This is a genomic window from Flagellimonas sp. L-11 (assembly GCF_056857735.1).
On record NZ_JBSXNR010000063.1, the window covers coordinates 1 to 45690 of the forward strand.

Here is a 45690-nt window from a genome sequence, read left to right on the forward strand (position 1 = left end):
TTCGGGGCCGAATCCACCGTCAACATCAACGGTGCCGATTCTGCAACAGAGCTTACAAACGGCCGAATCGCATTCTCCAACTGGGAAATCGTTTTGCCCGAAGGAGTTGTATTGGCCGATATTTTTGCCGGTGACTTTACGTCTGGCGACGAAACCAAGTTCTTGGATAACCTAACATCAATAATAGCCCCAGAAAATGCTTCGGTCGGTGCAGACACAACTGTATTTGCATGGACTTTTGCTTCTAGCGAAGGGGCCTTCTAGATTCCAAAATACCATTTAAAAAACAGAAATGTCCAAAGGCTTTTAATAGTCTTTGGACATTTTGTCGAATAATTGAATACTATTTAAATCAAAAAAAATGCATAAAAAAATCCTCTCAGTAATCGCGATTTCGCTGACTTTAGTTCAGTTTACCTTCGCACAAGTAGGTACCATTAGAGGAGAGTTGACAGATGGGGAGTTTAATGATGTATTACCTTTTGCAAATATTTTAGTGAAGGGCACTACAGTTGGTACTACCTCCGATTTTGAGGGGACCTATTCCCTGGAAGTGAAACCAGGCACGTACACCGTGGTATTTTCATATATTGGGTATACCCCACAAGAAATTACCAATGTGGTGGTGGAGGCCAATAAGGTTACGGAGCTCAATGTATTGCTCCAGCCTGCTTCAGCTCAATTGGATGAAGTAGTAGTTACAACAACCGTAAGAAAAAACACTGAAGCCTCTGTACTCAACCTTCAAAAAAATTCCGTAACCCTTATGGACGGATTGTCGTTAGAAGGTATCAAAACAATGGGCGCTAGCAATATAGCTTCCGCCGTGAAAAGGGTGCCGGGAGTTTCCGTGCAAGACGGAAAATATGTTTATGTTCGGGGATTGGGCGATCGTTACACCAAATCCATTTTGAACGGTATGGACATCCCTGGACTGGACCCTGACAAAAATACTGTTCAAATGGATATTTTTCCGACCAATATTTTGGAAAATGTGATTGTTTTGAAATCAGCATCCGCTGATTTACCAGCTGACTTTACTGGAGGCGTAGTGAACATCATCACAAAAGATTTTCCAACGCAAAAGCAGATGTCAATTTCCGCTTCGGTTGGTTATAACCCAAGTATGCATTTCCAAGATAATTACTTAAGTTATGAAGGTGGTGCAACCGACTTTTTGGGATTTGATGATGGCACGAGAGAACTTCCATTTCCATCAAATTCAGATATTCCAAGCCCATCGGATTCAAATAGAAATAGTATTTTGGATGATTACACCAGGGCTTTTGAACCCAACATGGCTGCTCAGGAACAAACATCCAAACCCGATTTTAGTCTAGGTTTTAGCTATGGCAACCAATTTAATGTAGGTGATAACACTTTAGGTTTTATTGCTTCTCTAGATTATAAAAACACAACAAGGTTTTATGAAGGTTTTGAAAACGGAATATATCAAAAAGCCCCGGAAAGTGATATTTACGAACTTCGCTTTGACAGGAGACAACGAGGCGATTTAGGAACCAACAATGTTTTGGGTTCTGCTTTGGCGGGACTCTCTTATAAAACAGGGAGGTCAAAATACCGCTTAAACCTACTACATATCCAAAATGGGGAATCCAGAGCGGCATTGTACGACCAAAGAACCGAAATTTCCAATGCCCTTGATGTTGTAAAGGACAATTTGGAATACTCCGAACGATCTGTGAGCAATTTGTTGTTATCTGGTAAACATACCTCCGAAGATGCTTCTTTTACTTCGGAATGGAGCTTGTCACCAACTCTTACAAGCGTTCAGGATAAAGATGTGAGACTAACCACTTTTATAGTAAATCCCGATGGTTTCACCATAAGTTCAGATGCAGGCTTTCCAACCCGACTATGGAGGGACTTAAAAGAGGTAAATGCTGTTGGTAAAATAGACTTTGCTAAAAGCTATAGCCTGTTGGACAATAAGGCCGTGTTTAAATTTGGAGGACTCTATAGCTATAAACAGAGGGAATATGGCATCTATAATTACGATATCGCGTTCTATAATTTTAGTACAGCCAGTCTTAATGGAAATCCAGATGCAATTTTACTGGAAGAAAACATTTGGACCCGCGAAAACAATTCTGGTTCTTATGCAAGAGGTAACTTTCAGCCTGCGAATAGCTTTGATTCAAATCAGAATACTGCCGCCTTCTACCTTTCCAATGAATTCAAGTTTGCCGATAGATTAAGAGCCATCATTGGAATCAGGGCCGAAAACTTCACCACCTTTTTTACTGGACAAAACAATACTGGAACCGAAGTTTACGACGAAGAAAAAACCATTAGCGAACTGGACTTTTTCCCTTCGGCCAACTTTATTTATGAGGTAAAGGACAATGTGAACATGAGGCTTTCCTATTCCAAAACCACGGCAAGGCCAAGTTTTAAAGAACTATCCGTAGTGCAGATTGCAGATTTGTTGACGGGCGTTCTTTTCCTTGGAAACTTGGACCTACAACCTACATATATTGACAACTTTGACTTTAGGTTTGAAATTTTTGGCGATAGTGCACAAATGTTTGCTGTCAGCAGTTTTTACAAAAAGTTTGAAGACCCGATAGAAATCGTTGCATACGATATTACCGCACCTAACCAATTCACTCCCCGAAATTCCCCTTCGGCAGATGTGTTGGGGCTGGAGTTTGAAGCTCGTAAGAACTTTGGTTTTATTTCCGAAGGTTTACAGGATTTGAGCCTTAACTTGAACGTATCCATTATCGATTCTAAGATAGAGATGGCAAAAGGCGAAAATCAAGAATATGATTCCAGACAAACATTTGCAAGGGATGGGGAAACCATTGACGAAACAAGACAGTTACAAGGGCAATCCCCATTTCTGGTAAATGCAGGACTAAACTATAACAACAGAAATATCGGTCTAGAAACCGGTGTTTTCTTCAATGTTCAGGGAAAAACCCTGGAAGTGGTCGGTTTTGGACAAAACCCAGATGTGTTTACACAACCTTTCAATAGTTTAAACTTTAATTTTTCAAAAACTTTTGGAAAGGAACAAAATAGCAAAATAACCCTGAAAGTGAACAATATACTCAATGACACCAGGGAAAGCTTATATGATTCGTTTGGCGCGACAAAGCAAAATTTCTCTTATAGGGAAATTGGAACAGCTTTTTCATTAGGGTACAGTCTTAACTTTTAGGATGCCAAAAACAATTTTATTTAAAGAGCCCCCGCCACTACCGGGGGCTTTTTTGCATTTCGTCGAAAAGTAACCCCCTATTCGTCAAACGGTTCCAGTTTGGCGTTGCAATTTTTATATATTTGTGGCATACCGTTTGCAACCATTAACGCATGAAGCATTTTTACCTTGTCATGTTTTTATTTATCTGTACACTTGGGTTTTCTCAGGAAAGTGCCAAGTCAAGTTTGGATATTGACGGGTTTAAGTTATACCCTAATCCTGTTACCCAAGGAAAGGTTTATATTGAAACGGCCCAAAATTCACCTAAAAAAATCCTTGTTTTTGATGTTTTGGGAACAAAAGTGCTTGAAACCACCATTATAGGAAGGGAACTCAACCTTTCCGAATTGGACAAAGGGGTGTACATTCTTAGGGTTTTTGAACGAAACAAAATAGCTACTAGGAAGCTCATTGTGAAATAGTTCAGCTAAATTTCATCGCTTTGTAGCGCTTCTCAAATACAGTTTCCAACGCTTTACAACCAGTTTTAGTCTTTTCACAACATAAAATGGTCAGCATTACCCCGATTACCTACTTTTAATCTGCACATATACCCCAAATCAGCATACATGAAGAAAATCTACTTTGTTTTACTTATGGCTTTACCTTTATTTACTTTCGGTCAAGACCTGGTTACAATTAACAATGAGCCCGTACAGGAGCTCAAGGGTTTTAAAATGTACCCAAACCCTGCTTATGGGAGTGAAGTTTACATTACAACGGAAACCAACGGAACCAAGGATGTTAAAGTTTACGATGTTTTCGGCGAAATTGTTCTCACCAAAAGAATCAGTACCAACACCTTGGATATATCCAGATTGGTATCAGGTGTTTATGTGCTTCAAGTAACGGAACTTAAAAAAACAATGACCCGAAAACTGGTCGTTAAATAATATAACACAAGATATTTTGAAGCCCTTTTTGCGAAGGGCTTTTTTATTTTTGGGTACTTTTGCCCATGAATGAAGCAGTTTGACACCCATCGGATTTTCACTATTGCCAATGCTGAGGAATTTGATAATTTGGCATTGGATGTTTTTAGATTTCAATACAAAAACAACGAGGTTTACAGTGCTTTTTGTGACTACTTGAAAAAGTCGCCCCAAAATGTTTCCCACTATCTGCAAATTCCTTTTTTGCCCATTTCATTCTTTAAGACCCACAAAATACTTTTCTCATCAAAAGCATCTGAAATTATATTTACAAGTAGTGGTACTACACAGAGCACTACTAGCAAGCACTATGTTCCAGAAATAAAAATTTACGAAGAAAGTTTTCTAAAAGCATTCAAGCAATTCTACGGTCAACCCGAAGAGTTTTGTATTTTGGCGCTATTGCCCTCCTATCTGGAAAGAGAAGGTTCCTCTTTGATTTATATGGTCAACAATCTGATAGAAAAGTCAGAGCATCCCAGTAGCGGGTTTTATCTTCACAATTTGGAAGAACTCCATCAAAAGCTACAGGAATTGGAACAAAAGGGCACCAAAACCCTGCTAATCGGGGTTTCGTTTGCCCTCTTGGATTTGGCTCAACAATTTCCCGCTTCATTAAAAAATACCATTGTCATGGAAACTGGGGGCATGAAAGGTCGGCGCAAAGAATTGATTCGGGAAGAACTGCACCACATCTTAAAAAAAGGATTGGGTGTCAACAAAATCCACTCAGAATACGGGATGACGGAACTTTTGTCCCAAGCATATTCCAAAGGTGATGGAATTTTTAATACTCCTCCGTGGATGCAAATACTCACCCGCGACACCGAAGACCCTTTAACCGTTCAGCCCAACGGAAAAACAGGTGGCATCAACGTTATTGATTTGGCCAACATCTATTCCTGTTCCTTTATTGCCACGCAAGATTTAGGCAAAACACATCCCAACGGAACTTTTGAAGTGCTGGGGCGTTTTGACAATTCAGATATCAGAGGCTGCAATCTGATGGTGCTTTAAACTACAGCTACTCCACTACAAGAACAAAGTAATTCTTCTTGCCCCGTTGCAGCAGTACAAATTTATCGTTGATCAGATCAGAGGCCGTTATCAGATAATCCTCCCTTACCTTTTCCTTGTTCACGGCAATGGAGTTTTGTTTCAATTCCCTTCTGGCTTCGCCGTTAGAGCCCAAAAAGTTGGTCTTGGCCGCCAAAGCGCCGATCATATCCAGACCGGGTTCCAGTTCATTTTTACTAACCTTTGCTTGGGGAACGCCTTCAAAAACATCCAAAAATGTCTTCTCGTCGAGTTGTTTCAAATCTTCGGAAGTAGATTTTCCAAATAAAATGTTGCTCGCCTTTATCGCATTGTCCAAATCTTCTTGGGAATGTACCATCACGGTAACTTCTTCTGCCAATTTCTTTTGAAGCGCTCTCATGTGGGGTGCTTCTTTATGTTCCGCCACCAAATCCTCAATCTCCTTCTGAGTCAAAAAGGTGAAAATTTTGATGTATTTATCGGCATCCTCATCGGAAGTGTTCAACCAATATTGATAAAATTTATAAGGAGAAGTCCTTTCTGCATCCAACCAAACATTGCCTCCTTCGGTTTTCCCGAATTTGGTACCATCTGCCTTGGTAATCAACGGGCAAGTAAGGGCAAAGCCCTTTCCACCACCAATTCTTCGGATAAGTTCCGTGCCCGTGGTAATGTTCCCCCATTGGTCGCTACCGCCCATTTGCAACGTACAATCGTGGTTTTGGTAGAGGTACAGAAAATCGTACCCTTGCACCAACTGATAGGTGAACTCGGTAAAGGACATCCCCTCTTTGGCATCAGAAGAAAGACGTTTTTTCACGGAATCCTTCGCCATCATGTAATTTACGGTAATGTGCTTACCAACATCACGGATAAACTCCAGAAACGAAAAGTTCTTCATCCAATCGTAATTGTTTACCAGTACTGCTGCATTGTCCTCCCCGCTTTCAAAATCCAAAAACCGACTCAATTGTTCTTTTAAAGCCTCTTGATTGTGGCGTAGGGTTTCCTCATCCAATAAATTTCGTTCGGCCGATTTGCCCGATGGATCACCAATCATACCCGTGGCACCTCCAACCAAAGCGTAGGGCTTGTGTCCGGCCAACTGAAAATGTTTAAGCATCATAACACCTACCAAATGGCCAATATGAAGTGAATCGGCCGTAGGATCTATTCCCACATAAGCGGCACGCATTTCTTCCATAAGGTGTTCTTCGGCTCCTGGCATAACATCGTGCACCATTCCCCTCCATTGCAGTTCTTGAACAAAATTCTTCGTCATGATCGGTTTTTTTGGAATAGCTGCAAATATAAAATGAAGTTGGCATTTCGCTCAATTTTTCCACTACAAATAGGTACTTTTACCTTATGATTTTGGTTACAGGAGGCACTGGACTGATCGGTTCCCATTTACTTTTCCATTTAATCAGCAATGGGAACACCATCAGAACTAATTATAGGACCGAAGCGTCCAAGAAAAAAGTCCACAAGGTTTTTGGGTACTATTCGGACAATCCATCCATTTTGATGGAACAAATTGATTGGGTACAGGCCGATATTACTGATGTAGGCGGATTGGATTCTCTTTTTGATGGTGTCGAATACGTTTATCATTGTGCCGCATTGATTTCCTTTGAGCCCAAAGACTTTAAAATGCTAGAACGCACCAATGTGGAAGGTACAGCCAATATTGTGAACCTTTCCCTAAAATACGGTGTTAAAAAACTTTGTTATGTGAGTTCCATTGCGGCCATTGGTCCCAGCATCAAACAAAAAGAAGTGACCGAGGAGAACGAATGGAACGAGGCCAAAGCCAATGTCTACGGCATCACAAAATACAATGCAGAACTTGAGGTGTGGCGTGGCTCCCAAGAAGGGCTAAACATTGTTATTGTAAATCCCGGAGTAGTTATTGGGCCCGGCTTTTGGAAATCTGGCAGTGGAACTTTTTTTACCTATGCATCCAAGGGGAAGAAGTATTTTATTCCTAGCGGAACAGGTTTTGTCACTATAAAAGACGTTATCCATGCGATGACCAAATTGATGGATTCCAACATCCGAACGGAACGCTTTATTCTGGTGAACCGAAATATGACCTACAAAGAATTATTTCAAAAAATAGCACCTCAACTAGGTGTAGCTCCACCAACCAAAAAGGTCTCCAAATTTATGCTTGAATGTTTTTGGCGATGGGATTGGGTACGCAGCAATGTGTTTGGTAAAAGAAGAAAACTCTCCAAGTCTGTGGCCAAAGGACTGTACCGTCAAAAAATATTCAGTAACCAAAAAATAAAATCCGAATTGGATTTTACATTTGAGGACATGGACAAGGCCATTACTTTTTGCTGTGATAGGTTTAAGGAACGAGTATAGCCTTCTTTACTTCTCCTTTTTCTTTATAGTGCTTTCAAGGAATCGCTTCGTCGTTGGTTTGCCTTACGGACACTATCGTTTCTTCGTTTCCCAATAGCTTCCAAGGTGTCTTTTTGACGCTTTATCCGTGTTTCCAACTCTTGGTAGATGGTTTGGTATTCCAAAGGAAGTGAGGCATAATACAGGTCGCTTTGGGAAAACTGGGTGCTATCTATACCATATTTTTTATAAAGAAATTCCATAATATCGACACCAGAATCTTCAAACTTTCTTGCGGCCCCGGATTTAGCAGCATTCAAAATGGCCAAATCATGAAGAATCTCGGTCATTTTTTCTTTTGGTATCAGGTTTTCCGGTTTCTCCACTACCTGCTCCGTACAGGAAAGCAATAACATCAAACCAAAAAATAATGTTACGGTATATTTCATCCCTTAACGATTAAACGTAAGCCTCTTTGCATTCTTTTCCGAACTGAATGTACCATTTTCATAGGCCAATAAACCATTCACAAAGGTTCGTCTTACTTCGGAGTCAAAAGTAACACCTTCAAAGGGAGACCACCCACATTTATAGAAAATATTGGCTTTTTTAACCTCATTTTTAGAATCCTGCTTCACTTGTACCAAATCAGCATAATAGCCTTCGCGAATAAATCCACGACGGTCAATATCAAACAACTTTGATGGGTTGTGGCACATTTTTTCCACTATTTTCTCCAAACTTATCATACCTTCTTTTTCTTTTTGGAGCATGGCCAATAGTGCGTGCTGCACTAAAGGTCCCCCAGAAGGTGCACTGGTGTACGGATTGTCCTTTTCTTCGAGCGTATGGGGTGCATGGTCGGTGGCAACTACATCTATACGGTCGTCCATCAGGGCTTTCCAAAGTTTATCCCTATCATTTTTGGTCTTTACTGCAGGGTTCCATTTGATCAAAGTTCCTTTTTTGGCATAATCCTCATCAGAAAACCAAAGGTGGTGGATACATACCTCAGCGGTAATCTTTTTTTCTTCCAAAGGAATTTTATTGGTAAAAAGGTCAGTTTCAATACCCGTTGACACATGGAACACATGCAATCTTGCCCCAGTTTTTTGGGCGAGAGCAATAGCTTTTGATGAAGATAGGTAGCAAGCCTCAGCACTTCGGATGATGGGGTGCATTTCTATAGGGATATTGTCACCATACATTTCTTTGTACTTGGCCATATTGGCCCTAATGGTCCCCTCATCCTCGCAATGGGCAGAAATTACCATTTCGGTATTCCTGAAAATCTGTTCCAAGACTTTCTCGTCGTCCACCAGCATATTTCCTGTGGAAGAGCCCAAGAACAATTTAACCCCAGAGCAAGCATTTTTGTCCAATCGTTTCAGTTCTTCCAAATTATCATTGGTTCCTCCAAAAAGGAAAGAATAGTTTGCCGAAGAATCCTTGGCGGCAATGGCAAATTTTTCCTCTAGCTTTTCAATGGTCGTAGTTTGTGGATTGGTATTGGGCTGCTCCATAAAAGTGGTGACACCCCCAGCTATTGCGGCCCTACTTTCGGTAGCAATAGTTCCCTTGTGGGTAAGGCCCGGTTCCCTAAAATGTACCTGATCGTCAATAATGCCCGGTAACAAAAGATTCCCTTCCAAATCAATTACCTTGGCATGGGCATCGGAAATATCAGCATCTATTCGAGCAATAAAGTCGCCTTCCAACAGCACATCGGACTCAAAAATGCTGTTCTCATTTACAATCTTGGCGTTCTTCAACAGTATTTTTGACATAATTAAAAGCTCTTTTTAAAAAATATACTTCTAAACTTCATGGCTATAACCCCAAAAATGGCTTCCCTAATGATAGCGGAGTTCATTTTTGATTTACCATTCACTCTATCGGTAAAAATAATCGATACCTCTTCAATCTTGAACTTTTTGAGATAGGCCCTGTATTTCATTTCAATCTGAAACGCATAACCAATAAAGCGCACCTTATCCAAATTAATGGTTTCCAACACTCTTCTTTTGTAGCAGACAAACCCAGCCGTGGGGTCGTGTACCTTCATTCCCGTAATCAGCTTTACATAAAACGAGGCTCCGTAAGAAAGTAAAATCCTTGCCAAGGGCCAGTTCACTACATTGACCCCTTTTTTGTAGCGTGATCCAACGGCCACATCTGCGCCATTAAGACAAGCTCGGTGCAAACGGGAGAGGTCGGCAGGTCGGTGCGAAAAATCTGCATCCATCTCAAAAATGTATTCATACCCATTTTTTAAGGCCCATTTAAACCCGTGGATGTATGCCGTACCCAAGCCCGATTTTTCCTTTCGAACCTCCAAAAAGAGTCGTTCCGGAAAATCTTTTTGCAGGGTTTTTACACAATCCGAGGTACCATCGGGAGAGTTATCATCTACTACCAGCACATGAAAATCCTTTTTTAGGTCGAAAACCGTTTTAACAATGGCCTCGATGTTTTCAATTTCATTGAATGTGGGTATAATGACCAAGCCGTCTGCCATTCGCACAAGATTAGAATGTCAAAAATACGGTTTTCTAGCTTGCCCACACAAGTTACTATTGCCAAGCCGATTTGGCACTAACCCAATATTTGTAACTTTGCGCTTTAAAAATCTCGTTTTGATGACTCAAAAGTTTCCCAGGTTTTTTTTTATTTTCTTAGCGATTCTTTTTGCACTTAACCTTTTACAAGCATCCTTCACCGAGCTTATCTACGATGAAGCCTACTACTGGTACTATGCACAAAACATGGCCTGGGGGTATTTTGACCATCCGTCCATGGTTGCCTTTTTGATCAAGGTCAGCAGTTTGTTTTTTGATGGTGAGCTAGGGGTAAGGTTTATGAGCTGTGTGCTATCCGCAGGGACATATATGTTGCTTTGGTTATTGATCGATAATCCGAAGAAGAAGGATTATGTAATCCATTTTTTTCTTTTGGTGTTCTCCTTCACCTTAATGAACGCCTATGGTTTTTTGACCCTTCCGGATACATCACTTTTATTTTTTACAGCCCTGTTTTTATGGTTATATAAACGCTTCTTAAAGAATGAAGGCATAGCGACCGCTGTGTATTTGGGATTGGTAATGGCCGCTCTTATGTACAGCAAGTACCATGCGGTATTGGTTATTTTGTTCGTGTTTCTGTCCAACTACAAACTCCTTTTTAACAAAAAAGCATGGTTAGCGGTGGTTTTGGCCTTGATTTGCTACATCCCGCATTTTGTATGGCTCTATCAAAACGACTTTGTTTCGATAACCTTTCACTTGTACGAACGCCCCAACCAAGCCTACCAATTCGATGAGTTTACCCTGGGCTACTTTTTGAACATCATTGTAATTATTGGCCTTTTGTTTTATTGGATTTACGGGTCACTTTTCAAATTCAAGATAACGGACAAGTTTTCAAAAGCTTTGGTTTATCTGGTTTACGGGGTATTGATCTTCTTTTTCATCTCCAGTTTTAACCGAAGGGTTCAGGCGCAATGGACAATTGTAATCTCAATTCCGCTTGCGGTAATTGCTTTTAATCATCTTTTGGAGAATGCAAAAAGCCGAAAATGGATGTACCGAATCGGCTTGGTGAGCTTAGTACTTTTACTATATGCAAGGGCATGGATGGCATATTACCCTTTGTTTCCCATGTATTTTGAAACCCATGGCAATAAGGAATGGGTAAACGAGCTTAAAACAAAGTCCGGTGGGGTACCCATCCTTTTTGAAAACTCCTATAGACGATCCTCGATGTATAGTTTTTACTCTGGTGTTCCTGCCATATCATTGAACACTTATATGTATCGAAAAAACCAATATTCCATTGATGATTCCGAAGAACAAATGCGAGGCAAAAAGGTCATGTTTGTTTCCAAATACAGGAAAAGTGGGGATATTTCCTATGTGCATTTGGACAGCACAGTTTTTCATGGAATCTACATCAATGATTTTCAATCGTACCGAAAATTGGAATGTATTGTGGAAAGACCGGAAACCGGCATCAAATATTCCCTGAAAGTTTACAATCCATACCCGTTTGATGTGCCCTTGGAGCAATTAAAGTACACGATTTCGTATTCCAACAAACACAAACAAGTTAAACAAATGCGCTCCTTAAAGGTAAAGAACACTTCGCCCCAGCAAGCATTTTTAAAATCCAAGGATACGGTTTTTTATACGTTTGAACTGCCATTGTCCTCAATGGAAAATCCATCGTACTTTAGAATAGGAATTGCAGAAAACAATCTGCCCCCAGGACTTAACGGTAAACCCATTAAAATAGAATAATGGAACCCATTGAAAAAACAATCACCTCATTGGATTGGATGACCATAACATTGTTTGTGGGTCTGGTTGTTTTGGCCCTTGGCAAATATTTATTCCATAAAAAGTTTCTGAACTTTATCATTCTCCCATTTAATGATAAGTATATTCTGCTTCACAACAAAAAAGGACAATTCTCGCATTGGTTCCACCTCCTTCTTACCTTGTTTCAACTTATCAACCTCTCTTTATTTATTCTTCTTGTTCTTAATGCTTTTGACCTGATACCCTATAAAAAAACAGTCCTTGTCTATTTAATAATCCTAGGTTTTTTGGCGTTGTTCGAGTTGGTGAAATTCTCCCTTCAAATGTTCGTAGGTCTTGTTTTTAATAATTTAAACCTTGTTGGTAGCCTTATTTTCAGTAAAATATCTTACCTCAATTACAGCAGTATAATAATTTCCATTGCCAACATTTTACTGATATACATCACAGCAAACTCAAAAACAACAATATACGTGGCTTTAACGCTGATTATTCTAATAAATGGCATTGGCATGGTAAAGCTGTTGAAGAACCATCAAAAAGCACTGTTCCCGTATTTTATGTATTTTATTTTGTACCTTTGCGCACTCGAAATTGCGCCCTTGGTGTTAATTGGAAGCTATTTAAAAGGTTGAAAACTTATGAAAGTAAAAACAATTTTGGTTTCCCAACCAGAACCCAAAGTCGAAAACTCCCCCTATTCGCGATTAATTGAAAAGGAGAAGGTTAAAGTAGATTTTAGACCTTTCATACACGTTGAAGGCGTAGAGGCCAAAAATGTGAGACAGCAGAAAATCGACTTGAACAACTTTACGGCGATTATCCTGACCAGCAGAAACTCTGTGGATCATTTTTTCAGGATTGCCGACGAAATGCGCTTCAAAGTTCCGGATTCCATGAAATATTTTTGTCAGTCAGAGGCAGTAGCCTACTATTTGCAAAAATATGTGGTGTACAGAAAAAGAAAAATTTATGTTGGGAAGAGAACTTTTAACGAGTTGACTCCCTTGATCAAGAAGTACAAGGACGAAAAGTTCCTGTTACCATCTTCCGATTCGCTAAAACCCAGTGTTCCTGAGCTATTGGACGAGGTAGGCGTGAATTGGACTCGTGGCATCTTCTACAAAACGGTAATAAGCGACCTTTCGGATCTAAGGAATGTATACTATGACATTTTGGTTTTCTTTAGCCCTTCAGGTATTGAATCCTTGATGAAGAACTTCCCGGATTTTGAACAAAACGATACTAGGATTGCCGTTTTTGGCAACAGCACGGTTAAAGCAGCTACAACGGCTGGGTTGCGAATAGATATTCAGGCACCGACGCCCGAAACTCCATCCATGACCATGGCTTTACAGAAATACATTACCAGCGTTAATAAATAAAAACGAACTGGTTTAAAATAAAAACGCCCCCGGAAAAAGCTGGGGGCGTTTTTATTTTTGAACTGATTTAGAAAGCGTACCGTTGTGGGCCTCCCCTTCGGATTTCCTCACTGGCGTACTCCTCAAACTTTTTAAAGTTCTCTCTAAAAGCATTGGTCAGCTTAAAGGCTGTTCTGTAATAGGCCTCGTCATCGTCCCAGGTGGCCCTTGGGCTCAATACTTTGGTGGGCACCTCTGGGCATTCCCTCGGTTGTGCCACCCCGAACACCGAATGGATATGGTATTTCTCGTAATTGTACAGGCCAAGTTCGCCGCTGAGTGCGGCACTGATCATCGCCCGTGTGTATTTCAGCTTCATCCTAGTGCCTACGCCATAGGGTCCTCCGGTCCACCCGGTGTTCACCAACCAAACGTCCACCCCGGATTCCTTCATCTTTTTGCTCAGCATCTCAGCATACTTTGCCGGGTGCAAGGGCATGAACGGCGCTCCAAAACAGGCCGAGAACGATGGCTGCGGCTCCACCACACCAGCTTCCGTGCCGGCCACCTTGGCCGTATAGCCCGAGATAAAGTGGTAGGCCGCCTGGGCGGGGGTCAGTTTGGAGATGGGGGGCAGCACGCCAAAGGCATCCGCGGTAAGGAAGAAAATATTCTTTACGTTTTTCCCTATGGATGGCTGCTTTATGTTCTCGATATGGTGAATGGGGTAGCTCACCCTGGTGTTCTGGGTAATGGAGGTGTCCGAAAAGTCCACGACCCCGTTGTCGTCCAACACCACATTCTCCAAAATTGCCCCCTTTTTGATGGCCCCGTAAATCTCCGGTTCCTTGTCCTTGGAAAGGTCGATTACCTTGGCATAGCAGCCCCCCTCAAAATTAAACACGGTATTGTCGGGCGTCCAGCCATGCTCATCGTCCCCAATAAGTTTTCTGTTGGGATCGGTGGATAATGTAGTTTTTCCTGTTCCCGATAGCCCAAAGAAGATAGCCGTATCATCATCTTCTCCCACATTGGCGGAACAGTGCATGGGCAAGGTGTTCCTGTAAACGGGCAGGATAAAGTTCAATGCCGAGAATATTCCTTTTTTGATTTCCCCGGTATAGCCCGTTCCCCCAATAAGAGCAATCTTCCTGCCAAAGTTTAGAATGGCAAAATTATGCTGGCGGGTACCATCGACCTTGGGATCCGCCATAAAGCCAGGCGCGTTTACCACAGTCCATTCTGGGTCAAAGCCCTCCAACTCTACTTCCGTGGGGCGCAAAAACATATTATAGGCGAACATGTTGGACCAAGGGTATTCGTTGATCACACGTATGTTCAATTTGTAGTCTGGATCTGCACAGGCGCAGGAGTCCCTGACATAGAGCTCCTTGTCGTTGAGATAAGCAATGACCTTATCATAAAGTGCATCAAACTTATCACTCTCGAAAGGGATATTGATCTTCCCCCACCAGACCTTCTCCGAAGTAATCTCGTCCTTAACAATAAAACGGTCCATGGGCGACCTTCCAGTGAACTCACCAGTGTTCACGGCCAAGGCCCCGGATGAGGCCTCCCTGCCCATCCCCTTTTCAATGGTAATCTGGTGGAGTTCCTCGGGGGAAAGTTGATAGTTTACATTATCATGATCAATTCCGTATGACTTTAACGAAATCGTTTTCGTGGCTGAAGCAGAATCCTTCATAGTTTAGCTTTTATGTTGGTACAAAACTAGAAAATATTAACTTTTTGTCCTTTTAATTCTTGCTTAATCGAGTACTTTTTGGGTTAAAATGTTATATCCTAAGTAAAACCACCCAGAAATCATCAAAACACCTCCGATTGGTGTTAAAAATCCGATAATTTTAAAATCAAAAGCGGTTAAGCTGTTCAATGCCAATAGGTAAATAGAAAAAGAGAAGAGAATCACCCCCACGAGCACAAGAATAAAAACAATTTTTTTTGACTTTAAGGCCAATCCGCTCCATATTCCTAAAAAGAGAAGAAAAAGGGCATGATACATTTGATATGTAACACCGGTTTCAAAAGTATCAACAGCTTCTGCATCGACCAATTTCTCTAATCCATGGGCTCCAAAAGCCCCTAAAACAATGGCCAACAGTCCCATGATTGTACCAACCAACAAAATTGTTCTGTTCATAACTTTAACTCGCTATTTTTTTATAAATATAACATTTTAATATCTTAGTGTCCAGTTAAATCAAAAGTAAACAAAACACATGGTCCGTACTATTTTAGTTGTTGGAGCAGGTAAATCAACCTCATACCTTCTGGATTATTTCCTTAAAAAATCAAACGAAGAAAAGATTCATCTAAAGATTGGAGACCTTCATCCAGAAAATATCCCAGATAAATTCGCCAAACACCCAAATTGTACCGTTTTTCCTTTGGATATATTTAACGAAGAGGATAGAAAAAAAGCTGTTGCCGAGGCATCCATTGTTGTATCGATGCTTCCAGCTCGAATGCACATAAATGTTGCCCATGATTGTATTGAATTTGAAAAACATTTTATTACCGCTTCTTATGTAAGTGATGAACTAAGGGCCTTGGATGAAGAAGCGAAAAAAAAAGGCCTTGTATTTATGAACGAGATCGGCCTGGATCCCGGAATCGACCACATGAGTGCCATGGAAGTGATTGACCGAATTCGTGATGCCGGTGGTAAAATGCTGTTATTTGAATCTTTTGCCGGAGGTTTGGTAGCTCCGGAAAGCGATACCAATCTTTGGAACTATAAATTTACCTGGAACCCAAGAAATGTAGTGCTTGCAGGCCAAGGTGGCGTCGCGAAATTTATACAGGAAGGCACGTACAAATACATCCCATATCAAAAGCTATTTAGAAGGACCGAGTTTATGGGTATTGAAGGATATGGCACCTTTGAGGCTTATGCCAACCGGGATTCTTTAAAGTATCGCAAAGCTTATGGGCTAGAGAATGCTTTGACCCTGTTTCGGGGAACCATGAGGCGAGTCGGTTTTTCCAAGGCGTGGCAAATGTTCGTGATTTTAGGCATGACGGACGACAGCTACACCATTGAAAATTCCGAAGGAATGTCGTACCGAGAATTCGTCAACCTATTTTTGCCCTATTCGCCTACCGATTCGGTGGAACTAAAAATGCGGCACTACCTTAAAATTGACCAGGACGATATTATGTGGGGAAAATTATTGGAATTGGATATATTCAATGCTTCCAAGAAGATTCCCCTAAAAAACGCCACTCCCGCCCAAATGCTCCAATACATTCTGGAGGATACTTGGACGCTCAAGGAGGACGAAAAAGACATGATTGTGATGTACCACAAGTTTGGTTATGAATTGAACGGAAAAAAGAAACAAATCGATGCCAATATGGTAGTAATCGGGGAAAACCGGACATACACGGCCATGTCCAAAACTGTAGGGCTTCCCGTAGGCATGGCCACACTTCAAATATTGAACGGCAAGATAAAAACCCCAGGGGTACAAATCCCGATCAACAAAGAAATGTACAAGCCCATACTTGCCGAGCTTCATAAGCACGGAATCCAGTTTAAAGAATATGAAAAACCCTATTTAGGCTATAACCCGGATTCGGTAGCCAGTTAATTTCTGTTGGATTTTCAATACCTTTAACTTCAAATTAAAATCATTGTTGTGAAAAACAATAACAATTCAGTTAAAATTGACGGTATTGATAAAAAAATCCTAAGATACCTGATGGAGGATGCGCGTAAACCTATCCTCGAAATTGCCAGAAACATAGGAATCTCGGGGGCGGCCATCCACCAAAGGTTACGCAAACTGGAAAGCTCCGGTCTTATAGCGGGCTCCAAGTTTGTTATCAATCCAAAGATACTGGGCTATTCCACCATGGCCTACATTGGAATTTATCTGGACAAAGCCATGGCAAACCCCAGGGCGGTTAGGCAATTGGAAGAAATTCCAGAAGTTTTGGAATGCCACTACACCACCGGAAATTGGTCTATCCTTATAAAAGTGCTCTGTAGGGACAACGAACACTTAATGCAGGTACTCAACAAAAAAATACAGCAAATAGAAGGTGTTTCACGTACCGAGACCTTTATTTCCCTGAACCAGCAAATTGATCGCCAAATACAGGTCTGATATTTGTATTGAATCTAAATAAATATTACATTTGTCCCCATGAATGTAATATTCCAGTCTACATATTACACCTTGTACCAAGCTGCCAACGAACGCTGCTATTATATAGATTTCGGGCAGAAATTGGTCCGCATGTCTTTATGCCAGCTACTTTCACTTCGTCACAAAGTGAACACTATTGCAATTGAGAACCATTTTGACAGCGATTTGAACGCCCACGGGTTTGAGGTTCTTATGCTATGCAACAAAGAGCATCTTTTTATCCTAAATACCTTGGAGGTACTGGACCTTAAAAACCTTGTGGATTATGGTTTTGTTGCTATAGGTCTTTCTGCAAAAACTGAAGTACTAAGCCAGTAACGCTATTATTTTTATCCAGTCTTAGTTCTCTTTTAAATAAAGAGTTAACTCTTTTAAAACAGATAAAATTCTGTAACTTTATAGAACAATTTACACTAGAAATTTACACCATGAAAGATATAGCAAGACAAAGTATGAGCATTAAAGTGGAATCCATGGATTTGCTCAACGGACAGATAAAAATGGAAGCCCACGCCTCGGCCACCTATTTGGCCATGGCTTCTTGGTGCGAACAAAATGGTTTTTTTACCAGCGCCAAGTTTTTCTTTAAACAAGCCGAAGAGGAACGGGAGCACATGATGAAGATTTTCAACTTTTTGGTGGATACCGGAGGTAACCCCATTTCACCTGAGGTAACCAATATTAATCATGATTATTCATCTATTACAGATGTTTTTGAATCTACCTTGGAACACGAGGTTAAAGTCACAAAATCAATTCATAACATTGTGAAGAAAGCCCGTGAAGCTGGTGATATTGCCACTGAACGTTTCTTGGATTGGTTTGTAATGGAACAAATTGAAGAAGAGAACACCGTTAGGGATATCTTGGACATGATAGAAGTTACCGGCACCGAAGGTGTAGGGCTACAAATGATCGACAACCAAGTTGCCAATTGGATTGATTAAAGCGTCAATCAATATCATATACAAGAAAAGGGGCCAAAAAAAGGCCCCTTTTTTATTGAATAGCTTTACAACTATCCTTAATCTCTTCCCCCGAACACCTGAACAGCCCAGTAAAGCAATGAGGCCAAAGCACCCAGCGCTGCCACCAAATAGGTTCTCGCCGCCCATTTCAGGGCATCTTCCGCACCTGAGTATTCTTCTTGACTTACCATATTCTTCTGCTTTAACCAAACCAATGCCCTTTTGCTGGCATCGTACTCCACAGGCAGGGTTATAAAACTGAACAAGGTCGCAAAGCCCATCATAATAAGTCCAGCTACGGCAATATAGAAGCCAATACCACCCGCGACACCCGTTGCCGCCATCAACATGATACCGCCAAACACCACCCAAGTGGACATTCCGGAGGTAACACTTACAACGGGAACCAATTTGGAGCGCATGGTCAACCACTCATAAGCCTGTGCATGTTGCACGGCATGCCCGCATTCGTGGGCAGCCACCGCAGCCGCAGAAGCGTTACGCTGATTGTATACGCCTTCACTGAGGTTTATCGTTTTGTTTTTTGGATTATAATGGTCCGTCAACATTCCGGGCGTGGAAATCACCTTTACATCTCTGATACCATGATCGTCCAACATTTTTTGGGCAATTTCAGCACCGCTCATGCCATTCCGTAAATGAACCTTGGAATATTTTTTGAACTTACTCTTTAATTTATTGCTCACCAGCCAGCTGACCAGGGCAATTCCACCGATCAATATATAATATGTCATCATAGCCTTATCTCTTTAATTGAATATAAATATACCATATTAAAGCAAAAACCCCGCCAAATAATGGCAGGGCTCTTTTACTGTCAAAATGTTAGTTGATTACACCAACACAGGTTCCAACTGGAAGGTTTCGGCAATTTCATTGTAAACAATCTCCCCTTCGACCACATTCAATCCTTTTTCCAAGGAGCTATCCAACTTACAGGCACTACGCCATCCCAAATTGGCCAATTTTAGCACATAGGGCAGTGTTACATTCGTCAAGGCAACTGTAGAAGTATAAGGCACTGCCCCTGGCATATTGGCTACACAGTAATGGACCACATCGTCAATAATATAAACGGGGTCCTCATGGGTCGTTGGCTTGGTGGTTTCCACACATCCGCCTTGATCCACCGCTACATCAACTATGACGGTTCCCGGATGCATGTCCTTGAGCATGTCCCTAGTGATCAGGTTAGGTGCTTTTGCTCCTTTCAATAGCACACCACCAATTATTAAATCATTTGTTTTTATATGTTTTCTGATGTTGAACTCGTTGGAAAAACCCGTCACTACATGGCTCGGCATAATATCGTTCACATATCTCAGTCGTTTCATGTTTACATCCAAAATGGTTACTTGTGCTCCCAAACCCGCTGCCATTTTAGCAGCCTGAATACCAACGGTACCCGCTCCCAACACCAAAACACGGCCTGGGGATACCCCGGGCACCCCACCCAAAAGCACTCCTTTGCCCTTTACGGGTTTTTCCAAATATTTGGCACCTTGCTGAATCGCCATCCTACCCGCCACTTCGGACATTGGGGTAAGTAAAGGCAATGTTCCATCTTCATCTTCTACCGTTTCGTAGGCAATACAGATAGCCTTGCTCTTGATCATGGCCTTGGTCAAAGCTTCGCTAGATGCAAAATGAAAGAAAGTGAATACAATCTGCCCTTCTTGAATCAAGCCATATTCTTCAGCAATAGGTTCTTTTACCTTCACGATCATATCGCTCATGGCATACACCTGACCGATAGTGTCCAAAATAGTGGCTCCTACCTGTTGGTAATCCTGATTAAAAAAACCACTGCCCTCGCCTGCGCCGGATTGCACATATACGGTGTGGTTGTTCTTTGTCAATTCAAATACCCCGGCAGGCGTCATGCCGACCCGGCTCTCGTTGTTTTTGATTTCTTTAGGTATCCCAACAGTCATTTTGTTGTTTTTAATGGTTGATGGGCCAAAGTTGAGCAAAAAAATTAGAATAAAACACAAAAGTAGATAAAAAGTAGGGGGTGTGTTTGAAAATAATCATTTTTAAAGGTTTATACCCTGTTTTTTATAGGGTCTATATATTGTTTCAAAGTTTTTAATGGAAAAAATTATGTTTTTTGTAGGGGTGTACGCTTTTAAAAATAAAAAAGCATGCCGATTGGCATGCTTTTTAGGGGTGTATCTGTAAAATTCGTACTTGTTTTATCTTAAAATAAGGATTTCGTAAATCTGATGAGATTCCGAAACCAGTTCGGAAGGACGGAAAAAACAGATGTTGAAACTATCCTACGATGTTTACAATTTTCCCAGGTACCACAATTACTTTTTTGGGAGTTCTGCCTTCCAATTGGGCCTGAGTTTTTTCGTTCGCCAAAACAGCCGCTTCGATTTCGTCCTTGCCCATATCCAATGGCAACTCCAATTTAAAGCGCATTTTACCATTAAAGGATATCGGATATTCCTTGCTGCTTTCCACCAAATATTTCTCCTCAAACCTGGGGAATGGTGCTTCGGCAATGGAAGTTGTATTACCCAAACGCTCCCAAAGCTCTTCGGCAATGTGCGGTGCATACGGAGAAACCAAAATCGCCAAGGGTTCCAAAATAGCTTTGCTGGTACATTTTTGGGATGTCAGTTCGTTGACACAGATCATAAAAGTGGAAACGGAAGTATTGAACGAGAAGTTCTCAATATCCTCCTCCACTTTTTTAATGGTTTTGTGCAACGTCTTCAAATTTTCTGCGGTGGGTTCAACACCCCCCTCGCCCCCCTCAAGGGGGGAGTAAAGTTTCCAGAGCTTTTTGAGGAAGGAATGTACTCCGGTGATACCGGCCGTGTTCCAAGGCTTGGATTGCTCCAATGGGCCCAAGAACATTTCGTACAAACGCAACGAATCTGCACCGTATTCCTCACATATAGCATCGGGATTGACGACATTGTACTTGGATTTGGACATTTTTTCAACTTCACGGCCTACAATATACTTTCCATCTTCAAGGATGAACTCTGCATCCTTATATTCTGGTTGCCATTGTTTAAATCCTTCCACATCCAATTCATCGGAAGCATTTACCAAAGAAACATCTGCATGGACAGAATTTAATGGAGTAATCAATATCAACTCATCATTCTCAATTTTATTCAATAACTCCGAATCGATATAAGACTTGACAAGCCTAATCAAATCCTCATCACTTTCATAAAGTGATTTTTTATAAAGTTCCTTTGAAATAAAAATGAATTTTTTATCCGCAAGAACTTTACCTGTCCCACCCTTTTCCAATATTGAGTAATACGTAAAATACACAAAAGCACTCGTCCCCGTAATCATCCCTTGGTTAATCAACTTTTGGGCAAACTCGTCTTTGGGTACATACCCCATATCAAACATAAACTTCTGCCAAAAACGGGAATACAATAAGTGGCCCGTAGCGTGCTCGCTACCTCCTATATACAAGTCCACATCTTGCCAATAGTTGATGGCTTCGGGAGAGAAAATGGCATCGTCGTTGCGCGGGTCCATATACCTATTAAAGTATTGGGAACTTCCTGCCCAACCTGGCATGGTGTTCAACTCCAATGGGAAAACGGTTTGTTCCCCCTCTCGGTCTCCCTCAGAGGGTGAGAGGTTTTCGTTACTTACCACTTTGTTCCGTACCGTGTCCCAAGCCCATTCTGTAGCATTTCCCAAAGGTGGCTCGCCCGTTTCGGTGGGGAGGTATTTTTCCACTTCGGGGAGTTCCAACGGCAAATATTTCTCATCGATCATCTGCGGCATCCCGTCCACATAATATACAGGGAACGGTTCTCCCCAATACCGCTGACGGCTAAATACGGCATCGCGCAGACGGTAGTTCACTTTACCTTTACCGTGACCAATCTTTTCCAATTCAGCAATGATTTTCCTCATCGCTTCTTTATAAGGTAGACCATTCAAAAAATCGGAATTGGCGATTACCGTAGTTTCCTTGTCGGCAAACGCCTCTTCCGAAATATCAACCCCTTCAAAAATGTTGGGGATGTCTATATTATAATGTTTTGCAAAATCGTAATCGCGTTGATCACCACAAGGTACGGCCATAACCGCTCCGGTTCCATAACTCGCCAACACGTAGTCGCCAATCCAGATGGGAATGGGCTCTTTGGTGAACGGATGCTCTGCATAAGCTCCGGTAAACACCCCCGAAATGGTTTTCACATCGGCCATACGGTCACGCTCGGAACGTTTTGCCGTAGCTTCCACATAAGCATCCACCTCCGCTTTTTGTTCTGGCGTAGTAATTTTGGCCACCAATTCGTGCTCTGGTGCCAAAGTCATAAAACTTACCCCAAAAATGGTGTCGGGACGGGTGGTGAAGACTTCGATGGTATCTTGAGATTCCTCGCTATCGCTCGAAATGACATTAAAAGTAACCGAAGCCCCTACCGAACGTCCAATCCAATTTGTCTGGGCATCCTTTAGCGGTTGCGGCCAATCAATTTTGTCCAATCCGTCCAACAAACGCTGCGCATAAGCGGTGATACGCATGCTCCATTGCGTCATTTTTTTACGTACAACGGGATGACCTCCACGTTCGGAAACTCCATTTACGATTTCATCATTGGCCAAAACGGTTCCCAAAGCAGGACACCAGTTTACTTCGGTATCCGCCAAATAGGTCAATCTATATTTTAAAAGGATTTTCTGCTTTTCCTTTTGAGAATACGCGTTCCAATCCGAAGCACCAAAAATTGGCGTACCATCATCACAAGCCGCCTCTACATTGGCATTTCCTTCTTTTTCAAAAGTGGAAATCAACTTGGGTATATGCTCTGCCTTATCGGATTTTTTGTTGTACCATGCATTGAACAATTGGATAAAAATCCACTGTGTCCATTTATAATATTGTGGGTTGGATGTACGCACTTCGCGGCTCCAATCAAAAGAAAAACCGAGCTGATCTAACTGCTCACGGTACCTTTTGATGTTGTTTTCGGTAGTAACGGCAGGGTGCTGCCCTGTTTGAATGGCATATTGCTCAGCGGGCAATCCAAAGGAATCGTATCCCATGGGATGCAATACATTGAATCCCTTATGTCTTTTGTAACGCGAATAGATGTCCGTGGCAATATACCCTAGCGGGTGCCCCACGTGCAAGCCTGCCCCAGACGGGTAGGGAAACATGGATAATGCATAAAATTTGGGTTTGTCGGAATCGTTGGATGTCTTGAAGGTTTCATTTTCTGCCCAATACTTCTGCCATTTGGCCTCAATTTCGCGGAAATCGTAATTCATCATACTTCTTTCATGGTCAATTTATGTCACATCGAGCCCTTCGACTCCACTCAGGGTAAACTCTGGTCGGGATGTCTTTAAAAAAGATTTCCCGTCCTTCACCAAAGGACTCGAAATGACAAAATTTTGAATCTATTTTCGTGTGCAAAAATAGGTTTAATCCCCTAAATACAATTTACTTTTCTATTTTTACGTACTGATTCTACTATATGAGCCAATATATTGAACGATATCAGCGACGAAAACTGATTTCCTCCTACTTTTCCGTGGCTTTGAGCATTGCCCTGGTCCTGTTTCTTTTGGGTGTTTTGGGCCTTTTGGTGCTCAATACCAAAAAATTGGCGGATCACTTTAAGGAGCAAATCACGATTTCCGTGTTTTTGAAGGACAATGCCAAACCTGTGGAAATAGATCAACTACAAAAAAGTTTGATGCTGGCAGAATACACCAAATCCGCCGAATACATTTCCAAAGAAGATGCCGCGGAACAATACAGCGAGGATATTGGTGAAAATTTTGAGGAGTTTTTAGGCTACAATCCGCTAAAAAACTCCATCGACGTCAACCTCAAGGCCGATTTTGTCTCCCCCCAACAGATTGATGAGATTGCAGAAGAACTGGCAGCCAAGGCCTACGTGGACGAAGTAAGCTACGACAAACCCTTGATTTCGCTGCTCAACAACAACGCACGGAAAATAAGTCTGTGGATTTTGATTGCGAGTGCGGTTTTTACGATCATGGCCGTTTTGCTGATCAACAGTTCCATTCGACTGTCCATTTATTCCAAACGCTTTATCATTAAAACCATGCAAATGGTGGGAGCCACCAAAACGTTTATCCGAAGACCTTTTATCTGGACAAACATTAAGTTAGGAATGGCTGGGGCCTTTGTCGCTTTGATCGGATTGGGAGTTTTAGTGTATTATATAGACAAAAGTTTCCCTGAACTGGATCTTTTGCAAGATTATATTGTTCTCATTATTTTGTTCGTTGGTGTGTTCGGTTTGGGCGTTATTATTTCGTGGGCCAGCACCCATTTCGCCACACAACGCTTTTTAAACCTGAGGACCGACGATCTTTATTATTAACTTTGCGATATGAGCAAGAAAAACGACAACGGCAAAAAACCACCTAAAGACTTTGTTTTCCAAAAGAAAAACTACCGCTTTCTATTTATAGGTATTGCCTTTATAGCCCTTGGATATATTTTGATGAGCGGCGGCGGAAGCGACGACCCCGAAGTATTCAATCCGGAGATATACAACTTTAGAAGAATCCGCCTAGCGCCGACCTTGATCCTTATCGGTCTTGGCATCCAGGTTTACGCGATATTGTTGAATCCTAACAAGAAAAACAAGGAGTAATTTGGAATTAATAGACGCCATCATCCTTGGCATTATTCAAGGATTGACCGAATTTTTGCCTGTTTCCTCCAGCGGTCATCTAGAATTGGGAAAAGCCATTTTGGGAGCGCAGGCCGTTCCCGAAGAAAGCCTGTTGTTTACCGTAGTGCTGCATTTTGCAACTGCACTGAGTACCTTGGTGGTGTTCCGAAAAGATGTTTTCGATATTTTTAAAGGGCTATTTCAATTCAAATGGAACGAGGAAACCCAATTTTCCTTGAAAATCATTATTTCCATGATTCCTGCCGCATTGGTGGGACTTTTTTTAAATGATTTTATTGAAGTATTTTTTGATGGTGCCATTGTCATTGTTGGAATTATGTTGGTGATTACGTCATTTTTGCTGTATTTGGCAGATCTGGCCAAAACCACCGATAAAAATGTATCGTTCCGAAGTTCTTTTGTAATCGGCATGGCACAGGCCGTAGCTATTCTCCCAGGAATTTCCCGAAGTGGGGCTACTATCTCGGCAGCAGTTCTTTTAGGTGTTGATAAAACCAAGTCGGCACGATTTTCCTTTTTGATGGTGGTTCCGTTGATCTTGGGAAAAGTGGCCAAAGATTTGATGAGTGGTGAAATCTCCTTCCAAGGTGATCAGGCCGTTGCCATGGGTGCTGGTTTTATTGCAGCCTTTATTGCTGGTCTTGCCGCTTGTACTTGGATGATCAAATTGGTACGCCAAAGCAAGCTTACCTATTTTGCCATTTACTGCTTGGTTGTGGGGCTTATTGCCCTGGCGTGGAGCATTTGGGGATAGATCAGTATATTTGCTGTAAAACCCCAAGTTTTTGAACACCAAAGAAGATTTTTTGAACGGTCAGATCCTATTGATAGATAAACCACTGGAGTGGACTTCGTTTCAAGCGGTAAATGCCCTAAAATGGGCCATTCGTAAAAAATTTGGTCTTAAAAAGATAAAAATTGGTCATGCAGGAACCTTAGACCCCTTGGCTACTGGTCTATTGGTTATCTGTACGGGGAAATTCACAAAAAAAATTCCCGAGCTTCAAGGGCAGGTTAAAGAATATACGGGCACTTTCACACTAGGTGCCACTACGCCTTCCTACGATTTGGAAACGGAAGTAGATAAAACTTTTCCAACCGAACACCTCACGGATAAATCCATCAAAGAAACCACCAAACAATTTTTGGGCGAGATTGACCAAGTGCCCCCCATTTTTTCAGCATTAAAAAAAGATGGAAAACGATTGTACGAACTGGCCCGTGAAGGCAAACAGGTCGAAATAAAATCACGAAAAATAGAAATCTTGGAATTTGAGATTACCCGAATCGCCCTTCCCGAAGTGGACTTTAAAGTAGTTTGCAGTAAGGGAACCTACATTCGTTCCTTGGCTCACGATTTTGGCAAGGCATTGGGTTCTGGAGCCTACCTATCCGAGCTCAGAAGAACCAAAATAGGGGATTTCAACGTAAATAATGCTACAACACCCGTTATTTTCAAAGAAAATTTGGGGGTAGGCACCTCGACCTAAACGGGTTGTGATAAAATAATTTTGCAAAAAAGCGGTTATAGTTAAACCATGAACTTAAACAGGCGTCAATTATCTCTTTTGATTACTTTTTTCTCTATGTCCATAGTGATTTTATTGCTTTTCAATATTCATTTGGGAGGCATAAAGGAAGATGAGTACGTTATTGAAATGAGTTTGGCCGATGAGGATATTGAAGAACTTCTTAAAGAGGAAGAGGAACGATTGGAAGAAATGGCCGCTAACAACGACCCCATTAAAAGCCACATGGCCGTAAATGAAACCGCTAAACCAAGCGTTGGAAACCCAGAGCCTTTAAAAACTTTGGAAGAGCTTATGGAGGAACGAGCCCTCAGTAGCGAAACAGGGGAATATGCCGATAACTCAGGTTTTGAGGAGCAATTAAAACAGTTAAAGGCCCAGCGGGACGAGAAAAAAGAAAAATTGGGCGAACGTGATGCCCAAAAAGAGGAGTTCACCAATTACCTAAAGGATAGGCGCACTTCCATTTCCTACTCTTTGGTCGAGCGAAATGCCTACCACCTCCCACCTCCCATATACACCTGTATTGAAGGTGGCAAAGTGGTTGTTAACATAACCGTGGACAATAACGGTTATGTCACGGAAGCCAGCTTCAACGATAAAAGTTCAGGAACCAGCAATGGTTGTTTAGTGGATAATGCCATCGCCTATGCCCTTAAGGCCCGTTTTAGTCCGGATTCCAAGAATTCTCAGATCGGCACAATTACTTACCTATTCCAAAGCAAGTAATTCCAAGACGTCTTCTAAGATATTTTGCCCTTTGTTTTTGTTATACCAAACCTGAAGCTCTTGTTTGAACTCATCTGTCAATTTGCCGTGTTCCCTTTTACATTCCTCCACCATTTGAGTGGCAATACTAGGTCTTGGTCCCCATTCCCCAATAATTTCTTTGTTGGCTTCGTCCAAAACAATTAATTTGGGTATGGAGCGGGCACCATTGGTCAAAAACATGTCCATTAAATCGATACTTTCATCACGTAAAACCGCTTTTAAGGTAATATTAGGGCTTGTTTCGGCTATTTTATGGATTATGGGCAAACTTGCTGCCGCATCCCCGCACCAACTTTCTGTAAGCACTAAAAACACCAGTTTTTTGTCCAGGACTTTCAGTTTTTGCTGAATGTTTTCGGAAATTTTAAAGGTCTTCTCCCAACGGGCCATTCTGCGATCGCCCAGCTTGGTATAGTTGATCATAGCTTCGGATTGGTTTGGGCCTGTGGACTTTCCCATTTTTGCCAGTTGACCCACCAACTCACGGTATCTTGGGTAATCCATTCCCTTTGAAATATATTCCTGCACTATTTCCAATCTATTTCTCTCCAATACTTCCATATAAAAATGTTTTTGCAAAAGTACAATGGGCAGTTGGCCCATTTGGTGACTTTTATCATTGGTTGTTTTTACAACCTAATTCTTACAAGCTTTTTGGGTTGATGGCCAAACTCTTGAACAGCATGGCCTTGGTATAAAAATATTTGTTCTGCATCTCGTTTCGCTTTAGATAAGCATCAATGAGTTTGCTTTCCCTGGAATTGATCAGAAACAAAGAACTCTCTCCAAAACTGAATTTCCGTTCCTCGGCATTCAATAGGGTTGAATAATCTTTTACAATATCAGCAATCAACTGATTTTGTTGGGTATATGAGTCCAATTCATTATAAATGGCGATGATCTTGTTCTGTATTTCCACTTGGGCATTGTCCCTTTCATATTCGGCATCCCTAAGTTTAAATTTGGCCAGTTTTAGGTCTCCGCGCTCTTTCCGCAGAAAAATGGGCATTTGAAAACTTAACCCGGCCTTATAGTTCTCGGTAACGAAGGAATTCATCAACTCGGGGGTTTCTGTTATAAAATTGTATTCTGCCTTTAATTTCGGCAATAATTTATTCGATTTTAAACGCTTATCCACTGTCAACCCTTCAATTTTATAGTCCAAAGACATTAGTTTGGGATGTGTTTCCAGATTAAAGCTGTCCAATGGCACACCTTCTATTTCCAAGGTTGAATTGATATCCATTTCTGGTTCCAAGTTTGGTCTTATACCTGGCTGAAGCTCTACCGGCACGTCCTCGATCCATAAAAAGTTGCCCAGCTCCAATGATTTTTTCATCAATTTGACCTTGGCCTGCTGATAGCCCAAGTCCCTGTTACGAACGGCAATTTTAGCCTCTACGGTATCAATCATGGCAATATCCCCAGCCAAGGCACTCTCTTTGATGCCTTGAAAACGCACTTCGGCATTCTCCAAAAAATCTTTGTATACCTCAGCATCTCTATAGGCTTGCAACCAATCAAAATAGGCGAGCGAAGCATTGTACAAAACCTTGTTCACCTGTAAATCCTGTTCTGCTTTGGATTGTTCCCTGAAAAATTTGGCTTTTCTTAGAGTGGCCATACGCTCGTTTATCCAAAACCCCTGCAAAACGGACATGGATACCCCTGCACTGTAAAGACCGTCATCGGGCAAGGTTTCATCAGGATTTAGATAATATCCTTCATTCTGCTGGAAATTTCCCTTAAGCTCAATACCAAACCAAGTTGGAATTTTAAAAGTAGTGTTCAACCGATCCCAATATTCGGTCCCCTTAAACTCCTTTCTATCAAAATCCACCTCTACCTTGGGATCAAAACCTCCTCTGGCCTTCATAAGTTCGGCCTGTCCAATAGCAATGTTCAATTGGGCCTGTTTGGCAATGGGGTGGTATTTTTTTACATAGCCCAAGTACTCCTTAAACCCAAGCACCAAGGAATCTTGCTGAGCGTAAGAAAAGCTTACGGTAAAGAAAAAGAGGGTACAAAATAAAAGTAATCTTCTATTTCCTTTTGGCATCTGCACTTATATTTTGAGGTTGATAATAGTTTGGAGGGAAACCGTTGAGCTGTCTCCACAGTTCGTACCAAATGGGAACATCTTCCAATAGGGCCATGGTACTTGCCCCAGAACCTACACGAATGCCTTTTGGCCAAGGAGCCTCTTCCTCGTCTGGAGCCAATAGTATACGGTATTTCCCATTTGGACTGATAAAGTTTTCAATAGCGACCACCTTACCTCCAAAGGTTCCGTAGGAAACATTGGGCCAACCACTGAATACTATGGCGGGCCAACCATCAAACTGGATACGCACCTTTTCGTCCACATGGATCAACGGAAGATCTATGGGATCAACAAAAGTTTCTACGGCGATATCGTAATCCGAAGGCATTATCCCGACCAATTGTGCCCCTTCCTTAAAAGTTTCCCCAATACCGGATTTTATGGCTTTGGTGATATAGCCATTTTGGGGAGCTCTTATGTAGAGCATTTTGTTTCTCATTTCATAATTGGTGTACTGGTTCTCCAGTTTGGTGACCTGTGCTTCCGAATCAAATTGGTTGGATTGTGCCGTATAGAGATCACTTTGTGCTTTGGAAATTTTGTCGGAGTACTCTGCTCTTACCCTATTTATTTCCACTTGGGCATTGATTACATTGTTTTTACTGGCCAACAATTTGTTTTCCTGGCTTATAAGTTTTGCCTGCGTCTCCTGCAGTTTCAATCGTTTTTCTTCTACATCGGTAACTGCTTTTAATCCTTCTTCCTGTAACTTTTCGGTACGGTCGTACTGACGCTGGGCTATTAAAATATTGGTCTTGGCCGCTTCAAGGTCAATGCTGTCGCTTTCCACTTTCAATTTGGACTGCATTAGTTTGTTTCTGGCCTGTTGCAGTTTTAGTCCGAGTTCTTGATTAAGGGCTCTGATCTGTTGGTTCAAGGCTTTTACCTTTTCTTGGTACGAGGATACGGACATGGTCTTCGCCTTAATCTGTTGCCCGGTACGCTCCACTAGATCGGGGTCGAAGTACTCACTTTTTATCTCTGATATGAACAGGATCGTATCACCCTTTTCAACATAATCCCCTTCCCTAACATACCACTTTTCAATGCGTCCGGGAATCGGGGATTGAATGGTCTGTGGCCTCTGATCCGGGGTTAACGTGGTGAGGTAACCCCTACCAGAAATATTCTGGGTCCACGGTAGGAACATCATCAAAAGCACCATGATGGAAAAAGAGGCCAAAAAACGGTTAAATTGTTTGTAGTGCCTTTTATGAAAGACTTTTTTACCTGCCTTATAGCCGGTAAGATCTACTTTCTCGTTCAATTTATTATTTGAAGAAATGTTCAGCATGAACTTTATTTTACGTTGATCAATCTACCTTTATCCATTCGAATTACTTGATTGCAGCGACTTGCCCAATTGGGGTTTTCACTTACTACGACCAAGGCCCATCCATTGGCAGGGTCTGCAAAAAAGTCCATCATCCTTTCCGTATCTTCATTATTATATTGCTCCAGGGGATCCTTTAAGATCATTAGTTTAGGTCTGGTTACAATGCTCCGGGCCAAAACAATTTTTCTGGAAATAAAATCAGGGATCTTTTTCCCTTCAGGATATAAAATGGTTTTAAGCCCATTGGGTTGCTCTTTTACAAACTGAGTAAGACTTACTTTTTCGAGCGCCCAATACACATCTTCCATTGGGATATCCTTATTACCGAATGTAATATTGTCCAATAGGGTTCCCTCAAATGGATATTCCTCGTTTAGGGAATGACCTAAATAGGAGCGGTATTGGCTTAATTTTATTCCTTGGATGGCCACATTGTTCACATATATTTTTCCTTCATCCGGCTCTAGGATGCCGGCTATCATTCTTAGCAAGGTGGATCTTCCCGATCCGCTCTTTCCTTGTATCAATAATTTGGTGTCCGGCCGGACGGTAAGCGATAAATGGTCTATTATCTTTTTGTCCATCCCTGGCACTTTGTAAACAATATCCTCAAGCTCTACTGTTAGGCCTTCGTTATCTTTAAATGGAGTTTCTCCGTTTTGGGGCTCTATTTCCTTATCCACGACCTGTCCCATTTTTTCCAAAGAGGTCAATAAATCGTAAAACGTTTCAAGTCCCAAGATCATTTTCTCAACAGAACTGATTACCAATAAAATAATGATTTCCGCTGCCACAAACTGACCAATATTCATCTGCTGATCCAAAACCAACAAACCTCCAATCAACAATAGACCTGCTGTAACCAAGACTTTAAAGCCTATCATTTGAATAAACTGCAAGACCAACACCCTAAAATGGCTTTCCCTAGCTTCCAAATATTCATCGACCAGAATATCGTTTTTGTCCAATGCATGGGAAGTTTTTCCCGAAAGCTTGAAACTGACAATGGAACGGGCGATCTCCTGCACCCAATGCGCTACCTTATATTTGATTTTTGACTCGTCTAAACTGGTATCCAACCCCCTTTGTGCCGTAAACTTGAACACAATGTAAATGAGCAAAAGGAGCAATAAACCATAAATGATAAAGAAAGGATGGTAAAAAGATAGCAGCAACAACCCAAATACGATCTGCAACAATGCCGCTGGAAAATCAATAAGTATTTTGGACAGCGATTTTTGTACCGTAAGCGTATCAAAAAAACGATTGGCAAGTTCTGGCGGATAATAATATCGGAGTTCGCTCATTTTTATTTTTGGAAAACGGTAGGCAAACTCAAACGAAGACCTTGTAAAGATTTTTTGCTGAAGGTTTTCAATAATCCGTATCTGCATTAACTGAAGCATCCCCACAAACGCAACCCCAAGGGTAACCAATACCACGAGCACGATCCAAGATGTACTCACCCTGGCCCCTTGGATAAGGTTTATAATGGCCTGTATACCCAAGGGGAGGGATAGGTTGACCAAACCCGCAAAAATAGCGTAGTAAAATATTTGAAAAATGTCCTTTTTGTCCAAGGTAAGCAGCCCCATTAATCGCTGCCAAGCTGTAAGTATTTGTTTAGCCATTTACTTTTTATTTAGTGTCCGGAATATGAGGTCCGTAAAAAACTCCGTAGGGGTAACCTTTTCGTTACAGTTTGTAAGCGTCGGAAAATGTGCCTTTAAAAAATACTGATGAAGCGAACCTTCCAGAACGGTACTGGCCAAACTTACAGGGTATTCGTAATTTTGATCCACGGCCGAAATCATCTCGCTCAAGCGGTTTACCAATCTTTTACAAATAATAAAATAACCGTCCTTGCTCTCTTTGTTTATTTCTTTTACCAAATAGGATTTGGAATATTCATTGATAATAAGTCGGTTCAGTGCCACTTCGTTCACATGTGTGATTGAACTATCCTCCTCAACATTTTGAGTAAGGATCTCTATTGCTTTCTCCAATTTCTTGACCGGGTCGGAAATACCGTTTGTGGCAAAGACCATGCGATATTCTACCCACCCCCAATACCAAGTGGCCAAATAGAGCAACAGCTTGTGCTTGTTCTCAAAATAGCGGTAAATGGAACTTTCGTTGGAATTTATCTGTACACCCAATTTTTTGAACGTAAAGCTCTCAAAACCCATTTCATCAATCATCAAAATACTTTGCTCAACAATATTCTTCCCCAAAGTTGAAGATTCGGGATCCTTTATATAAAGCTTTTCATTGACCCCAATTTTAAGAGATTGCATCAATAACTCCATTACATTACTTTTAAAATATAGTCTCGCAAATATAAAAGTATTACTATCAATGTATAATACTTTAACTTTCAATTAACTCTCTTGTTTTTCCCTTATTTTTGATGGAAAAACAAATAGAAATGCAAAAACATAGATGCGGATGGTGCCTTGGAGACCCTTTGTATGAAGCCTACCATGATACGGAATGGGGCGTTCCCGTAAAGGATGATGCCACATTGTTCGAATTTTTGATTTTGGAGACGTTTCAGGCGGGGTTGAGTTGGATTACTGTGCTACGAAAGCGTGAAAATTTTAGAAAAGCCTTTGATCATTTTGATTACAAGAAAATTGCCCGCTACGATCAGGGAAAAATTGATGAACTACTACAAGACCCCGGAATCATCAGAAATAAATTGAAGGTGAACGCCACGGTTTCCAACGCAAGCGCTTTTATGGAAATTCAAGAAGAGTTTGGTAGTTTCAGTAAATACATTTGGGGCTTTGTGGAGAACAAACCCATTAAAAATAAGCTGCAAAATTACAAAGATGCTCCTGCAACCACCTCTCTTTCGGATAGCATCAGCAAAGATTTGAAAAAAAGAGGGTTCAAATTTGTAGGAAGCACCGTTATTTATGCCCACATGCAGGCCACTGGCATGGTAAACGACCACGAAGTAAATTGTTTTAGGTACAATGAGGTTTAATTAAGCTGTTGTGCATTTTTCTATTTTACCTTTATTTTTACTGAACTTTAAACTTTTCCAATTGGTTAAAATAGCATAGGTTTTCGTCACCCTGAATTTATTTCAAGGTCACATTTTATAAGTATTGGATGAAAATATGTGATGGGATGCTGAAACGAGTTGAGCATGACGGAGCTTATAATGAATTGTTGCTTCAAAATGCGTCTCGGGTTTTAATTATATCCTTCCAATAATGCTAGGAATTGTGCAATTACCCCTTTAAAATCTCCACAAACTCTTTTCTGGGAATCAATTCAGCGCCCAAACTTTCCAAATGATCGGTATGCACTTGGCAGTCAATAAGCTCATATCCTTTTTCATCCAGTTCCTTCGCCATTTTTATAAATGCAAACTTGGAGGCATTCGGTTTAAAACTGAACATGCTCTCCCCGCAGAACACATGGCCTAGATCAACACCGTACAAACCACCCACGAGCTCGTCGCCTTCCCAAACTTCAAAAGATTTGGCATGCCCTTTTTTGTATAAATTCATGTAGGCTGTTTTCATTTCGGGGGTTATCCATGTACCGTCTTGTCCTTTTCGTTCAATTTTGGCACAATGGTCAATCACCTGCTCAAAACAAGTGTTCTGAGTAAGGGCAAACGCTCCATCACGAATTATTTTCCGCATGCTTTTGGACGCTTTCACCTTTTTGGGAAAAAGAACCATACGCGGGTCAGGAGTCCACCACAGGATCAAGGAATCATCATTGAACCACGGGAAAATTCCGTTTTTGTAGGCCAACAACAATCTTTCTGGAGACAAATCACCTCCAACGGCAAGCAACCCATCTTCACTGGCAGTATCAACAGGAGGAAACTCCAATCTTCTGCTCAAAAAATGTAATGGGGTATTTTCCAAGGTCAATTTTTTCTAAAAATACAAATAGGTCTAAAAACAAGAAAATCCGAACCAAGAGGTCCGGATTTTTATTGTGAAATATCTTTTTCTTCTAAAAAGGAAGGTCGTCATGGTCGTCCTCGTTCAAATCATCTGCTGGTTCAAAAGCTTCCATTGGAGGAACGGGAGGCATATTATCCGCATTTTGTTCTTGTTGCAGGTTTTCAATTCTCCACCCTTGAATAGAGTTAAAATATTTGGTTTCCCCTTGTGGGTTCACCCATTCTCTTCCTCTTAGGTTTATACTGATTTTTACCATTTGACCAACGCTGTAGCTGTTAAGCAAATCGCACTTATCCTGAACAAATTCCACCAATATGTGTTGTGGATATTGCTCCTCTGTTGTTACGACCACCTCTCTTTTTCTGAAACCGTTGTTGCCGTATGTCTTGGTCTCATCTATCATTTTGATTCTTCCCTGAACTTCCATGCAATGTTAATTTTTGTTGAAAATTCAAAAGTACATAAAATGAATTCCATGGGCAGCCGTTATTTCAACTAACTATCAACATGTTTTCCATTTACCTATCTTTAAACAGAATTTGACCACCAATGAACTTTAGTCCTAAAAGGAAAACTTCCAACATTACAATGCTGATTGCGGCATTCGTTATTGTGAGTCTTATTTTATGGAACACCAATAGTTTTTTTAAAAAATTCAAGGAAGAGGAACGCCTAAAAATGGAAATCTGGGCTACGGCCCAATTGGAACTCATCCAATCCTCCGTAGATCAAGAGTTGGGAAACCTTACCCTTAAAGTATTGGGAAACAACACCTCCACCCCCATGATCTTGGTAAACGAGGAGGGTTCTTACAAAACACATAATATTCCCGAGGACAAGGTAAGCGATAGTGTATACATTCGAAAAAAGATTGCACAGTTCATAAATGAGAACGAACCGATACAGATAATTCAAGAAGATGAATTATTGGAGACCTTGTACTACGGCAATTCTGAGGTTTTGAACAAATTAAAGTACTACCCATTGGCCCTTCTGTTGATCATTTTCTTGTTCGGTGCGGTCATCTTCTTTTTCTTTAGAACAAACCGGGCTTCGGAACAAAACAAACTTTGGGCGGGAATGGCCAAGGAGACAGCACATCAAATTGGAACACCGCTTACCTCCCTCTTGGGTTGGAACGAACTCTTGAAATCGGAAGACATCAATCCCGAAGTAACCAAAGAAATTGCGAAGGACATCGATCGTTTACAAACCATAACAGAGCGCTTTTCCAAAATTGGGTCGATTCCCGAATTGCGTGAGCATGATATTGTGGCCGAAACCAAAATGGCCTACGAATACTTGAAACAGCGTAGTTCCAAATTGGTACATTTTTCCTTTAGTTCCAATGCCGATGAGGCCTATGTGCTTATGAATCCACCCTTGTACAACTGGAGCATAGAGAATCTTGTAAAAAATGGTATCGATGCCATGAAGGGCAAAGGAAACATAGCCATCCAAATTGAAAAAAAAGGACAAAATATACATATTTTGGTGTCGGACACAGGCCACGGCATACCCAAAAGCGACTTCCAGAACATATTTAACCCAGGGGTTACTTCAAAGCAAAGAGGCTGGGGATTAGGGCTTTCGTTGGTAAAAAGAATTGTTGAAGAGTACCATAAAGGAAAAATTAAAGTATTTTCGTCTAGTAAAGAAGGAACTATCATGCAAATTTCCCTACGAGCAATAGAAAAATAAGTTATGGCCAAGGAAAAACAACTTGTAATACAAGAAGCTGATATCACCAACAATTGCCCCGAATGTTTTAATCAGGAACTTAAGATTACATTTTACCAAAAACACACCTTTAACGCACTGTACCACAGAACTACGGGCGTTGTAACACATGAAATCAAGTGTAAAAAGTGTAATTCGGTTATTTACCCTGTAAACTGGACTCAGGATATTGAGCGGGTTTTTGACTACTACAACAAACTGGTAAAGCCAGATAGACCCGCGGTACGGTTTACCATGTTGTTCTTTATTATTTTGGTATTGATGCTATGCTTGGTAGCAGCAGGTGTATATTTTTATTTGGAAGGCTAAATATTTGACCTGATCGCTTCGGCCACGGCCTCAAACTCTTCTGTGGTAAGGCTTTCCTTATGTTGAAAAGTGGCACTCGCCATATTTTGAAGTGGAATGAGATGAACGTGCACATGGGGCACCTCCAGGCCAATAACCGACATTCCCACACGTTTGCAAGGCACGGCCTTTTCAACGGCAAGCCCCACTTTTCGTGAAAACGCCATGAGTTTCATGTAAGATTCCTCATCAAGGTCCATGATCTTGTCCACTTCTTTCTTGGGAACACATAAGGTATGTCCTTTCGAGTTTGGGTTGATATCCAAAAAAGCAAAGTTATCATCATCCTCCGCAATTTTATAACTGGGTATTTCCCCATTGATGATTTTTGTGAAGATACTGGCCATTTTGATTCGGTTTTAAAATAAAAAATCCCGTCTTTCAACGGGATTAAATATAACCAATTTAGTTGCTGTTACGCTCGTGTGATCTCTAAAACTTCAAAATTCAGGGTTCCGTTCGGTACCTTGATCTCTGCCACATCACCTACTTTTTTACCCAACAATCCTTTTCCAATGGGTGATGTAACGGAAATTTTACCCGTTTTAAGATCAGCCTCGCTTTCTGCCACCAAAGTATATTTCATTTCCATGCCATTGGCTTGGTTTTTAAGCTTAACAGTGGAAAGTACCAATATTTTGGAAGTGTCCAATTGGGATTCATCAATTAAACGGGCATTGGCCAAAGTCTCTTCCATTTTGGAAATTTTCATCTCCAAAAGTCCCTGGGCTTCCTTGGCCGCATCGTATTCTGCGTTTTCGGAAAGATCTCCTTTGTCCCTTGCCTCAGCGATAGCCTGGGATGCTTTGGGACGTTCCACATCTTTTAAGTGGTTCAGTTCTTCCCTCAATTTCTTCAATCCTTCAGGCGTATAATATGAAACCTTGCTCATGTTGTTAATTTTTAATGCAAAGAGGCACTGAAGAAAATAGAAAAATTTTCCCAATGTTCTCTTCTTTACAAATACAAAAAATCCTCAACTATACCCATGACCTGCATGGTATTTTTGCGAGGATTTAACGCAAATATAGGCAAATTTTCATCAACTTTGCCCAAGAAACGTTTTCAAACATTGATTATGAAGCACTTCTGGGCCATTATGCTTTTGGCACTGATTTTATCCTGCAGCTCGGATTCCACCAACCGTAATCCCTACTTGCAAGAAGTACGGTTTCGGTTTGAATTGAATATGAACCTTCCGTTGTACAATAATCTACAAAACATCGGAAATCCAGTTTATGTGGGCAACAATGGAGTGGGCACACGAGGTGCTTTTGTTATCAATACAGGGTCTAGTTTTATGGCCTGGGAAGCCAGTTGTCCTAACCATGCGCCGAACGAGTGCTCCACAATGACCATTGATGGCCAAAATGCAGTTTGTAGCTGTGAAGGATTTACGTATAATTTGTTTACGGGACAGCAATTGGACAGGCCCGATGATGGAAACCGTTATCACGACCTTTTATTTTATAGCGCCATCCAAAGTGGTAATGTGGTAGTGATTTCCAACTAAAATACATTTAGGGTCCTGCGATTGCCACAGAACCCCCTTTCCATAAATATCATCAAAAATTAACTGTCGCTCCTACAAGGAAGTTGATTCCTGCTTGTGGATAGTATCCAGCACCCTCAATGGTTGTGATGGTTCCAGGGTTGGAGTAATCATCATCAAAGGTGTAAAAATAGCCGTTGGAGACAATGTCAGCATCAAAAATATTGTTCACCAGACCGGAAATCCCAATACTTTCCACAAAAGAGTTTATGTTGATGGTATACTGAACATTGAAATCCGTTTGGGTATAACCATCCAAAACAGAGGTCTCCGAGTCGATGTTACCCATATATTGCTTCCCCACAAATTTTGACAACAACGAAACCTGAAAATTTGCATTGGGTTGATAGGAAATAATATTGCCCGCAATTAATTGTGGCGAGTAGGCTATGTTAGTATTCCCCAAATTTTGAAGTTCTCCATCACGCTCAAAGAAGAAATCGATATTTCGGTTATCACTCAAAGCAATATTTGGTCTCCACTGAAACGCATTGGACAGCCTGATGCTCGCATCGATCTCCAGACCCAAACGGTAACTATCACCCACATTGGACCTCAACGGTGCCCCTACATCGTTCAACTCGCCGGTCAATACCAATTGATCTTTGTACCGCATGTAGTACACATTGGTATTCAGTTGGAAACTTGGCGAAATGTAACGCCATCCCAGCTCAAAATCGTTTAATTTTTCTGGTTTTGGGCTGCCGCTTTCATAATCATTACGGTTGGGCTCCCTGTTGGCTCGCGCATAAGAAAAATAGAAGTTGTTGTTACGGTTTAAATCGAAGGTAACACCTGCCTTTGGATTGAAAAAGCTGAAGGAATCATCCACCAAGCCCGTATCTTCACCATTTGCTTCGTAGGTTACCCCACGGTATTGCACATCTCCGAACAAGGACCATTGGTCCGTTAATTTGTAGTTCGCCTTGGTATAAACGTTGAAATCGGTTTTGGTGGAATTATCATCGTAATACCTGTCCCTTATTTCGCTGCCACTGGCATACTCGGCCCAAATAATTTCACCAAAATGGTCGCCTTTGTATTCGTTGTAACCACCTCCCATAATCAGTTCGAGATTCTCGTTATTGTAAGTGGCTGAAAAAATGGTTCCGTAAAAATCATTGTCCAACCATCTACGACGAATCAAATCCGTGGTTTCCACTAAATCGCCGTTTACCGTAATGGGCTCCAAACCATAGGTGGCAAAATCGTCGTCTTCCCTAAATTGTTCAAAAAAACCTCTTCCGCGTGTGTAGTGTACGGCCAAATGGGTGTTCCAAGCAGAATTCCAGGTTTCGTACCAATGTAGTTGAAAATGGTCTTGCTTGTAATTGTCCACTTCGTTCTCGTAGTATTGAGTGTTACCGCCATCATCGGTGTACTCCCCTGCGGAATTGTAAGTGCGATTGTCTTCCAACTGTTCTGCTGTTATTCCATTCCAAGCTTGATAAGTAACCTCATGCCCTCCAAAAAGCAAAGCTTTGATCAGGGTATTGTCATCCTTGTAGGCACCTTGCAGGAAATAGCCATCCAATTCCGAAGCCGCTCGGTCCACATAACCATCGGATGTGACCCTGGACAATCGCCCAGAAAATTCAAAATAATCGTTCATCAATCCCGTACTGAACTTTACATTGTTCCGAAGCGTATTAAAACTTCCTACGGATGATGATATTGTGGCATACGATTCCTCAGAAAAAGCATCCGTGAGCATGTTCAAACTAGCACCAAATGCCCCGGCCCCATTGGTGGAAGTTCCCACACCTCGCTGCAACTGCAAACTTTGGGTGGAGGAGGCAAAATCGGGCATGTTTACCCAAAAGGTTCCGTGCGATTCCGCATCATTGTACGGAATACCATTAATGGTAACATTTACCCGTGTTGCATCGCTACCACGAACGCGCATGCTCGTGTATCCCACGCCAGCTCCGGCGTCGGAGGTGGTGACAACCGCGGGCATAAAATTCATTAGAATCGGAATATCTTGACCTAAGTTCCGCGGAGCTAGTTCCACCTTATCCAAATCGGAAAAAGTAATGGGAAAATCCTTGGTTATCCTTACCGATTGTACCAAAACTTCGTCGAGCACCACTTTTTCTCCTTCAAGACTGTCAATCGGTTCTTCTTGGGCGCTCATGGTAAACGCCAGCCCACCTAGGGCCACTGTTGCACATAATGTTTTAATGCGGTTCCCTTGATTGTTTTTTGTCGGTCGCATTGAGCCAAAAACGGCTCTTTTTTGAATAATTGAATAGAGTTTCATTCGTAAAAATGTTACGAATAAAAGGGGTCATTATTCTTTGTTGATAATTGATTGTTGTTTCTAAAAGAAACATAGAAATTCCAAGATGCGACTTGCGCATTCCCTTGGCAGCATTACCCGCCCAGGTTCATTGGGTATAATCTCAGCCTTTTGGTAAAAAGCACCCCTTTGAGATGCCACAAATGTATGATGCGAATATTGATTTTCATAAAAAACATCTTGGAAATTTAACTTTTGATAACAACCATGACCCCCAAGTGCCTGCGTATATAATGGTATGCACCCTAAATCCAAAAAAAGGTTTACCCTTAAAATTATACTGAGTTATGCAGTGCTTGGAGTTTTGGCAACCTTGGCTGCATTCTTTATCTATAATGAGTTCAAAAGCTATGCTTCTGCAAAAAATCAAGGAGAGAGCAACGAAAAACTACTGAAGACCAACAGGTTGCTCACACAACTCTATGATGCCGAAAACTTATCCAAGTTGGCCTTACAGACCAAAAAACCGCAGGATTTAAAATACTATGCGCAAAAGGTGGACTCCATTACCCAGTTCATCGACTCCCTTAAACCATTGGCGCAAACCAACAGTGGCAGTCTAAATCTTAGGTTGGACAGTGTTCAGGAATTATTAAAGCAAAAGGTTTTTAATAATGCCGAACTACGAAAACTAAAGGTTAGGAACGAAAATAAAACTTCTTTGGACTCAGTTTTAAAGGCTTTCCATGAGATGGAAGTGGACATGGGCAGAATTACCCCGGAGACCTTTGCTCCGAATTTTGACAAATTGCCTACTAGAACCCAAGAATACATCAAAGAGTACGTCGCCATACTCAACAAGAATATTCCAAATTCCGATGGTAATGCGACAGCCAAAAATATCGACTCCATTTTAGAAGTATCCAAAGCTATTTTAAACAAAGCCAAGACCGAAACAGTTACGGCCGAACGAACCGTATTGCAAAAAGAACTTCAAATTTATAGGACCGACCTAGAGCTTTCACAAAAAATGCGGGGCATTTTATCCGACTTTGAGCAGGAAATGGCACTGAATACCCGTCTGGACAGTCTTAAGCAAGAGCAGGCATTGAAAAAAAGCTCTCGCTTGGCAGTCGGAGCTGTTATTCTAGGGCTAATAACAGTAATATTGTTTACGCTCATGATTTCCAAGGATTACTGGAAAGCACAGCAATACCGAGAACGGCTCGAAAAGGCCAAAAAATATTCCGAATCACTTTTAAAAAGCAGGGAACAATTAATCTCGACCGTTAGCCACGACCTAAGAACACCGCTGAATACCATCAGGGGCTATTCCGACTTGATCGAGCAAAGTGGATTGAGCACGAAACAACTGAACTACCTTAAGAAAATCAAGTCTTCTTCTGGCTATGTAGATAATTTGGTAAACGACCTTTTGGACTATTCCAAACTGGAGGCGGGAAAAATCCAGTTGGACAAGGTGCCTTTTGCCCTATTCCAATTAATAGAAGAAACTGCGGTTGATTTTGAAGAAATACAATCAAAAAAAAGAGTATTGCTCCAATTGAAAATAGCCGACGACTTAAAAAAGCCTATCATAAACGATCCTTTTAGAATACGGCAAATACTTACCAACCTCATTGGTAACGCCTTTAAGTTTACAGATTCTGGCCATGTCAGGGTTGCTGCGGTAGTGGAAGAAAAGAACAAAGCTACATGGGTGAGGATTGATGTTGAGGACACGGGTATAGGAATCGCTGTCGAAAAGCAGGAAGCCATTTTCCAAGAGTTTACACAAGCAGAAGCTCCTTCCCAGAAAGCCCAGATCGGGTATGGGCTGGGGCTTACCATTTCCAGAAAACTGACAGAATTACTGGGAGGTACATTGAGTTTGAAGAGCAAAGTAGGCAAAGGGAGTACTTTTACTGTTCGGATTCCTGTTGAGTTTTCTAAAATCGAAGTGGTTGAAAATGATTCCAAAGCGTTTATTTCCAAACCCAAAGAGCTTTCCATTTTGGTTATTGATGATGATGAAAACATGCTTGGCCTTATCTCCGAGGTTTGTAAAATCAACGATATCAAAACAAAAACTATTTTGAATTTTGATGATTTTGAGCTATCAAAAATCCACCAGTTCGATGCTGTGCTGACAGATATTCAAATGCCCACTACAAATGGTTTTTCCGTGCTAAAAACAATTAAAAGCATTGGATATAAAAATCCCGTAATTGCCATGACCGGACAACAAATCGGCAATAAAGCAGACTACTTAGAGCCTGGTTTTTCGGATGTGCTGCAAAAACCATTTACGGCCAATTCCCTCCTGCGCGTTTTAAAATCGACAGAAAAGGTGGCCTTGTCCAATGCAATTCCTGCTTCGGAGTCTTCCATGTTCACTCTTAAAAATATTTCACCCTTTTTGGATGATCCAAATGCCATTCAGGAAGTTTTACAAGTGTTTTTGGAGAATACGAAAAAGAATCTAGCGTTTTTGCTTTCCGCCGTTGGCGATAAAGATTATACGGATATTAGGGCTACATCCCACAAAATGTTGCCCATGTTCAGACAGTTGGAAATACAAGATGCCATCCACTTATTGGAACTTTTGGAAAATATTTCCGATGATACAAAAGGTGAAAAAACGTTCAAAATTCTTTCGGAACTAAAAAAAGTGCTGTCCAATTTGGAAACTGAAATCCAAAATTATTTAGCTATACATTCAATTGATATTGATTGATTTTGTTGTAAAGCGTCTTGCGAGTGATCTGCAGTAGCTTTGCCGCTTTGCTTTTGTTAAAGTTGGTCTGCTTTAAGGCGGTCAGAATCCGCTCCTTCTCATAATCGGATTTAGAAAAATTGACCTCTTCATATTTACTTGCTCCTTTTACGACTCCTTCTGCCAAAGCATTTGGGAACATGGTTTCCGTTTCAGAAAAAAGAACGGCCCTTTTGATCACATTTTTCATTTCCCTCAAATTTCCCGGCCAATCATACTCCTGAAGGATTCGCTTGGTTTGATCGGAAAACGCTAAAATATTCTTATCCAATTCGGAATTGGCTTCGGCCAGAAAATAATCTGCAAATAGAAGAATATCCTCTCGCCTATCCCTCAAGGATGGCACTTCAATGGAAAACTCGTTGAGTCTGTGGTACAAATCCTCCCTAAAACCACCTTCTTCCACAGCTTCGGAAAGATTTTCGTTTGTGGCAGCAATAATGCGGATATCCAACTGGGTTTCTTTGGTACTGCCCACTCGTTTTATTTTACGCTCTTGAATGGCCCTAAGTAGCTGAATTTGATGTTCGTAGGATAGATTCCCTACCTCATCCAAAAAAAGGGTTCCTCCGTTGGCCGCTTCAAAATGGCCTTGTTTATCATCTATGGCGCCCGTAAAACTGCCCTTTACATGGCCAAAAAATTCGCTGGTGGCAATTTCTTTTGGTATGGCACCACAGTCTACCGCTACAAACGGTTGATTATTTCTCTTGCTTGCCCGGTGAATGGCCTTGGCGGTGACTTCTTTTCCCGTACCACTTTCGCCCGTTAGTAAAACGGACATGTTTGTAGGAGCGACCAGCTCCACATACTGTTGGAGTTTCTTGGATTTCTCTCCTTGACCTTTTAAAAAATTGATCGAGCCCTTCTTCGCTTCAGTCGATTTTGAGCTTTCGCGAGAAACTTTGAAATCCGTCACTTTGGAGCGCAGGGCATCTTTAATTACGGAAAGTATTTCTTCTGGTGTAAAAGGTTTTGATATATAATCGAAAGCACCCTTTTTAATGGCATTTACCGCAGTCTTCACCTCGGCATATCCTGTCATTAAAATAACTTGGGTCTTTGGTGACTCGCGTTTTACCTGGGGAAGCAAAGTAACCCCGTTTCCTTTCGGCAATCTAACATCGGATAGGATTATGTCGAAGGTAGATGACGCTAGATATTCCTCTGCCTCCTTAATGGAATAACTTACTGATACGGCAAAACCGTTCTTGGTCAAAAACTTTTGAAGCATTTGACAAAAAGCAGTATCGTCCTCGATTATCAAGATTTTGGGCATATCTCAGTTATTTAATATACGGCCCTGGCTCTTTTTGGGACTTTTCCATTTTGATAAAATTATCACAAAAAAAAGGACTGCCGAAGCAGCCCTTTTCCAACCAAACTAACTATTGTGGGGTGATAAAACTAATTACATGTCAATCCAATTCCCCTCGGCATCGGCATACACAGTTCCTGTTGTACCATCTTCAAGGGTAAGGTCCAATTTGTACTGATCTTGGTCATTTTTGTACGCCTTACTGATCGTAGCCGTAGGGTAATCTGATTCCACAGCACTTGTTACTGCCGATGGAAGGTCGGAAACGCTGATCTCTTCAAAATCCCCCTGTACGATTTCCATTGCGCTATTATTTTCCAATTCTGGGGTTTCCACATTGGCAAATGCTGTGATTCCTACAAATGATAGTACTGTTGCTAAAGCTAAATTTTTCATGGTATATGATTTTAATTGTTAAACTTGACTAACTATGTGAAAACATAGTGCCAATTCTAAAATCACACATCAAATACACGTACATTGTTGTTTATTAGTTGGTTATAATTTTAAGCTGTTTTGAAGCACTGTGTAAAAGTGTGTAATTCGGTAAACAGCCTGTGTAATTTTTATACAAGAAAGGCTGCCGAAGCAGCCTTTCATTATTCCCAATTATACGGTCACAAGGAAAAAAGACCACGGTACAACTTGGCAGAAATGGATAATACATGGATAGTGTTTATATAGCATCATCCTGATTTTGCATGTCCTTATCCTTATTTCTGCTTATTAAATACGATATCAATATGTAAATGGCCAAAGCCAATGATATTAGATTAAAGAACAGGACTATTTTATAAATCATTTTAATGTTGTTGCCTATTGTTTCCGAAATCGGATAGGAGGAACGGGATTACTTCCCGTTCCGACCTTCCACACCACCCAGCATACGGTTCCGTACTGGGCGGTTCCTTAATTTATGTGTTTTACTTTAGCATAGTACTCCAGTAGCGAGGGATATCCGGCCTTGGAT

43 protein-coding genes and 1 pseudogene are annotated in these 45690 nt (G+C 41.3%); 23 read left to right on the plus strand and 21 right to left on the minus strand.

The features are described from left to right. From AC13CC_RS11000 to AC13CC_RS11020, 5 genes and pseudogenes are all read left to right on the plus strand, one after another. Positions 1 to 264 (plus strand): annotated as a pseudogene (locus AC13CC_RS11000) (hypothetical protein); the annotation flags it as partial. A gap of 97 nt (positions 265 to 361) precedes the next feature. Continuing rightward, on the plus strand, positions 362 to 3187 hold the full coding sequence (locus AC13CC_RS11005) for a TonB-dependent receptor (RefSeq protein ID WP_326277503.1): 2826 nt from the start codon (positions 362 to 364) through the stop codon (positions 3185 to 3187). 152 nt (positions 3188 to 3339) lie between these two features. Further along, positions 3340 to 3651, plus strand: a complete 312-nt coding sequence (locus tag AC13CC_RS11010; protein WP_326277502.1) for a T9SS type A sorting domain-containing protein — start codon at positions 3340 to 3342, stop codon at positions 3649 to 3651. Between the two features lie 147 nt (positions 3652 to 3798). Continuing rightward, positions 3799 to 4122, plus strand: a complete 324-nt coding sequence (locus tag AC13CC_RS11015) for a T9SS type A sorting domain-containing protein (protein WP_326277501.1) — start codon at positions 3799 to 3801, stop codon at positions 4120 to 4122. A gap of 69 nt (positions 4123 to 4191) precedes the next feature. Further along, positions 4192 to 5178, plus strand: coding sequence for a LuxE/PaaK family acyltransferase (locus AC13CC_RS11020; protein WP_326277500.1), 987 nt, complete (start codon positions 4192 to 4194; stop codon positions 5176 to 5178). A 7-nt stretch (positions 5179 to 5185) separates the two neighbouring features. On the opposite strand, the gene tyrS is transcribed toward AC13CC_RS11020, so the two are convergent. Next, positions 5186 to 6481 carry a tyrosine--tRNA ligase gene (tyrS, locus tag AC13CC_RS11025; protein WP_482875925.1) on the minus strand — a complete coding sequence of 432 codons (1296 nt, stop codon included), beginning with the start codon at positions 6479 to 6481 and terminating at the stop codon, positions 5186 to 5188. A gap of 86 nt (positions 6482 to 6567) precedes the next feature. On the opposite strand from tyrS, the gene AC13CC_RS11030 reads away from it, so the two are divergent. Beyond that, on the plus strand, positions 6568 to 7572 hold the full coding sequence (locus AC13CC_RS11030; RefSeq protein WP_482875926.1) for an NAD-dependent epimerase/dehydratase family protein: 1005 nt from the start codon (positions 6568 to 6570) through the stop codon (positions 7570 to 7572). A 23-nt stretch (positions 7573 to 7595) separates the two neighbouring features. Here the strand turns inward: AC13CC_RS11030 and AC13CC_RS11035 are convergent, their stop codons facing one another. Genes AC13CC_RS11035 through AC13CC_RS11045 form a run of 3 tightly spaced genes read right to left on the minus strand, consistent with a single transcriptional unit; the run spans position 7596 to position 10069 of the window. Continuing rightward, positions 7596 to 8000: a DUF4296 domain-containing protein gene (locus AC13CC_RS11035; protein ID WP_326277496.1), complete on the minus strand. Its 405-nt coding sequence runs from the start codon at positions 7998 to 8000 to the stop codon at positions 7596 to 7598. Between the two features lie 3 nt (positions 8001 to 8003). Further along, complete coding sequence (locus tag AC13CC_RS11040; RefSeq protein WP_482875927.1) at positions 8004 to 9338, minus strand: dihydroorotase; 1335 nt, start codon at positions 9336 to 9338, stop codon at positions 8004 to 8006. Positions 9339 to 9340: 2 nt separating this feature from the next. Further along, entirely contained in the window at positions 9341 to 10069 is a 729-nt protein-coding gene (locus AC13CC_RS11045) for a polyprenol monophosphomannose synthase (protein WP_482875928.1), read from the minus strand. Positions 10070 to 10190: 121 nt separating this feature from the next. On the opposite strand from AC13CC_RS11045, the gene AC13CC_RS11050 reads away from it, so the two are divergent. From AC13CC_RS11050 to AC13CC_RS11060, 3 genes are read left to right on the plus strand one after another with little or no spacing between them, the layout of a single operon-like run. Beyond that, positions 10191 to 11846 (plus strand): glycosyltransferase family 39 protein, encoded by a 1656-nt coding sequence (locus AC13CC_RS11050; RefSeq protein ID WP_326277493.1) that lies wholly within the window; start codon positions 10191 to 10193, stop codon positions 11844 to 11846. Further along, positions 11846 to 12502, plus strand: coding sequence for a DUF4271 domain-containing protein (locus AC13CC_RS11055; RefSeq protein ID WP_326277492.1), 657 nt, complete (start codon positions 11846 to 11848; stop codon positions 12500 to 12502). Before AC13CC_RS11050 ends, AC13CC_RS11055 begins: the two co-directional genes overlap by 1 nt. 6 nt (positions 12503 to 12508) lie before the next feature. After that, entirely contained in the window at positions 12509 to 13252 is a 744-nt protein-coding gene (locus AC13CC_RS11060; RefSeq protein ID WP_014032326.1) for a uroporphyrinogen-III synthase, read from the plus strand. Positions 13253 to 13319: 67 nt separating this feature from the next. On the opposite strand, the gene pckA is transcribed toward AC13CC_RS11060, so the two are convergent. Both pckA and AC13CC_RS11070 read right to left on the minus strand, forming a co-directional pair. Continuing rightward, a complete protein-coding gene (gene pckA / locus AC13CC_RS11065; RefSeq protein WP_482875930.1) occupies positions 13320 to 14936 on the minus strand; it encodes a phosphoenolpyruvate carboxykinase (ATP) in 1617 nt (538 codons plus the stop codon). A 63-nt stretch (positions 14937 to 14999) separates the two neighbouring features. After that, on the minus strand, positions 15000 to 15392 hold the full coding sequence (locus AC13CC_RS11070) for a DUF423 domain-containing protein (protein WP_482875931.1): 393 nt from the start codon (positions 15390 to 15392) through the stop codon (positions 15000 to 15002). 79 nt (positions 15393 to 15471) lie between these two features. On the opposite strand from AC13CC_RS11070, the gene AC13CC_RS11075 reads away from it, so the two are divergent. The 4 genes from AC13CC_RS11075 to AC13CC_RS11090 all read left to right on the plus strand — a co-directional run bounded on the left by AC13CC_RS11075 (position 15472) and on the right by AC13CC_RS11090 (position 18353). Continuing rightward, complete coding sequence (locus AC13CC_RS11075) at positions 15472 to 16845, plus strand: saccharopine dehydrogenase family protein (protein WP_482875932.1); 1374 nt, start codon at positions 15472 to 15474, stop codon at positions 16843 to 16845. A 48-nt stretch (positions 16846 to 16893) separates the two neighbouring features. Then, a complete protein-coding gene (locus tag AC13CC_RS11080) occupies positions 16894 to 17364 on the plus strand; it encodes an Lrp/AsnC ligand binding domain-containing protein (RefSeq protein WP_482875934.1) in 471 nt (156 codons plus the stop codon). A gap of 39 nt (positions 17365 to 17403) precedes the next feature. Then, positions 17404 to 17724 (plus strand): hypothetical protein, encoded by a 321-nt coding sequence (locus AC13CC_RS11085; protein ID WP_482875935.1) that lies wholly within the window; start codon positions 17404 to 17406, stop codon positions 17722 to 17724. Positions 17725 to 17834: 110 nt separating this feature from the next. Then, positions 17835 to 18353, plus strand: a complete 519-nt coding sequence (locus AC13CC_RS11090) for a ferritin (protein ID WP_293165697.1) — start codon at positions 17835 to 17837, stop codon at positions 18351 to 18353. Between the two features lie 77 nt (positions 18354 to 18430). On the opposite strand, the gene AC13CC_RS11095 is transcribed toward AC13CC_RS11090, so the two are convergent. The 3 genes from AC13CC_RS11095 to AC13CC_RS11105 all read right to left on the minus strand — a co-directional run bounded on the left by AC13CC_RS11095 (position 18431) and on the right by AC13CC_RS11105 (position 23663). Next, positions 18431 to 19132 carry a zinc metallopeptidase gene (locus AC13CC_RS11095; protein WP_326277485.1) on the minus strand — a complete coding sequence of 234 codons (702 nt, stop codon included), beginning with the start codon at positions 19130 to 19132 and terminating at the stop codon, positions 18431 to 18433. 96 nt (positions 19133 to 19228) lie between these two features. Further along, positions 19229 to 20329 carry an alanine dehydrogenase gene (ald, locus tag AC13CC_RS11100; RefSeq protein WP_482875937.1) on the minus strand — a complete coding sequence of 367 codons (1101 nt, stop codon included), beginning with the start codon at positions 20327 to 20329 and terminating at the stop codon, positions 19229 to 19231. Positions 20330 to 20669: 340 nt separating this feature from the next. Next, positions 20670 to 23663: a leucine--tRNA ligase gene (locus AC13CC_RS11105; RefSeq protein WP_482875952.1), complete on the minus strand. Its 2994-nt coding sequence runs from the start codon at positions 23661 to 23663 to the stop codon at positions 20670 to 20672. A gap of 209 nt (positions 23664 to 23872) precedes the next feature. Here AC13CC_RS11105 and AC13CC_RS11110 point away from each other — a divergent pair, with 209 nt between their 5' ends. Genes AC13CC_RS11110 through AC13CC_RS11130 form a run of 5 tightly spaced genes read left to right on the plus strand, consistent with a single transcriptional unit; the run spans position 23873 to position 27327 of the window. Continuing rightward, positions 23873 to 24751: a cell division protein FtsX gene (locus AC13CC_RS11110; RefSeq protein WP_326277481.1), complete on the plus strand. Its 879-nt coding sequence runs from the start codon at positions 23873 to 23875 to the stop codon at positions 24749 to 24751. A gap of 9 nt (positions 24752 to 24760) precedes the next feature. Beyond that, positions 24761 to 25027 carry a DUF3098 domain-containing protein gene (locus AC13CC_RS11115; RefSeq protein WP_326277479.1) on the plus strand — a complete coding sequence of 89 codons (267 nt, stop codon included), beginning with the start codon at positions 24761 to 24763 and terminating at the stop codon, positions 25025 to 25027. 1 nt (position 25028) lies between these two features. Beyond that, positions 25029 to 25823: an undecaprenyl-diphosphate phosphatase gene (locus tag AC13CC_RS11120; protein ID WP_326277477.1), complete on the plus strand. Its 795-nt coding sequence runs from the start codon at positions 25029 to 25031 to the stop codon at positions 25821 to 25823. Between the two features lie 31 nt (positions 25824 to 25854). Further along, positions 25855 to 26559 (plus strand): tRNA pseudouridine(55) synthase TruB, encoded by a 705-nt coding sequence (truB, locus tag AC13CC_RS11125; protein ID WP_326277476.1) that lies wholly within the window; start codon positions 25855 to 25857, stop codon positions 26557 to 26559. Positions 26560 to 26607: 48 nt separating this feature from the next. After that, entirely contained in the window at positions 26608 to 27327 is a 720-nt protein-coding gene (locus tag AC13CC_RS11130; RefSeq protein WP_326277475.1) for an energy transducer TonB family protein, read from the plus strand. Here AC13CC_RS11130 and AC13CC_RS11135 read toward each other — a convergent pair. The 5 genes from AC13CC_RS11135 to AC13CC_RS11155 form a co-directional block, all read right to left on the minus strand. Next, positions 27310 to 27930 (minus strand): thioredoxin family protein, encoded by a 621-nt coding sequence (locus AC13CC_RS11135; RefSeq protein ID WP_482875940.1) that lies wholly within the window; start codon positions 27928 to 27930, stop codon positions 27310 to 27312. The two genes, AC13CC_RS11130 and AC13CC_RS11135, sit on opposite strands and share 18 nt — an antisense overlap. Positions 27931 to 28012: 82 nt before the next feature. After that, positions 28013 to 29428 carry a TolC family protein gene (locus tag AC13CC_RS11140; protein ID WP_482875942.1) on the minus strand — a complete coding sequence of 472 codons (1416 nt, stop codon included), beginning with the start codon at positions 29426 to 29428 and terminating at the stop codon, positions 28013 to 28015. Next, complete coding sequence (locus tag AC13CC_RS11145) at positions 29412 to 30767, minus strand: HlyD family secretion protein (RefSeq protein ID WP_482875945.1); 1356 nt, start codon at positions 30765 to 30767, stop codon at positions 29412 to 29414. Before AC13CC_RS11145 ends, AC13CC_RS11140 begins: the two co-directional genes overlap by 17 nt. Before the next feature lie 5 nt (positions 30768 to 30772). Beyond that, positions 30773 to 32440, minus strand: a complete 1668-nt coding sequence (locus tag AC13CC_RS11150; RefSeq protein WP_326277469.1) for a peptidase domain-containing ABC transporter — start codon at positions 32438 to 32440, stop codon at positions 30773 to 30775. Further along, positions 32441 to 33118, minus strand: a complete 678-nt coding sequence (locus AC13CC_RS11155) for a TetR/AcrR family transcriptional regulator (RefSeq protein WP_326277467.1) — start codon at positions 33116 to 33118, stop codon at positions 32441 to 32443. It abuts the gene before it with no gap. A 119-nt stretch (positions 33119 to 33237) separates the two neighbouring features. Here AC13CC_RS11155 and AC13CC_RS11160 point away from each other — a divergent pair, with 119 nt between their 5' ends. Continuing rightward, the gene (locus AC13CC_RS11160; RefSeq protein ID WP_326277466.1) at positions 33238 to 33801 is read left to right on the plus strand and encodes a DNA-3-methyladenine glycosylase I; all 564 of its coding nucleotides are present in this window, start codon (positions 33238 to 33240) and stop codon (positions 33799 to 33801) included. 250 nt (positions 33802 to 34051) lie between these two features. Here AC13CC_RS11160 and aat read toward each other — a convergent pair whose 3' ends face one another. Beyond that, on the minus strand, positions 34052 to 34708 hold the full coding sequence (aat, locus tag AC13CC_RS11165; RefSeq protein ID WP_482875947.1) for a leucyl/phenylalanyl-tRNA--protein transferase: 657 nt from the start codon (positions 34706 to 34708) through the stop codon (positions 34052 to 34054). 85 nt (positions 34709 to 34793) lie between these two features. Next, positions 34794 to 35171: a DUF3127 domain-containing protein gene (locus AC13CC_RS11170; RefSeq protein WP_293165721.1), complete on the minus strand. Its 378-nt coding sequence runs from the start codon at positions 35169 to 35171 to the stop codon at positions 34794 to 34796. Positions 35172 to 35293: 122 nt separating this feature from the next. Here AC13CC_RS11170 and AC13CC_RS11175 point away from each other — a divergent pair, with 122 nt between their 5' ends. Together AC13CC_RS11175 and AC13CC_RS11180 are read left to right on the plus strand one after the other, a co-directional pair. After that, the gene (locus tag AC13CC_RS11175) at positions 35294 to 36445 is read left to right on the plus strand and encodes a sensor histidine kinase (protein ID WP_326277464.1); all 1152 of its coding nucleotides are present in this window, start codon (positions 35294 to 35296) and stop codon (positions 36443 to 36445) included. A gap of 3 nt (positions 36446 to 36448) precedes the next feature. Beyond that, positions 36449 to 36793 (plus strand): hypothetical protein, encoded by a 345-nt coding sequence (locus AC13CC_RS11180; protein ID WP_326277463.1) that lies wholly within the window; start codon positions 36449 to 36451, stop codon positions 36791 to 36793. On the opposite strand, the gene AC13CC_RS11185 is transcribed toward AC13CC_RS11180, so the two are convergent. Both AC13CC_RS11185 and greA read right to left on the minus strand, forming a co-directional pair. After that, on the minus strand, positions 36790 to 37179 hold the full coding sequence (locus AC13CC_RS11185; protein ID WP_326277462.1) for an HIT family protein: 390 nt from the start codon (positions 37177 to 37179) through the stop codon (positions 36790 to 36792). The genes AC13CC_RS11180 and AC13CC_RS11185 overlap by 4 nt on opposite strands. Before the next feature lie 68 nt (positions 37180 to 37247). After that, on the minus strand, positions 37248 to 37724 hold the full coding sequence (gene greA, locus AC13CC_RS11190; RefSeq protein ID WP_326277461.1) for a transcription elongation factor GreA: 477 nt from the start codon (positions 37722 to 37724) through the stop codon (positions 37248 to 37250). 186 nt (positions 37725 to 37910) lie between these two features. Here greA and AC13CC_RS11195 point away from each other — a divergent pair, with 186 nt between their 5' ends. Further along, positions 37911 to 38345: a Rieske (2Fe-2S) protein gene (locus AC13CC_RS11195; protein ID WP_482875949.1), complete on the plus strand. Its 435-nt coding sequence runs from the start codon at positions 37911 to 37913 to the stop codon at positions 38343 to 38345. Positions 38346 to 38397: 52 nt separating this feature from the next. Here the strand turns inward: AC13CC_RS11195 and AC13CC_RS11200 are convergent, their stop codons facing one another. After that, entirely contained in the window at positions 38398 to 40647 is a 2250-nt protein-coding gene (locus tag AC13CC_RS11200) for a TonB-dependent receptor (RefSeq protein ID WP_326277458.1), read from the minus strand. Positions 40648 to 40924: 277 nt separating this feature from the next. Here AC13CC_RS11200 and AC13CC_RS11205 point away from each other — a divergent pair, with 277 nt between their 5' ends. Beyond that, positions 40925 to 43363, plus strand: a complete 2439-nt coding sequence (locus AC13CC_RS11205; protein ID WP_482875950.1) for a hybrid sensor histidine kinase/response regulator — start codon at positions 40925 to 40927, stop codon at positions 43361 to 43363. Here the strand turns inward: AC13CC_RS11205 and AC13CC_RS11210 are convergent. Continuing rightward, complete coding sequence (locus AC13CC_RS11210) at positions 43338 to 44681, minus strand: sigma-54-dependent transcriptional regulator (RefSeq protein WP_482875951.1); 1344 nt, start codon at positions 44679 to 44681, stop codon at positions 43338 to 43340. The two genes, AC13CC_RS11205 and AC13CC_RS11210, sit on opposite strands and share 26 nt — an antisense overlap. 132 nt (positions 44682 to 44813) lie before the next feature. After that, positions 44814 to 45116: a hypothetical protein gene (locus AC13CC_RS11215; protein ID WP_326277454.1), complete on the minus strand. Its 303-nt coding sequence runs from the start codon at positions 45114 to 45116 to the stop codon at positions 44814 to 44816. Positions 45117 to 45690: the final 574 nt, after the last annotated feature.

Excerpts from the sequence above, each read along its gene's own strand:
- AC13CC_RS11005 (WP_326277503.1), top strand. The coding sequence starts at position 362 with ATGCATAAAAAAATCCTCTCAGTAATCGCGATTTCGCTGACTTTAGTT.
- AC13CC_RS11010 (WP_326277502.1), top strand. The coding sequence starts at position 3,340 with ATGAAGCATTTTTACCTTGTCATGTTTTTATTTATCTGTACACTTGGG.
- AC13CC_RS11015 (WP_326277501.1), top strand. The coding sequence starts at position 3,799 with ATGAAGAAAATCTACTTTGTTTTACTTATGGCTTTACCTTTATTTACT.
- AC13CC_RS11020 (WP_326277500.1), top strand. The coding sequence starts at position 4,192 with ATGAAGCAGTTTGACACCCATCGGATTTTCACTATTGCCAATGCTGAG.
- tyrS (WP_482875925.1), bottom strand. The coding sequence starts at position 6,481 with ATGACGAAGAATTTTGTTCAAGAACTGCAATGGAGGGGAATGGTGCAC.
- AC13CC_RS11030 (WP_482875926.1), top strand. The coding sequence starts at position 6,568 with ATGATTTTGGTTACAGGAGGCACTGGACTGATCGGTTCCCATTTACTT.
- AC13CC_RS11035 (WP_326277496.1), bottom strand. The coding sequence starts at position 8,000 with ATGAAATATACCGTAACATTATTTTTTGGTTTGATGTTATTGCTTTCC.
- AC13CC_RS11040 (WP_482875927.1), bottom strand. The coding sequence starts at position 9,338 with ATGTCAAAAATACTGTTGAAGAACGCCAAGATTGTAAATGAGAACAGC.
- AC13CC_RS11045 (WP_482875928.1), bottom strand. The coding sequence starts at position 10,069 with ATGGCAGACGGCTTGGTCATTATACCCACATTCAATGAAATTGAAAAC.
- AC13CC_RS11050 (WP_326277493.1), top strand. The coding sequence starts at position 10,191 with ATGACTCAAAAGTTTCCCAGGTTTTTTTTTATTTTCTTAGCGATTCTT.
- AC13CC_RS11055 (WP_326277492.1), top strand. The coding sequence starts at position 11,846 with ATGGAACCCATTGAAAAAACAATCACCTCATTGGATTGGATGACCATA.
- AC13CC_RS11060 (WP_014032326.1), top strand. The coding sequence starts at position 12,509 with ATGAAAGTAAAAACAATTTTGGTTTCCCAACCAGAACCCAAAGTCGAA.
- pckA (WP_482875930.1), bottom strand. The coding sequence starts at position 14,936 with ATGAAGGATTCTGCTTCAGCCACGAAAACGATTTCGTTAAAGTCATAC.
- AC13CC_RS11070 (WP_482875931.1), bottom strand. The coding sequence starts at position 15,392 with ATGAACAGAACAATTTTGTTGGTTGGTACAATCATGGGACTGTTGGCC.
- AC13CC_RS11075 (WP_482875932.1), top strand. The coding sequence starts at position 15,472 with ATGGTCCGTACTATTTTAGTTGTTGGAGCAGGTAAATCAACCTCATAC.
- AC13CC_RS11085 (WP_482875935.1), top strand. The coding sequence starts at position 17,404 with ATGAATGTAATATTCCAGTCTACATATTACACCTTGTACCAAGCTGCC.
- AC13CC_RS11090 (WP_293165697.1), top strand. The coding sequence starts at position 17,835 with ATGAAAGATATAGCAAGACAAAGTATGAGCATTAAAGTGGAATCCATG.
- AC13CC_RS11095 (WP_326277485.1), bottom strand. The coding sequence starts at position 19,132 with ATGATGACATATTATATATTGATCGGTGGAATTGCCCTGGTCAGCTGG.
- ald (WP_482875937.1), bottom strand. The coding sequence starts at position 20,329 with ATGACTGTTGGGATACCTAAAGAAATCAAAAACAACGAGAGCCGGGTC.
- AC13CC_RS11105 (WP_482875952.1), bottom strand. The coding sequence starts at position 23,663 with ATGAATTACGATTTCCGCGAAATTGAGGCCAAATGGCAGAAGTATTGG.
- AC13CC_RS11110 (WP_326277481.1), top strand. The coding sequence starts at position 23,873 with ATGAGCCAATATATTGAACGATATCAGCGACGAAAACTGATTTCCTCC.
- AC13CC_RS11115 (WP_326277479.1), top strand. The coding sequence starts at position 24,761 with ATGAGCAAGAAAAACGACAACGGCAAAAAACCACCTAAAGACTTTGTT.
- AC13CC_RS11130 (WP_326277475.1), top strand. The coding sequence starts at position 26,608 with ATGAACTTAAACAGGCGTCAATTATCTCTTTTGATTACTTTTTTCTCT.
- AC13CC_RS11135 (WP_482875940.1), bottom strand. The coding sequence starts at position 27,930 with ATGGAAGTATTGGAGAGAAATAGATTGGAAATAGTGCAGGAATATATT.
- AC13CC_RS11140 (WP_482875942.1), bottom strand. The coding sequence starts at position 29,428 with ATGCCAAAAGGAAATAGAAGATTACTTTTATTTTGTACCCTCTTTTTC.
- AC13CC_RS11145 (WP_482875945.1), bottom strand. The coding sequence starts at position 30,767 with ATGCTGAACATTTCTTCAAATAATAAATTGAACGAGAAAGTAGATCTT.
- AC13CC_RS11150 (WP_326277469.1), bottom strand. The coding sequence starts at position 32,440 with ATGGCTAAACAAATACTTACAGCTTGGCAGCGATTAATGGGGCTGCTT.
- AC13CC_RS11155 (WP_326277467.1), bottom strand. The coding sequence starts at position 33,118 with ATGGAGTTATTGATGCAATCTCTTAAAATTGGGGTCAATGAAAAGCTT.
- AC13CC_RS11160 (WP_326277466.1), top strand. The coding sequence starts at position 33,238 with ATGCAAAAACATAGATGCGGATGGTGCCTTGGAGACCCTTTGTATGAA.
- AC13CC_RS11170 (WP_293165721.1), bottom strand. The coding sequence starts at position 35,171 with ATGGAAGTTCAGGGAAGAATCAAAATGATAGATGAGACCAAGACATAC.
- AC13CC_RS11175 (WP_326277464.1), top strand. The coding sequence starts at position 35,294 with ATGAACTTTAGTCCTAAAAGGAAAACTTCCAACATTACAATGCTGATT.
- AC13CC_RS11180 (WP_326277463.1), top strand. The coding sequence starts at position 36,449 with ATGGCCAAGGAAAAACAACTTGTAATACAAGAAGCTGATATCACCAAC.
- AC13CC_RS11185 (WP_326277462.1), bottom strand. The coding sequence starts at position 37,179 with ATGGCCAGTATCTTCACAAAAATCATCAATGGGGAAATACCCAGTTAT.
- greA (WP_326277461.1), bottom strand. The coding sequence starts at position 37,724 with ATGAGCAAGGTTTCATATTATACGCCTGAAGGATTGAAGAAATTGAGG.
- AC13CC_RS11195 (WP_482875949.1), top strand. The coding sequence starts at position 37,911 with ATGAAGCACTTCTGGGCCATTATGCTTTTGGCACTGATTTTATCCTGC.
- AC13CC_RS11200 (WP_326277458.1), bottom strand. The coding sequence starts at position 40,647 with ATGAAACTCTATTCAATTATTCAAAAAAGAGCCGTTTTTGGCTCAATG.
- AC13CC_RS11205 (WP_482875950.1), top strand. The coding sequence starts at position 40,925 with ATGCACCCTAAATCCAAAAAAAGGTTTACCCTTAAAATTATACTGAGT.
- AC13CC_RS11210 (WP_482875951.1), bottom strand. The coding sequence starts at position 44,681 with ATGCCCAAAATCTTGATAATCGAGGACGATACTGCTTTTTGTCAAATG.
- AC13CC_RS11215 (WP_326277454.1), bottom strand. The coding sequence starts at position 45,116 with ATGAAAAATTTAGCTTTAGCAACAGTACTATCATTTGTAGGAATCACA.